General features: G+C 65.9%; 55 protein-coding genes and 1 tRNA gene (2 of these 56 only partly in view). 28 read left to right on the top strand and 28 right to left on the bottom strand.

Features of this window, described 5'->3' with window-relative positions:
* Both PKE80_RS02490 and PKE80_RS02485 read right to left on the bottom strand, forming a co-directional pair.
* Nucleotides 1-557, bottom strand: partial view of a SapC family protein gene (locus PKE80_RS02490; protein ID WP_271181137.1) — the 5' portion only. 256 nt of this gene lie to the left of the window's left edge; 557 of the gene's 813 nt are visible here — the first part of the coding sequence; the start codon lies at nt 555-557; its stop codon lies off the left edge, out of view.
* A 124-nt stretch (nt 558-681) separates the two neighbouring features.
* Nucleotides 682-2,109, bottom strand: a complete 1,428-nt coding sequence (locus tag PKE80_RS02485; RefSeq protein ID WP_271181136.1) for an FAD-binding oxidoreductase — start codon at nt 2,107-2,109, stop codon at nt 682-684.
* Nucleotides 2,110-2,280: 171 nt separating this feature from the next.
* Here PKE80_RS02485 and PKE80_RS02480 point away from each other — a divergent pair, with 171 nt between their 5' ends.
* Nucleotides 2,281-2,865: a hypothetical protein gene (locus tag PKE80_RS02480; RefSeq protein ID WP_271181135.1), complete on the top strand. Its 585-nt coding sequence runs from the start codon at nt 2,281-2,283 to the stop codon at nt 2,863-2,865.
* A gap of 176 nt (nt 2,866-3,041) precedes the next feature.
* Nucleotides 3,042-4,427 (top strand): DEAD/DEAH box helicase, encoded by a 1,386-nt coding sequence (locus tag PKE80_RS02475; protein ID WP_271181134.1) that lies wholly within the window; start codon nt 3,042-3,044, stop codon nt 4,425-4,427.
* A gap of 215 nt (nt 4,428-4,642) precedes the next feature.
* Here the strand turns inward: PKE80_RS02475 and PKE80_RS02470 are convergent, their stop codons facing one another.
* Both PKE80_RS02470 and msrA read right to left on the bottom strand, forming a co-directional pair.
* Nucleotides 4,643-5,725: a choice-of-anchor A family protein gene (locus PKE80_RS02470; RefSeq protein ID WP_271181133.1), complete on the bottom strand. Its 1,083-nt coding sequence runs from the start codon at nt 5,723-5,725 to the stop codon at nt 4,643-4,645.
* A gap of 276 nt (nt 5,726-6,001) precedes the next feature.
* Nucleotides 6,002-6,532, bottom strand: a complete 531-nt coding sequence (msrA, locus tag PKE80_RS02465; protein ID WP_008829756.1) for a peptide-methionine (S)-S-oxide reductase MsrA — start codon at nt 6,530-6,532, stop codon at nt 6,002-6,004.
* A 121-nt stretch (nt 6,533-6,653) separates the two neighbouring features.
* Between msrA and PKE80_RS02460 the strand changes: the two genes are divergently transcribed.
* The 4 genes from PKE80_RS02460 (at nt 6,654) to PKE80_RS02445 (ending at nt 9,079) form a co-directional block, all read left to right on the top strand.
* On the top strand, nt 6,654-7,514 hold the full coding sequence (locus tag PKE80_RS02460; protein WP_271181132.1) for a class I SAM-dependent methyltransferase: 861 nt from the start codon (nt 6,654-6,656) through the stop codon (nt 7,512-7,514).
* Nucleotides 7,515-7,562: 48 nt separating this feature from the next.
* Nucleotides 7,563-8,444: an N-carbamoylputrescine amidase gene (aguB, locus tag PKE80_RS02455; protein WP_271181131.1), complete on the top strand. Its 882-nt coding sequence runs from the start codon at nt 7,563-7,565 to the stop codon at nt 8,442-8,444.
* A 33-nt stretch (nt 8,445-8,477) separates the two neighbouring features.
* Nucleotides 8,478-8,975 (top strand): 2-amino-4-hydroxy-6-hydroxymethyldihydropteridine diphosphokinase, encoded by a 498-nt coding sequence (gene folK / locus PKE80_RS02450; protein ID WP_271181130.1) that lies wholly within the window; start codon nt 8,478-8,480, stop codon nt 8,973-8,975.
* 28 nt (nt 8,976-9,003) lie between these two features.
* Nucleotides 9,004-9,079, top strand: a tRNA-Lys gene (locus tag PKE80_RS02445).
* Between the two features lie 188 nt (nt 9,080-9,267).
* Here the strand turns inward: PKE80_RS02445 and PKE80_RS02440 are convergent.
* Together PKE80_RS02440 and PKE80_RS02435 are read right to left on the bottom strand one after the other, a co-directional pair.
* On the bottom strand, nt 9,268-10,707 hold the full coding sequence (locus PKE80_RS02440; RefSeq protein WP_271181129.1) for an aromatic ring-hydroxylating oxygenase subunit alpha: 1,440 nt from the start codon (nt 10,705-10,707) through the stop codon (nt 9,268-9,270).
* Between the two features lie 270 nt (nt 10,708-10,977).
* Complete coding sequence (locus PKE80_RS02435) at nt 10,978-13,263, bottom strand: ATP-dependent helicase (RefSeq protein WP_271181128.1); 2,286 nt, start codon at nt 13,261-13,263, stop codon at nt 10,978-10,980.
* A 117-nt stretch (nt 13,264-13,380) separates the two neighbouring features.
* On the opposite strand from PKE80_RS02435, the gene PKE80_RS02430 reads away from it, so the two are divergent.
* Nucleotides 13,381-14,019 (top strand): hypothetical protein, encoded by a 639-nt coding sequence (locus PKE80_RS02430; protein ID WP_271181127.1) that lies wholly within the window; start codon nt 13,381-13,383, stop codon nt 14,017-14,019.
* Nucleotides 14,020-14,747: 728 nt separating this feature from the next.
* Here the strand turns inward: PKE80_RS02430 and rsmD are convergent.
* Together rsmD and PKE80_RS02420 are read right to left on the bottom strand one after the other, a co-directional pair.
* Entirely contained in the window at nt 14,748-15,305 is a 558-nt protein-coding gene (gene rsmD / locus PKE80_RS02425; RefSeq protein ID WP_271181126.1) for a 16S rRNA (guanine(966)-N(2))-methyltransferase RsmD, read from the bottom strand.
* Nucleotides 15,302-16,762: a pseudouridine synthase gene (locus PKE80_RS02420; RefSeq protein ID WP_271181125.1), complete on the bottom strand. Its 1,461-nt coding sequence runs from the start codon at nt 16,760-16,762 to the stop codon at nt 15,302-15,304. The genes rsmD and PKE80_RS02420 overlap by 4 nt, the downstream gene beginning before the upstream one ends.
* Before the next feature lie 94 nt (nt 16,763-16,856).
* Between PKE80_RS02420 and PKE80_RS02415 the strand changes: the two genes are divergently transcribed.
* Entirely contained in the window at nt 16,857-18,167 is a 1,311-nt protein-coding gene (locus PKE80_RS02415) for an AmpG family muropeptide MFS transporter (RefSeq protein WP_271181124.1), read from the top strand.
* A gap of 149 nt (nt 18,168-18,316) precedes the next feature.
* Here PKE80_RS02415 and PKE80_RS02410 read toward each other — a convergent pair whose 3' ends face one another.
* The 4 genes from PKE80_RS02410 to trpB form a co-directional block, all read right to left on the bottom strand.
* Nucleotides 18,317-19,633 carry a bifunctional folylpolyglutamate synthase/dihydrofolate synthase gene (locus tag PKE80_RS02410; RefSeq protein ID WP_271181123.1) on the bottom strand — a complete coding sequence of 439 codons (1,317 nt, stop codon included), beginning with the start codon at nt 19,631-19,633 and terminating at the stop codon, nt 18,317-18,319.
* Between the two features lie 138 nt (nt 19,634-19,771).
* Nucleotides 19,772-20,548: a tryptophan synthase subunit alpha gene (gene trpA / locus PKE80_RS02405; protein WP_008833300.1), complete on the bottom strand. Its 777-nt coding sequence runs from the start codon at nt 20,546-20,548 to the stop codon at nt 19,772-19,774.
* On the bottom strand, nt 20,548-20,799 hold the full coding sequence (locus PKE80_RS02400) for a hypothetical protein (protein ID WP_008833299.1): 252 nt from the start codon (nt 20,797-20,799) through the stop codon (nt 20,548-20,550). The genes trpA and PKE80_RS02400 overlap by 1 nt, the downstream gene beginning before the upstream one ends.
* Complete coding sequence (gene trpB / locus PKE80_RS02395) at nt 20,796-22,034, bottom strand: tryptophan synthase subunit beta (protein WP_271181122.1); 1,239 nt, start codon at nt 22,032-22,034, stop codon at nt 20,796-20,798. Before trpB ends, PKE80_RS02400 begins: the two co-directional genes overlap by 4 nt.
* Nucleotides 22,035-22,350: 316 nt before the next feature.
* On the opposite strand from trpB, the gene PKE80_RS02390 reads away from it, so the two are divergent.
* A complete protein-coding gene (locus PKE80_RS02390) occupies nt 22,351-22,818 on the top strand; it encodes an outer membrane protein (RefSeq protein WP_271181121.1) in 468 nt (155 codons plus the stop codon).
* Nucleotides 22,819-22,938: 120 nt separating this feature from the next.
* Here PKE80_RS02390 and PKE80_RS02385 read toward each other — a convergent pair whose 3' ends face one another.
* The gene (locus PKE80_RS02385; protein WP_271181120.1) at nt 22,939-23,580 is read right to left on the bottom strand and encodes a phosphoribosylanthranilate isomerase; all 642 of its coding nucleotides are present in this window, start codon (nt 23,578-23,580) and stop codon (nt 22,939-22,941) included.
* Nucleotides 23,581-23,693: 113 nt separating this feature from the next.
* On the opposite strand from PKE80_RS02385, the gene PKE80_RS02380 reads away from it, so the two are divergent.
* Nucleotides 23,694-24,053 (top strand): DUF4019 domain-containing protein, encoded by a 360-nt coding sequence (locus tag PKE80_RS02380; RefSeq protein WP_271181119.1) that lies wholly within the window; start codon nt 23,694-23,696, stop codon nt 24,051-24,053.
* A gap of 7 nt (nt 24,054-24,060) precedes the next feature.
* Here PKE80_RS02380 and PKE80_RS02375 read toward each other — a convergent pair whose 3' ends face one another.
* The 4 genes from PKE80_RS02375 to purB form a co-directional block, all read right to left on the bottom strand.
* Nucleotides 24,061-24,816 (bottom strand): SIMPL domain-containing protein, encoded by a 756-nt coding sequence (locus PKE80_RS02375; RefSeq protein WP_271181118.1) that lies wholly within the window; start codon nt 24,814-24,816, stop codon nt 24,061-24,063.
* A 295-nt stretch (nt 24,817-25,111) separates the two neighbouring features.
* Nucleotides 25,112-25,789 (bottom strand): orotidine-5'-phosphate decarboxylase, encoded by a 678-nt coding sequence (pyrF, locus tag PKE80_RS02370; RefSeq protein ID WP_008833293.1) that lies wholly within the window; start codon nt 25,787-25,789, stop codon nt 25,112-25,114.
* Complete coding sequence (locus tag PKE80_RS02365) at nt 25,786-26,124, bottom strand: LapA family protein (RefSeq protein WP_271181117.1); 339 nt, start codon at nt 26,122-26,124, stop codon at nt 25,786-25,788. The genes pyrF and PKE80_RS02365 overlap by 4 nt, the downstream gene beginning before the upstream one ends.
* Before the next feature lie 187 nt (nt 26,125-26,311).
* Entirely contained in the window at nt 26,312-27,622 is a 1,311-nt protein-coding gene (gene purB, locus PKE80_RS02360; protein WP_271181116.1) for an adenylosuccinate lyase, read from the bottom strand.
* Between the two features lie 219 nt (nt 27,623-27,841).
* On the opposite strand from purB, the gene PKE80_RS02355 reads away from it, so the two are divergent.
* On the top strand, nt 27,842-29,584 hold the full coding sequence (locus PKE80_RS02355) for a sensor domain-containing diguanylate cyclase (RefSeq protein WP_271181115.1): 1,743 nt from the start codon (nt 27,842-27,844) through the stop codon (nt 29,582-29,584).
* 97 nt (nt 29,585-29,681) lie between these two features.
* Here the strand turns inward: PKE80_RS02355 and PKE80_RS02350 are convergent, their stop codons facing one another.
* A complete protein-coding gene (locus PKE80_RS02350; RefSeq protein WP_271181114.1) occupies nt 29,682-30,431 on the bottom strand; it encodes an NRDE family protein in 750 nt (249 codons plus the stop codon).
* Nucleotides 30,432-30,435: 4 nt separating this feature from the next.
* Nucleotides 30,436-31,173, bottom strand: a complete 738-nt coding sequence (gene radC / locus PKE80_RS02345; RefSeq protein WP_211150236.1) for a RadC family protein — start codon at nt 31,171-31,173, stop codon at nt 30,436-30,438.
* 41 nt (nt 31,174-31,214) lie between these two features.
* Between radC and PKE80_RS02340 the strand changes: the two genes are divergently transcribed.
* From PKE80_RS02340 to PKE80_RS02300, 9 genes are all read left to right on the top strand, one after another.
* Nucleotides 31,215-34,481, top strand: a complete 3,267-nt coding sequence (locus PKE80_RS02340; protein ID WP_271181113.1) for an intermembrane phospholipid transport YdbH family protein — start codon at nt 31,215-31,217, stop codon at nt 34,479-34,481.
* 47 nt (nt 34,482-34,528) lie between these two features.
* Nucleotides 34,529-34,771, top strand: a complete 243-nt coding sequence (locus PKE80_RS02335; RefSeq protein ID WP_051211603.1) for a YnbE family lipoprotein — start codon at nt 34,529-34,531, stop codon at nt 34,769-34,771.
* A complete protein-coding gene (locus tag PKE80_RS02330) occupies nt 34,771-35,148 on the top strand; it encodes a YdbL family probable chaperone protein (protein ID WP_271181112.1) in 378 nt (125 codons plus the stop codon). The genes PKE80_RS02335 and PKE80_RS02330 overlap by 1 nt, the downstream gene beginning before the upstream one ends.
* A gap of 348 nt (nt 35,149-35,496) precedes the next feature.
* On the top strand, nt 35,497-35,817 hold the full coding sequence (locus tag PKE80_RS02325) for an AtpZ/AtpI family protein (protein WP_008833285.1): 321 nt from the start codon (nt 35,497-35,499) through the stop codon (nt 35,815-35,817).
* Nucleotides 35,818-35,872: 55 nt separating this feature from the next.
* Nucleotides 35,873-36,655 carry a F0F1 ATP synthase subunit A gene (locus tag PKE80_RS02320; protein WP_008833284.1) on the top strand — a complete coding sequence of 261 codons (783 nt, stop codon included), beginning with the start codon at nt 35,873-35,875 and terminating at the stop codon, nt 36,653-36,655.
* Between the two features lie 48 nt (nt 36,656-36,703).
* Entirely contained in the window at nt 36,704-36,928 is a 225-nt protein-coding gene (locus PKE80_RS02315) for a F0F1 ATP synthase subunit C (RefSeq protein ID WP_008833283.1), read from the top strand.
* A 104-nt stretch (nt 36,929-37,032) separates the two neighbouring features.
* Nucleotides 37,033-37,527 (top strand): F0F1 ATP synthase subunit B family protein, encoded by a 495-nt coding sequence (locus tag PKE80_RS02310; RefSeq protein WP_271181111.1) that lies wholly within the window; start codon nt 37,033-37,035, stop codon nt 37,525-37,527.
* On the top strand, nt 37,520-38,101 hold the full coding sequence (locus tag PKE80_RS02305) for a F0F1 ATP synthase subunit B family protein (RefSeq protein WP_271181110.1): 582 nt from the start codon (nt 37,520-37,522) through the stop codon (nt 38,099-38,101). Before PKE80_RS02310 ends, PKE80_RS02305 begins: the two co-directional genes overlap by 8 nt.
* A 227-nt stretch (nt 38,102-38,328) precedes the next feature.
* The gene (locus PKE80_RS02300) at nt 38,329-38,664 is read left to right on the top strand and encodes a hypothetical protein (RefSeq protein WP_271181109.1); all 336 of its coding nucleotides are present in this window, start codon (nt 38,329-38,331) and stop codon (nt 38,662-38,664) included.
* Between the two features lie 203 nt (nt 38,665-38,867).
* Here PKE80_RS02300 and PKE80_RS02295 read toward each other — a convergent pair whose 3' ends face one another.
* From PKE80_RS02295 to PKE80_RS02275, 5 genes are all read right to left on the bottom strand, one after another.
* On the bottom strand, nt 38,868-39,074 hold the full coding sequence (locus tag PKE80_RS02295) for a hypothetical protein (protein ID WP_271181108.1): 207 nt from the start codon (nt 39,072-39,074) through the stop codon (nt 38,868-38,870).
* Nucleotides 39,075-39,285: 211 nt separating this feature from the next.
* Nucleotides 39,286-39,531 carry a hypothetical protein gene (locus PKE80_RS02290; protein ID WP_271181107.1) on the bottom strand — a complete coding sequence of 82 codons (246 nt, stop codon included), beginning with the start codon at nt 39,529-39,531 and terminating at the stop codon, nt 39,286-39,288.
* A gap of 269 nt (nt 39,532-39,800) precedes the next feature.
* Nucleotides 39,801-40,481 carry a DUF2490 domain-containing protein gene (locus tag PKE80_RS02285; RefSeq protein ID WP_271181106.1) on the bottom strand — a complete coding sequence of 227 codons (681 nt, stop codon included), beginning with the start codon at nt 40,479-40,481 and terminating at the stop codon, nt 39,801-39,803.
* A gap of 188 nt (nt 40,482-40,669) precedes the next feature.
* Nucleotides 40,670-41,311 (bottom strand): class I SAM-dependent methyltransferase, encoded by a 642-nt coding sequence (locus tag PKE80_RS02280; RefSeq protein WP_271181105.1) that lies wholly within the window; start codon nt 41,309-41,311, stop codon nt 40,670-40,672.
* Between the two features lie 6 nt (nt 41,312-41,317).
* Nucleotides 41,318-42,532: a BtaA family protein gene (locus PKE80_RS02275; protein ID WP_271181104.1), complete on the bottom strand. Its 1,215-nt coding sequence runs from the start codon at nt 42,530-42,532 to the stop codon at nt 41,318-41,320.
* A 232-nt stretch (nt 42,533-42,764) separates the two neighbouring features.
* On the opposite strand from PKE80_RS02275, the gene PKE80_RS02270 reads away from it, so the two are divergent.
* The 6 genes from PKE80_RS02270 to PKE80_RS02245 all read left to right on the top strand — a co-directional run bounded on the left by PKE80_RS02270 (nt 42,765) and on the right by PKE80_RS02245 (nt 49,220).
* Nucleotides 42,765-43,976: a saccharopine dehydrogenase family protein gene (locus tag PKE80_RS02270; protein ID WP_271181103.1), complete on the top strand. Its 1,212-nt coding sequence runs from the start codon at nt 42,765-42,767 to the stop codon at nt 43,974-43,976.
* Nucleotides 43,976-44,419, top strand: coding sequence for a hypothetical protein (locus PKE80_RS02265; protein ID WP_271181102.1), 444 nt, complete (start codon nt 43,976-43,978; stop codon nt 44,417-44,419). Before PKE80_RS02270 ends, PKE80_RS02265 begins: the two co-directional genes overlap by 1 nt.
* 5 nt (nt 44,420-44,424) lie before the next feature.
* Nucleotides 44,425-44,775, top strand: a complete 351-nt coding sequence (locus PKE80_RS02260) for a DMT family protein (RefSeq protein ID WP_008828838.1) — start codon at nt 44,425-44,427, stop codon at nt 44,773-44,775.
* A 16-nt stretch (nt 44,776-44,791) separates the two neighbouring features.
* Nucleotides 44,792-45,970, top strand: a complete 1,179-nt coding sequence (locus tag PKE80_RS02255; protein ID WP_271181101.1) for a carboxynorspermidine decarboxylase — start codon at nt 44,792-44,794, stop codon at nt 45,968-45,970.
* Between the two features lie 416 nt (nt 45,971-46,386).
* The gene (locus PKE80_RS02250; protein ID WP_271181100.1) at nt 46,387-47,595 is read left to right on the top strand and encodes a type III PLP-dependent enzyme; all 1,209 of its coding nucleotides are present in this window, start codon (nt 46,387-46,389) and stop codon (nt 47,593-47,595) included.
* A gap of 101 nt (nt 47,596-47,696) precedes the next feature.
* Entirely contained in the window at nt 47,697-49,220 is a 1,524-nt protein-coding gene (locus PKE80_RS02245) for a hypothetical protein (RefSeq protein WP_271181099.1), read from the top strand.
* Here PKE80_RS02245 and PKE80_RS02240 read toward each other — a convergent pair.
* From PKE80_RS02240 to murI, 4 genes are all read right to left on the bottom strand, one after another.
* On the bottom strand, nt 49,210-50,310 hold the full coding sequence (locus PKE80_RS02240; RefSeq protein WP_271181098.1) for an NADH:flavin oxidoreductase/NADH oxidase: 1,101 nt from the start codon (nt 50,308-50,310) through the stop codon (nt 49,210-49,212). The genes PKE80_RS02245 and PKE80_RS02240 overlap by 11 nt on opposite strands.
* Nucleotides 50,311-50,473: 163 nt before the next feature.
* Complete coding sequence (gene hemA / locus PKE80_RS02235; RefSeq protein ID WP_271181097.1) at nt 50,474-51,688, bottom strand: 5-aminolevulinate synthase; 1,215 nt, start codon at nt 51,686-51,688, stop codon at nt 50,474-50,476.
* A gap of 128 nt (nt 51,689-51,816) precedes the next feature.
* Nucleotides 51,817-52,614 carry a hypothetical protein gene (locus PKE80_RS02230; protein ID WP_271181096.1) on the bottom strand — a complete coding sequence of 266 codons (798 nt, stop codon included), beginning with the start codon at nt 52,612-52,614 and terminating at the stop codon, nt 51,817-51,819.
* Between the two features lie 23 nt (nt 52,615-52,637).
* Entirely contained in the window at nt 52,638-53,486 is an 849-nt protein-coding gene (gene murI / locus PKE80_RS02225) for a glutamate racemase (RefSeq protein WP_271181095.1), read from the bottom strand.
* Between the two features lie 110 nt (nt 53,487-53,596).
* On the opposite strand from murI, the gene plsY reads away from it, so the two are divergent.
* Entirely contained in the window at nt 53,597-54,184 is a 588-nt protein-coding gene (gene plsY / locus PKE80_RS02220) for a glycerol-3-phosphate 1-O-acyltransferase PlsY (RefSeq protein WP_271181094.1), read from the top strand.
* On the top strand, nt 54,181-54,625 hold the start of the coding sequence (gene dprA, locus PKE80_RS02215) for a DNA-processing protein DprA (RefSeq protein ID WP_271181093.1). It continues 665 nt past the right edge of the window; the window shows 445 of its 1,110 coding nt (coding positions 1-445); the start codon lies at nt 54,181-54,183; its stop codon lies off the right edge, out of view. The genes plsY and dprA overlap by 4 nt, the downstream gene beginning before the upstream one ends.

The following is a 54,625-nucleotide window of genomic DNA, read 5'->3' as shown; positions in this document are numbered from 1 at the left end:
ATGTTCAGTTCGCCGTCCATGAGCAGCTTGTGCTTCTCGAGTTCGGCCATGAACTGCGCGGTCTTGTTGCCCGCGATCTCGAAGTTCTCGCAGAACTTGAGCATGTTGGTGGTGGTGTCGGTCGGCTGGCCTTCGTCGTCGAACAGGCGCTCGCCTTCCTCGATCTCGCCGACGAGGTCGCTCGACGGGTCGACGCAGAGCGAAAGCTCGTCCGAATCCGGGCGCAGCTTGGCCAGCATGAAGGGATAGCGGCGCACGTAGGCCGGGATGTAGACGGGGGTGTTCACCGTGCCGTCTTCATCGACGAACACGTTGGTGCCTTCGTTCATGCCCATCAGCACCAGCGGAATCGGGTTCTCGCCTGCGGTGAAGATGATCGGGAAGTTGCGCTGGGCCTGCGGGAATTCCTCGACCGTCAGCGGCACCGAGTTGATGCCGGCCAGCCAGGTGGCCTTGTCGGTCGAACGAGTCTTCCAGTTGGCGTGCTGCTGCGAGTTGAGCGGGATCAGGTCCTTGTAGAACAAGGGCAGTGCAGGATTCTGAGGCACGCTGGCCATGGGTACTCTCCGCGAGGGGTGGTCAGTCTTTGGAAGGGCGTGGCTTTAGAGGCTGCGGGGCGGCCGCGCAAGCGCGAGACCTCCCCATATCCGGCGATTCGGTGCAGGATGTTTCGTTGCCGCGTCAGACGAGCTTGCCGGGGTTGAGCAGCCCCCGGGGGTCGAGCGCCTGCTTGACCGCGCGCAGCATCGACAGCGCCACCGGATCGCCCAGCCGGGCCAGTTCGTCGCGCTTGAGCTGGCCGATCCCGTGCTCGGCCGAGATCGAGCCGCCCCATTGCGTCACGAGATCGTGGACCCTGCGGCTGATCGCCTTGCCCTCGGTCGCATTCCAGGCGCGGGCGTCGGCGGCTCCCGGGGCGATGACGTGGTAGTGCACGTTGCCGTCGCCGAGGTGGCCGAAGGCGATCGCCTCGGTGCCGGGGAACTCGGCTTCCAGCATCGGCGCGGTCGTCTCCACGAAGGCGGGCATCGCCTCCACCGGCACCGAGATGTCGTGCTGGACCGCCGGACCGCGTGCGCGCTCGGCGGGGGGGACGGTCTCGCGGATGAGCCAGAAAGCCTCGGCCTGCGATTCGCTGGTGGATAGGGCGGCGTCTTCGACAAGATCCTTCTCGAAGGCTTCGGCCATCATCGCCTCGCAGCGGTCGCGCAGGGTGTCGGCCTGCGCCCGGTCGGCGACGATTTCGATCAGCACGTGCCACGCATGGCGCCCCTCCAGCGGGGGGCGGGCGGTGGGGAGGTGTTCGACGACGGCGTCGATGCTGGCCTGCGGCATGACCTCGAAGCCTTCGAGCGCCTCGCCCTCCATCGCGTCGCAGTGAAGCAGCAGCATGCGGGCGGCGGGCAGGGAGGGCACGCCCGCCCAGATCACCACCCGCTCGGCAACGGCGGGCAGCAGGCGCAGGGTCGCGGCGGTGACGATGCCGAGCGTGCCTTCCGATCCGATCAGCAACTGCTTGAGGTCGAAGCCCCGGTTGTCTTTCTTGAGCGGGGTGAGCTGGGAGAAGACCTGTCCGTCGGCGAGCACCGCCTCCAGCCCCAGCACCAGGGCGCGCATCGATCCGTGGCGCAGGACCTGCGAGCCGCCCGCGTTGGTGGAGATCAGCCCGCCCACCGTCGCCGAGCCCTTGCCGCCCAGCGTTAGCGGAAAGCGCAGATCCTGCGCCTCGGCGCTTTCGTGGAGCGTCTGGAGAATCACGCCCGCCTCGCATGTCGCGCGGCCCGATTCGGTGTCGATCTCGCGAATCGCGTTCATGCGGCGCAGCGAGAGCAGCAGTGCGGTCCCACTCTCGTCGGGCGTGGCACCGCCGGACATGCCCGAGTTGCCGCCCTGGGGCACGATCGGCACGCCATGCTCGGCGCAGAGGCGTACCAGAGCGGACACTTCCTCCACATTGGCGGGAGAGGCGAGGGCGCAGGCCCGGCCGGTAAAGCGTCCGCGCCAGTCGGTAAGCCAGGGCGCCACGAGTTCAGGATCGGTCGTCAGGCCGCGCGGGCCGAGCAGGGCGGCGGCTTCCTTCAGAAAGCCGGCGGGTGCGGTGTCGTTCATCCTGGCGATATGGCACATGCTGCATGGGGTTTCATCACCGACGCGCGATAATTGCGAAGGCGGTTCGGGCGCTCGGTGGCGGACAAGTTAAGCGTCGGTTCAAGCTCTTGCCGTAAGGCGGACATGTCGGCATCGCTATGCGGCGTCGATTCCGGGGATACGAAAGACGACATGAGTTTTGCCTCCGCACTGCTGTATCCGTTCCTCCTGCTGCTCCCGGCGGCAGGGGGCGGCGACGGCGTGCCGCGCGCGGAGGATGCGGGCGTGGAGCCTGCCGAGGTGTCGCTCTGGCCCCCGATAGAAGTCGGCGTGCTGGCCGCCGATGCGCCGTTCGCGATCAGCCTGCTGCCCGAGGTCGCCCCGCAGGATGCCTGGCAGGTCCGCATCGAGCAGCGCATGACGATCCGAATCTCGCCGCCGCGCGCGTCGGTGCCGATGCCAGACATGTTCTTCGGCATGCCGACCGATGGCGGGGTGGAGTTCGCCGAGCGCAAGATGGGCAATTGCCTGCCCGCTTCCGGCATCGTCAGCGTGCGCCCCGATCGCGGCAACCGGCTGCTGCTGTTCATGCGCGACCGCCGGGTGGTCAGCGCCGAACTCGCCCGGTCCTGCCGTGCGCGCGATTTCTACTCCGGCTTCCTGATCGAGCGTAACGAGGATGGGCGGGTCTGCGTGGATCGCGACACGCTGCTGTCGCGCAGCGGAATGAGCTGCACCTTGACCCGCATAAGGCAGTTGGTGGAGCAGGATCGCTAACGGGCATTCGGTCCGTATCGGAAGAACTGGCGCTCCCTAGCGGATTTCCTTGACTTTCCCGCCTTTTTCCGCAAATGGCCCGCTGTCGCGCGGCATGTGTCGCGGGCGGCGCATTGGCCCGCCCCGGCTTCGTTCCGCAGCTTTACTTGAAATTTTTCCGGAAAAACCAAACGCCTATGAGCTTTGCCGATCTCGGCCTGTCTGACGAATTGCTGCAAGCGGTGGAGGCTGCGGGCTATACCGAGCCGACTCCGATCCAGGCACAGACGATCCCCCCGGTCCTGATGATGAAGGATCTGATCGGCATCGCCCAGACCGGCACCGGCAAGACCGCTGCCTTCGTGCTGCCGATGATCGACATTCTCGGTCATGGTCGCCGCCGCGCGCTGATGCCGCGCTCGCTGATCCTCGAACCCACGCGCGAACTCGCCGCGCAGGTGGCAGAGAACTTCGAGAAGTACGGCAAGAACCACGACCTGAAGATGGCGCTGCTGATCGGCGGCGTGCAGATGGGCGACCAGCTCAAGGCGCTGTCCGCCGGTGTCGATGTGCTCATCGCCACGCCGGGCCGCCTGATGGACTTGTTCGAGCGTGGCAAGATCATGCTCACCGGCTGCGAACTGCTCGTCATCGACGAAGCCGACCGCATGCTCGACATGGGCTTCATCCCGGACATCGAGACCATCTGTTCGAAGCTGCCGGCCAACCGCCAGACGCTGCTGTTCTCGGCGACGATGCCGCCGGTCATCAAGAAGCTGGCCGACCGCTTCCTGACGAACCCCAAGTACGTCGAAGTGGCACGTCCGGCCTCGACCAACCTCAACATCGTCCAGCACAAGGTCATGGTGCCCGCGCGCAAGAAGCGCGAGGCCCTGCGCCAGATCCTGCGGTCGGACAACGTCACGTCCGCGATCGTCTTCGCCAACCGCAAGACCACCGTGCGCGAACTGGCCAAGAGCCTGAAGCAGCACGGCTTCTCCGCCGGCGAGATTCACGGCGATATGGACCAGCCCGCGCGCAACGCGGAGCTGGAGCGTTTCAAGGCGGGTGAGGTCAGCATCCTGTGCGCGTCAGACGTCGCCGCGCGCGGTCTCGACGTGAAGGGCGTGAGCCACGTCTTCAACTTCGACACGCCCTGGCACCCTGACGACTATGTCCACCGCATCGGCCGCACCGGCCGTGGCGGTGCAACAGGCCGGGCCTTCACCTTCGTCGCGCCCGAGGATGCCGAGGCGATCGGCAATGTCGAGAAGCTGACGGGCGGTCCGATCCCGCTCTTCCAGCTGGACGGTGAAGTCGAGAGCGAGGCCGTCGAGGCGAAGCCCGCCCGCGCCGCAAGGCCCGCCCGCGAGGCGAAGCCTGCGCGCGAAGCCAAGCCCGTGCGCGAGGAGAAGCCGAAGCGGGAAGCTCGCCCGGAGCCCCGTGCCGAGCGCGCTCCGCGCCGCGAGGCGAAGGCGGAAGAACCGCGCCGCAGCCGTCGCCGCGACCCCGTCGAGACGCACGACGACGGCAGCTGGAACGGTCCGGTGCCGAACTTCCTGGGTGTTTCCGCGCTGCACTGAGGCGCGGCTTTCGGGCAAAGAAAAAGGCAGGGGAAACCCTGCCTTTTTCTTTTGGATTTTGATCCTGCTTGTTTGATCGCCGTCATTCCCGCGAAGGCGGGAACCCATCTCCTGACGGTGCCTGTTAATTCGGCATCAGATGGGGCCCCGCCTTCGCGGGGATGACGACCATTGTTTGATCCAGACGAGATCAAATGTAGCGCCCCGTCGTGGCCTCAGGCGGCGCTGGCGCGGCGGCGGCGCCAGTACATGAGTCCGCCCACCGCTGCGGCGAGCATGCCCAGCATGCCCGGCTCGGGCACTTCGGTGCCGCCCGAGGACGAGGAAGACGACGATCCCTCGGTCGGCGTGCCGGGGTCGGTCGGGGTCGGCGTGTAGTTGCCGGTGTAAGTGCCCACGTGCATCTCGCCGTTCTGGACGAGGCTGCCGAACACAGCTGAGCCCTGGATGTAGTTTCCGGTCGTCGCGGCCGCCCCGGGTGCCAGCACCGAGCCGCCCCATGCCGTGGTCAGCGACAGGTCCTTGGCTTCGTAGAAGTTCCAGACCACGTGTTCGCCGAGGTTCTGGGTGCCGCCCAGGAAGTTGTCGTTGAGCGTGATCGACCCGCCCGAGACGTTGACGATGGCGGTGTCCGCGCCGTTGAGGTTGAACTGGATCTCGCCGATCTTGTCGAGGTCGGCGGCCGAGATGTTGAACACCGCGACGCCGTTCGCACCGGGCTGCGCATCGAAAGTCCCGCGATTGCCGCTGGTCGACAGCTGGCTGTTCGCCGTTTGCGTGCTCATGTCGTGGCTGAGGCCGGTCATCGAGGTCTCGATGAGGCTCGCCTGCTGCGTCAGGTTCTGGCTGAACGACGGATCACCCGAGGCGAGGCCCGAAGTCACGGTGTTGTTGTTGACGTTGGTGTTGCTGATCGAACCGCCCACCAGCACCGTCTGCGCCGCGCCGTTGAGGTTGAGGCCGCTGTTGACGTTGCCGCCGACGACCGCGCCCGAACCGTTGTTGAGGTTCTTCGCGCCGCCGTTGACGTCGCCCACGACCGTGAGGCCCGGAGTGCCTGTGCTCGACGCCGGAATGGCCTGGATCTGGTAGTTCGACGAATTGCCGTTGAGGTCGCCGCCGACGAACGTGCGCCCCTCGACTTCCGAGGACGAGGTGAGATCGCCCAGCACCACGAGGTTCCAGGTCTTCAGGACGTCTATCCCTGCGATCATGCCGGAATCGGCGAGGAGCGGGGTGGCTGAAAGGGCGGCAGCCATGGCGGCCAGCGAAAGCGAAACGGTACGGATGGAAGCCACGGCGTGTGTCCCGAAATGGCGTGAGTGACGACCGGGACCAGTATATTTACTTGGGGTTTTGGAAAGCGCGGGTTTTGCACTGTCCCTCGGTGGAACAGGGGAGGGCGATTACTCGCGAATTTACCAAATTTGAAGAATTGGCGTCTGGTTGTTTATTTGTGAGGTCCACCCCTAGCCAGAGGCCCACCCCCAACCCCTCCCGTAAGCGGGAGGGGAGCAGGCCGGCGCTTCATTCTCCCCTCCCGCTCGCGGGAAGGGCCGGGGGTGGGCCTGCCGTCAAGCCTTCACCTTGTTCTGGAAGCTCTTGCGCAGCTTCATCAGTTTGGGCGGGATCACTGCGAGGCAGTACGGATTGCGCTGGCCTTCGCCGTCCCAGTACTCCTGGTGGTAATCCTCGGCCGGATACCAGGGGGCAGGGCCTTCGATCGTGGTGACCGCCTTCTCGCCCGAATGCTCCGCGTCCCAGCGGGCGATCGCGGCAGGAGCCTCTGCGGCCTGCGCATCGTCCAGCGGAAAGATCGCCGAGCGGTACTGCGTGCCGATGTCGTTGCCCTGGCGGTTCAGCTGCGTCGGATCGTGCGTGCCGAGGAACACGTCGAGCATTTCGGCATAGGAGATCACCGCAGGATCGTACGTGACCCTGATCGCCTCCGCATGCCCGGTCGTGCCCGAGCAGACCGCCTTGTAGGTGGGGTTCTCAACCTCACCGCCGATATAGCCGCTTTCCACGGTGCTTACGCCCACAACGTCGCGGAATACCGCTTCGGTGCACCAGAAGCACCCGCCAGCTACGATTGCCGTTTCCATCTTCGTCACATGTCCTCAAGTCGAAAGGATTGGCAGGTAGATAGGTATGCGGTGTCCGCTTGTCATTGGCCTGTTGTCGGCTAGTCTCGGCGCCGCTTCAAATCCACGTGGAGAGAACCCGATGCGCCGCGCCCTGCTGACCCTGTCCTCGCTTCTCGGCCTCGTCGCCGCTCCGCTCTCCGTCCAGGCTGCCGAGAAGAAAGCCCCGGTCGAAGCCTGCAAGGGCTGCGAAGCGTTGCTCGAACTCGCCGCTGCCAGCCCGCTGCGCAAGGACGACCGCGCCCGCGACGCCGCGCGCCATCCGGTCGAGACGCTGTCGTTCTTCCGCGTCGGCCCGCAGATGAAGGTCGGCGAATATGCGCCGGGCGGCGAGTGGTACTCGCGCTTCCTCGGCCTTTACCTCGGCCAGCAGGGGCATCTGGTGGGGCTCTATTTCGATCCGACCAGCGGCGCGTTCAAGGCGGACCGGCAGGACGGCATCCGCAAGGCCGCCGCCCAGTATCCTGCCGACGTCGCGAAGTTCACCGGCATGTCGGCGGACAAGTTCGCTGCCTATACTCTCGACGCGGTGCCGGAAGCAGAGAAGGGCACCTTCGACGTCATCGTCATCCCGCGCATGATGCACAACCTGTTCAACTGGAACATCGCCGACAGCGAGATCAAGGCGATGCGCGGGTTGCTCAAGCCCGGCGGTCTCGTCGGCATCGAGCAGCACCGCGCCAAGGCCGACGCGCCTTATTCCTACACGGACGGTTCGAAGGGCTACCTGCGCGAGGCGGACGTGATCCGCTTCATGGAAGTGAATGGCTTCGACCTCGTCGGCAAGTCGGAGATCAGCGCCAACCCCAAGGACACCGCGAACTGGCCCGACGGCGTCTGGACGCTGCCGCCGACTTACGCGCTCAAGGAGCAGGACAAGGCGAAGTACCAGGCCATCGGCGAGAGCGACCGCATGACCCTGCTGTTTCGCAAGCGTGACTGATACGGCCAACTCTGGACTTCATGCGGCCCAGTCCATAACTGGGGCCGCATGACCCGCCAGATCCCCTCCCGTCAGCTGACTGTCGCCGCCCTGCAACTCGCCCTCGGTTCCGCCGACGAGGCCGAGAACATCGCCGCCGTCTCCGCATTGGTGGAGGAAGCGGCCGGGAAGGGCGCGCAGGTCGTGCTGCCGCCTGAACTGTTCTCCGGCCCCTATTTCTGCAAGACCGAGGACGAGGCGCTGTTCGCGCTTGCCCACCCGACGCTGGAGCATCCCTCGGTCATCGCCATGAAGGCGCTGGCGGCGAAGCTGAAGGTCGCGATCCCGACCAGCTTCTTCGAGCGTGACGGGCATCACTATTACAACACCCTCGCCATGATCGACGCCGATGGCGAGATCATGGGCACGTACCGCAAGAGCCACATTCCCGACGGTCCGGGCTACGAGGAAAAGTACTACTTCCGCCCTGGCAACGACGGTTTCAAGGTCTGGGACGTGTTCGGAACCCGCATCGGCGTGGGCGTGTGCTGGGACCAGTGGTATCCCGAATGCGCGCGCGTCATGGCGCTGATGGGGGCGGAACTGCTGTTCTATCCCACCGCGATCGGTTCGGAGCCCTACGACGCCACGCTCGACACCAGCCGCATGTGGCGTCGGGCGATGGTGGGGCATGCGGTCTCCAACTGCATGCCGGTGATCGCCGCCAACCGCATCGGCGCCGAAACCGAGTGCGGCAGCGCGCAGACGTTCTACGGCCATTCGTTCATCACCGACGAATGGGGCGACTTCATCGCCGAATTCGGGCGCGAGGAAACCGGCGTCCTCGTTTCAACGCTGGACCTCGACCGCGCGGCGACGCATCGTGCGGGGATGGGCTTCTTCCGCGATCGGCGGCCGCAGCTTTATACGCGCGTTGCCCAGGATATCTGAGCGCCGCACATCTGATCGAAGAGGGGGGCGTCAATGGGCAAGCATCGCTATCTTGTGGCGCTGGGGTCCAACATGCGCCACCACCGCCACGGGTGCCCGCGCAAGGTGCTGGGCGCCGCGCTGAAGGCGCTCGACCACGGCAAGCTGGAACTGCTCGCGGCCTCTCCGGTGATCGAGAGTGCGCCGCTCGGCCCCTCGCGCCGCCGCTATGCCAATGCCGTGGCGCTGGTGCGCTCTAAGCGCGAGCCGGACGAACTTCTCCACAAGCTGCAGAAGATCGAGCACAAGTTCGGCCGCCGCCGCATGGGCAAGCCCTGGAGCGCGCGGGTGCTCGACCTCGACATCGTGCTGTGGAACGGCGGTGCGTACGGCGCCGACGACCTCGTGATTCCCCATCCGGCCTTTCGCGAGCGGCGCTTCGTGCTCGACCCGGCGGCGAAGATCGCAGGCCGCTGGCGCGATCCCTTGACAGGCTTAAGCATCGGACAGTTGCGTGCCCGCTTGACCAAGCCGCGCATGGCCCCTAGGTGACCCCGACCGTCACGGTACGCTTCAGTGGGGGCCCGTAGCTCAGTAGGTAGAGCAGCTGACTTTTAATCAGCGGGTCACAGGTTCGAATCCTGTCGGGCTCACCATCTTTCGCGCATCGTGACATGAAAAAGGCCCCGCAGGTTCCGCCTGCGGGGCCTTTTTGTGTTCCCACCATTTCGTCATTGCGAGCGCAGCGAAGCAATCCAGGACAGTTTGACACCGCTCTGGATTGCTTCGCTGCGCTCGCAATGACGAGGAGAAGGGGCTGATCGCTTACTTTTCAGCTCTGGTATCAGAACCCCAGGTCCTCGATCTTCCCGTCGAAGTTGCCGCCCAGCTTGTTGTTCGCCGCCGCCAGCTTCTCGCCCGGCACGCCCGCGAGGTAGCCGTCGATGATGCGCTGGTAGTTGCTGATCAGCCCCTCGACTTTGCTGGAAAGGCGCATGAACTCGAAGCCGGAAGCGTGCAGGCCCTTCTGCTGGAGCGGGATGTTGGAGTAGTCCTGCCGGGGGATCGGCGGGAAGTCCTGGCTGTCGAATGGAAGCACGATGGGTTCCATGACCGGCTCGGGCTCCTGTCCTTCGGGGAAGAAGGTCAGCGACCACAGTTCGAAGAAACAGCTTTCCGGCCCCAGCGGACGAATGCGGTAGGCCGACATCGAACTGAAGTAAGGCAGCAGGAAATAGTTCGGGAACAGGAACTCGACGGCGTTGATCGGGTCCGACTGCGACACCGCGATGAGGTCGGGAATCGGTTCGCCGCGTTCCTTCAACTGGGCCGAGACCTGGTGCATGACCATGCCCAGCCACATCATCATGGCCTGGCTCTTGTCCTCGGGCAGCCCCTGCGTCGCGTGCTGGAGCGATCTGGCGATCTCCACTTCCTTCTCGTGGAGCATGCCGGCCATCCCTTCGCTGAGCAGTTCCATGTTCTTGATCTGCGCGGCGATGTTCTCTTCGATGGTCAGCGCGGGGTCGGCCAGCATCGGCGCGCGGCTGGGATTGTCGGCCATCGCGTACATCGAATCGTACATGGTCGGCACCGCGTGTTGCAACTGCGGGTGCGTCTGCATGACGTGGTAGCCTTCCATGAAGGCCTCCATCGCGATCTTCCAGTTCGCCGGGAGCACGGTGCCGTAGCACCACTCCGCGCGCAGCTTGTGGAGGTTGTGCGCCTCCAGCCGCTCCGCCACCGGGCCGAGGCTCTCGCGCACGGAGGGCGCGTCGTCATCGTGGTTGATCCATACGCAGCCGCCGAAGACTTCGGCGCGGCAGGGGATGAGGTTGATGTCGTCCTCGTTCAGCTGGCGCTCGGAGAACAGGTGCTTGCCGTAGACCATGGTGTTCTCGCCATCCATGTTCCAGCGCCAGCCGTGGAAGGGACAGACGAAGCCCGATTTCGCGCAGTTGCCATGCGCCGTCGCGTGCGAGGAGCCCAGTGGTGATCCGCCCGCGAAGGGTACGCCGCGGTGGCGGCAGGCGTTGTTGAAGGCCTTCACGCCGCCGGCCGTACGCACGACGATGACCGATCTGCCGACGTTCTCGTACTCGATCCAGTCGCCGACCTCGGGGATCTGCTCCTCGCGGCAGGCCATCTGCCAGACGTTGGGCCACAGATGGTCCAGCTCGGCCTGGTAGAATTCGGGGTCGTAGTAGCGCTTGACCGGGATGCGTTCGGGATCGTCGATCGGGAACGGCACCGGCCGCAGGCCGCCGTCTGCTGATTTGAGCACTTCCCAATACCTCTCGCTGTTACTCTCGTTCGTATTGAACCAGTGTATAGCGTGAGGAGCGGGAGGCAATCACCACCCGCGCGACGGTAATCGCGGGCGCGGTAATTGGAGGCGATCGAGAGGGCGAGGGGGCTTCGACAAGCCCAGCCTGAGCGGTATCGAGATCAGGTCTTTAAATTCCGCTCAGGCTGAGCTTGTCGAAGCCCCCTCCGATAGCTCGCACCTAAAGACAGCCAGCGGTCCCGGATCAAGTCCGGGACGACGAATCCGTCACGCCGGCTTCACGAAGCTGTCGAGCACGCGCTTGTTGCCCGCCTGCTCGAACTCGATCTCCAGCTTGTTGCCTTCCTGCGCAACCACTGCGCCATAGCCGAACTTCTCGTGGAAGACGCGCGCGCCCACGGCGATGTCGGAGCGCGGCTTGGCGGCGAAGCTGGCGGCGGAGCGGGTGCTTTCGACCACGCGCTTGGGGCTGGCGTCGTACTCCTTCGCCGCTGCCCGCTGCCAGCCGGGGCCGCGCGTGACGATCCGCGAGGGTTGCATCCGCGCCACGTCGGCGAAGGGATCGGCGTGCTCCGACCACTGCGCCCGCCACAGCGAGGCACCGCCCGAAAGCGTCGTTTCGGAGTCGACATGCTCCTCGGGCAGTTCGGCGATGAAGCGCGAGGGGATCGAGCTGGTCCACTGGCCATAGATGCGCCGGTTGGCCGCATGCAGGATCGTGCACTTCTTCTTCGCCCGCGTGATCGCGACGTAGGCGAGGCGGCGCTCCTCCTCCAGACTGGCGAGGCCGCCTTCGTCGAGCGAGCGCTGCGAGGGGAACACGCCTTCCTCCCAGCCGGGCAGGAACACGTTGTCGAATTCCAGCCCCTTGGCGCCGTGCATGGTCATGATCGTGACCTTCTCTTCCTCGGCCGCGTTCTCGTTGTCCATGACGAGGCTGACGTGTTCGAGGAAGTCGCCGAGGCTGTCGTATTCCTCCATGGCGCGCGCGAGTTCGACGAGGTTTTCCAGCCGCCCGTTGGCCTCGGCGGTCTTCTCCGCCTGCAGCGCATCGGTGTAGCCGCATTCGTCGAGCACGGTGCGCAGCAGGTCGGCGGGGCCTTCGGTGGCTGAGAGATCGCGCCAGCGCGCGAAGTCGCGCATCAGCGCGAGGAAGGTGTTGCGCGCGCGCGCGGGCAGCTCGTCGGTGTCGGCGATCTCGATCGCGGCGTTCGACAGCGGAATGCCGCGATTTCGTGCCAGCCGGTGCAGCGCCTCCAGCGCCTTGGCGCCGAGGCCGCGCTTGGGGGCGTTGTAGATGCGCTCGAACGCGAGGTCGTCGGCGGGCTGCGCGATGACGCGCAAGTATGCCAGCGCATCGCGGATCTCGGCGCGTTCGTAGAAGCGGAAGCCGCCGACGATGCGATACTTCATGCCGATGGAGATGAAGCGGTCCTCGAATTCGCGCGTCTGGTACTGCGCGCGCACGAGGATGGCGATCTGGTCGAGCGGGGCGCCCTGACGCTCCAGCCGCTCGATCTCGTCACCGACGCGGCGGGCTTCCTCCGGCCCGTCCCAGACGCCGACGACCTGCACCTTGTCGCCCGCGTGGCGCTCGGTCCACAGGGTCTTGCCGAGGCGCTGGGTGTTCTCGTCGATCAGGCCGGAGGCGGCGGCAAGGATCTGCGGCGTGGAGCGGTAGTTCTGCTCCAGCTTGATGACCTTGGCGCCGGGGAAGTCCTTCTCGAAGCGCAGGATGTTGGCCACTTCGGCGCCGCGCCAGGAGTAGATCGACTGGTCGTCGTCGCCCACCACGCAGATGTTCTGGCGGCCCTGCGCGATCAGGCGCAGCCACAAGTACTGGACCTGGTTGGTGTCCTGATATTCGTCCACCATGACGTACTTGAAGCGGTTCTGGTACTGCTCCAGCACGTCGCGGTGGGTGCGCAGGATGTTGAGCATGTGCAGAAGCAGGTCGCCGAAATCGCAGGCGTTCACTGCCTTCAGCCGATCCTGATAGAGCTTGTAGAACTTCTGGCCCTTGCCGTTGGCGTAGCTTTCGTTCTCTCCGGCGTCGAGGTCCTGCGGGTTCAGGCCGCGGTTCTTCCAGCGATCGATGCAGCCCGCCAGCTGGCGCGCGGGCCAGCGCTTTTCGTCCAGCCCTTCGGCTTGGATCAGCTGCTTGAGCAGGCGCAGCTGGTCGTCGGTGTCGATGATCGTGAAGTTGCTCTGCAGGCCCACCAGCTCGGCGTGGCGGCGCAGCATCTTGGCGGCGACGGCGTGGAAGGTGCCGAGCCAGGGCATGCCCTCCACCGCCGGGCCGATCAGGTGGCCGACCCGCTCGCGCATCTCCCGCGCCGCCTTATTGGTGAAGGTGACGCACAGGATCTCGCTCGGCCATGCAAGGCGGCTGTGTACGAGATGGGCGAGGCGGCGGGTGAGCGCCGCCGTCTTGCCGGTGCCCGCGCCCGCGAGCATCAGCACGGGGCCTTCGGTGGTCAGCACGGCCTCGCGCTGGGGATCGTTGAGGCCGTCGATCAGCGGATCAGAGGAGGGAGCTTGCAGGTTGTTCACCGTGAACAACTAGGGAACGGCATGGCCCGGTGCAAGCCCGGTTCGTCGCAGCGGAGGAACAATTGCCGGTGCGCTTCGTCGTTCGATCACAACGAAGACATAAACGGAGAGTGAGAAATGCGTAAAGTTCTGCTCGCCGGCTCTGCTGCCCTCAGCCTGTTGGTGGTCCCCGCCGCCATCCATGCCCAGAGCGACCCTGCCGCCCCCGCCACTTCCGAAATGCCCGCCGCGCCGCCATCTGCTCCGGCTCCGGCCATGCAGCCTCCGGCCGCCTCCAGCGCCGCGCCGACGCTCACGCCCGAGCAGCAGGCCACGTACGACAGCTGGAACCCGGCGCAGAAGTCCGACTACGAAAGCTGGCCGAACGACTACAAGGTCTATTACTGGACGCTGAGCATGGATCAGCAGAAGGGCTATTGGGCGCTGACGGCCGACCAGCGCGGCCAGATCTACAAGATGACACCCGAACAGCGGCAGATGGCCTGGAATTCGGTGCTGCAGCAGCTCAAGGGCGAGACGCCTGCGACGCCTCCGGGGCAGGCCAACCCTCCGGGACCGGGCGTGCCGACCGAAGGCGTCCCCGATCCTCAAGCCGCGAACCAGGCCGCGCGCCCGGCGATGCCTGCGGATGAGACCTATCAGGGCGGCCCGTACAAGGGCGCACTGACCCCGCCGCCTGCGACCGCGATGGACAAGGACTATCCGGTCTGCAGCAAGACGGTGACCGATGCCTGCCGCAATCGCGGCGGGAAGTAGGACGTGTAAATTCCTTCCTGGGACAAGCTCGGGGAGGGACACACTCACATCTCGTCATTGCTTCGCTGCGCTCGCAATGACGAGATGTGAGGATAGTATCTTTACCACTACCTTTGCTTTGCCATCCCTCATGTCGTCATCCCCGCGAAGGCGGGGACCCAGCTGATGCCGGTGCAACACGAGCCGTTAGGAGATGGGTTCCCGCCTTCGCGGGAATGACGGGTTTTGCATGCACATACCAGGGTTGTGCTTTGATCTAACGGAGTATGCTGCGGACACGCGGAAACGCCCGCTGGCGAGTGCAGGCCATTACGCCGGGGAAATCAACGCGAAGACCGGTAACATCGGGTCGGCGTCGGGAGCGTCCTCACCGGGACGCGGGGTTTTGTTTTCCGTGAAGCTCTGGCGAGCGGCCGGGTAACTCACGGTGCAGCCCGGCTCGACCTGTATTCCATCGGAAAGTCCCATGTGGCCGTCGTTAGGGTTCGCATCGTTATCGGCCGAAGGCTATCCGGGATGGCCGTCCCATGTCCTGCCGTGTGTCGCAGGAACGTATGGACGGCGTTTCCGGTAGCGCAGAGACAGTCCGGGTCTTCGAACGGACTCGTGGTTTGCGTAGCTACGGCTGAAACCGCATCCCGGCCCACGACGCCGACCCGATACACCGAAAGTGGCTTGTACATCACCGCTGCGGATGCTGGGACATATAGCCTATTTGGTTATAAATGTCAAGATGTACGGCGCAGGAGGTGCAGCCTGGCCTTGCCGACATCACGCGTGACGTCGGCTTCGAAGCCCTTGATGGCCACGCTTTCACCCTTGCCGGTTTCGAGGCTCACCCAGGTGCCTTCGCCGATCCAGCCGAGGCGAGCCAGCTTGTCCACCGCCACCTGACCCGCGCCGGTATCGTAAGGCGGGTCGAGCAGCACGAGGTCGAGCGGCTCCTTTGCGGTCCCCAGCGACATCACCGAGGAGGCGCGCACGTCGCTGCGCGGCTGCGCCTGCAGGTTGGCGATGTTCTTGCGAATCGCCCGGATCGCGCCTGCATCCTGATCGACGAACAGGCAGTGCGCCGCCCCGCGCGACAGGGCTTCCAGCCCCAGCGCGCCCGAGCCCGCGAACAGGTCCGCCACCTTCAGCCCCTCGAAATCGCCGAGGCGGCTGACCAGCATCGAGAACAGCGTCTCGCGCGTGCGGTCGGCGGTGGGGCGGGTAGTGTCACCCTCGGGCGCAGCCAGCTTGCGGCCGCGCCATTCGCCCGCGATAATCCGCAGGTTTCCGCTCATGCCTGCGTTCTCGTGGGATTCTGGCTCGGCAGGCTCTTGCGGAAGTTCTCGAGGTCGCGCTGCGAGACTTCACCGGCCATGCCCTTGGGCATGTCGCCGAGGCGGAACGGGCCGTAGGCGGTGCGCAGCAGGCGGCTGACCTGCAGGCCGAGCGCTTCGAGCACGCGGCGCACTTCGCGGTTCTTGCCTTCGGTCAGGGTCATCTCGATCCACTGGTTGCGCCCGGTGCGGCGCTCCATGTTGGCGTCGATCTTGCCGTAGATCACGCCATCGACCTCGATGCCTTCCATCAGCTGTTCGAGCTGTTCCTGCGTGATGTCACCAAAAGTACGCGCGCGGTAGGTGCGCGGCACGCCGGTGGCGGGCAGTTCGAGCTGGCGCTTGAACTCGCCGTCGTTGGTCAGCAGCAGCAGGCCCTCGGTGTTGAGATCGAGGCGGCCGATCGGCATCACGCGGCCGGTGCCTTCGGGCAGGGCGTTGCGCAGCGCGGTGTAGATCGTCGGGCGGCCCGCCGGATCGCGCTCGGCGGTGATGAGGCCCGAGGGCTTGTGGAACAGGAACAGGCGGGTGCCTTCGGCTTCCGCGATCGGATTGCCGTCCACCGCGACGCCGCGCAGGGAGGTGAGCACCGTAGAGGGCGTCTCGATCACTACGTCGTCCAGCGTGACGCGGCCTTCGATGATCAGGCGCTCGACCTCGCGGCGGCTGGCGACGCCGGCGCGGGCGAGCAGTTTGGCCACGCGCTCGCCTTCGCGGGCGGGCAGCGAGGGGTCCTTGGGCGTCGGCGCGGCAGCGCGCGGGGCGGCGCCGGGCTTGAGGTTGGGGCGGGGGCCGGTCGGGCGGGCAGGGCGTGGGCCGCGATCCGAGCCGAATGCGCGATCGTCGCGGCGCGGACGATAGCCGCGTTCGCCGTCGCGGGAATCGGAGCGGGCGCCATCACGTGCAGGTCCGCTGCGATAGGTCGCATCGCGCGATCCGCCGCCTTGCGCACGCTCTGAACGCGGCGCGCCGTCGCGCCCCGGACCACTGCGGTAGGAACCGCCACGCGGGGTATCCTCACGCGGACGATCGCTACGCGGGGCGCCGGTACGGGCGCCATCGCGGGCAGCGGCATCGCGCGGACCAGCATCGCGGGAGGCGCCGTCACGCCCACCGTCTCTGGAGCCACGGCGCGGGAATTCATTGCGGAAGTCCTCGCGGCTGCCGATACGGGGGGCTTCGCGGCGTCCGCGTCCGCCGCGCGGAGCATCGCCACGGGGCGCGTCAGGACCGTCATCGCGGCCGGTGCGGCCACGTGCACTGCCACTTCCGGCGTTGTAGCGGGGGCCGCCATCACGCGATGCACCGCCCCGCGAAGAGCCGCCACGCGGAGCTCCACCGAACGAGGAACCGGAATCGCGACCACGGCCGGAGCCGCCTGATCTGCCGCCTGAAGACTTGCTGGGAGGTTTGGACATTCGTGGCCCATACCTGTTGATCGCCGCTTCATCCAGCCTTCCCTTACGGATCGCCGCCGCTAAGTTGGCGGCAACCGCAAATGAGGAGACCGGCGTGGACGCCGATACCATCGCAGAGCGTCGCAGCGTCGGGGATTCGATCAAGCCCTATTTCGAGCGGGAGTCGCTCGCCTCGTTCATGCTCGGCCTGTCCTCGGGCTTTCCTTATGCGATGATCGGCGCGACGCTGACCACGCGTCTGGCGCAGGACGGGATCGACAAGAAGACCGTCACCGCCTTCACGCTGGCGTTCCTGGTCTACAATCTCAAGGTGTTCTGGGCCTGGATCGTCGACGGCGTGCACCTGCCGGTGCTGCACCGCATGGGGCAGCGCGTATCGTGGATGCTGGTCTGCGGGCTTGCCGTGATTGCGGCGGTTCTGAATCTCGCGCTGGTCGATCCGGCGGCGGACATCGGCGCGACCGTGCTCGCCGCCGTGCTGGTGGGCGTGGCGGGCGCCAGCTTCGACATCGTCATCGACGCCTACCGCATCGAGACGCTCAAGCCCTACCAGCTCGGCACCGGGTCGGGCATGAGCCAGTACGGCTGGCGCATCGGCTCGGCGGGGGCGGGCGCGCTCGCGCTGGTGCTTTCGGCGCGCTACGGCTGGGGCGTGGGCTATGCGGCATGCGCCGTCTTCGCGCTGCCCGCGATGCTCACCGCGCTGGTGCTGGGCGAGCCGGAGCGCCGCAAGGTGGTGGTCGAGAAGAAGGGGCTGGCCGAAGTCTGGTCCTCCATCGCCGGGCCGTTCGGGGAGTTCTTCCGCCGCAACGGCGCGTTCCTAGTGCTGCTGTTCATCCTCGTCCACAAGATCGGCGACACGCTGGCGAACCTGACCTTCCGCCTGCTGTTCGACGACCTCGGCTTCAGCAACGACGAGATCGCGATCTACGACATCGGCCTGGGCTTCTGGGCCTACATGATCGGCGTGTTCATCGGCGGCGTCGCTTATGCGCGCATGGGCCTCAAGCGCTCGGTGATGCTCTCGCTGGTGCTGATGGGTGTGTCGAACCTCAGCTTCGCGGCGCTGGCTGCGGCCGGGCACAGCAACTGGGGCATGGCTGGCGCCATCGGCTTCGAGAACATCGCGTCGGGCTACGGCGGCGTGGTGGTGATCGCCTATTTCTCGGCGCTGTGCGACTTGCGCTACACGGCGGCGCAGTATGCGCTGATCTCGGCCGGAGCGAGCGTCGTCGGGCGGCTCGCCACCGGCACGACGGCGGGCGCGCTGATCGAGGCCATGGGCTACGTGAACTTCTACTTGCTCACCACGGTGGCGTCGCTGCCCGGCATCGCGCTGTTTTGGTGGCTGAGCCGGACAGGGCTCGTCGATCAGGCGCTGGGGTCTGCGGGTGAGGTGGAGTAGAGGGAAAGCAGCATAACGTCGTCCCGGACTTGATCCGGGACCGCTGGCCGTGAACGACCCACCTCGCTTCGGGCGCCTTGCCGACGACCTATTCCTAAAGACAGCCAGCGGTCCCGGATCAAGCCCGGGACGACGAACTGATCAACTCTTCAGTCCGGCACTTCGCCGTTGTCCCGCAGCACCGCGCCCGCAAGGTAGAGCGAACCCGCGATCAGCACGGCGCGTGGGGCCAGCTTTTCGAGATCGCGCAGCGCCGTCGCCACATCCGGCGCGGAGGACGTCGGCAGCGACCAGCCTGCGAACGCCTCGGGCGGGTGGCAGTCATGCCCCGGCACCGGCACCAGCGTCACGCTTTCGACGAGGCGGTGGAGCGGATCGAGCAGCGCGGCGGGGTCCTTGCCCGCGATCATGCCGAGGATCAGATGCGGCGCCTGCCCCCGCTCGCGCAGGAATGCTTCCAGTGCCAGCCCGGCGTCGCGGTTGTGCCCGCCGTCGAGCCAGACCGGCGTGCCGGGGACGAGCGCCGTCAGCGGCCCGTCGCCCAGCAGTTGCATCCGCGCGGGCCAGCGCGCGGCGCGGATGCCCTCGGCGAAGGCGTGAGGATCGATCTTCAGCACGTCCTGCGCGCGCAGCATGGCGACGGCGAGGGCGGCGTTGTCCGCCTGGTGCGCGCCGGGCATCTCGGGCAGGGGGAGCGTCAAGGCGCCGTGGCGGTCCTCGAACCAGATGGCGTCGCGGGTGACCTGCGCCTTCCACTCGGCGTCGCGCGACTGCAGCGGTACGTCCTCGGAAGCGGCGAGGGATTGCAGGAACGCGGCGACTTCGTGCGGGTAGTTCTGCGTCACCAGCGGCACGTGCGGACGGCGGATGCCCGCCTTCTCGAAGGCGATGCGGGTGAGCGGCTCGGCGGGCGTGCCGTCCTCGGGGGCGAGGAGGAAGCGTTCGTGGTCGATCCCCAGCGTCGCCATGCCGCAGACCAGCGGCGCGGGCAGTACGTTGGTGGCGTCGAACCGGCCGCCGAGACCGACCTCGATCACGCAGACATCCGCCGGATGGCGCGCGAAAGCGAGGAAGCTGGCGGCGATCGTCGTTTCGAAGAAGCTGACTTCGAGATCGTGCGCCGCGTCCAGGACTTCGGCCAGCAGGGCGGCGAGTTCGTCGTCGCCGACCAGTTCGCCCGCGATGCGGATGCGTTCGTTGTAGCGCACCAGATGCGGGCTGGTGATCGCGTGGACCTTGTACCCCTGCGCCTCCAGGATCGCGCGCAGGAAGGCGCAGGTCGATCCCTTGCCGTTGGTGCCCGCGACGTGGAACGCGGGCGCGATGCGCAAGTGCGGATCGCCGAGGTGCGCCAGCAGCGTGCGGATCGCCTCAAGCCCGATGCGGCCTTGCGGCAGCGACAGCGCGGCAAGGCGATCGAGCTGGGCCTGAACGGCGGGGGAGTCCGACACGGCGAAGTCTTTCATGGTGTCCTCGACGGCGCCGTGCGCGTGGGGGCTTCGAGAGGCTGTGTCCGACCCTTCGGCAAGCTCAGGTTGAGCGGAAGTGGCGTAAGCCTCCAACACCGCTCAGTCTGAGCTTGTCGAAGCCCCATCGGCTTGGCTCTATCGAGCGGAATGCACCGCCTCGGCGAGCGATGCGGTATAATCCTGCAGCGGCCCGGGCGCGGCATCGCCATGCTGCTTGACGATGTCGATGAAGGCCGAGCCGACGACCACGCCGTCCGCCACCTTGGCGATGGCGGCGGCCTGTTCGGGCGTGCGCACGCCGAAGCCGACCGCGACGGGAATGTCGGTGGCGGCCTTGAGCTTCGCCACCGCGTCCTCGATCGATCCCTGCGCCGCCTGCTGCATGCCGGTGATGCCGGCGACCGAGACGTAGTAGAGGAAGCCCGAGGAGCCCTCCAGCACCTTGGGAAGACGCGCGGCGTCCGTGGTCGGGGTGGCGAGGCGGATGAGCGAAACGCCCTTTTCGCGCAGCGCCGGGCCGAGGGCGGCGTCTTCCTCGCTGGGGATGTCGACGCAGATCACGCCGTCGACGCCGGCCTTGGCGCATTCCTCTGCAAACCACTCGGGGCCGCGGATGGTCATCGGGTTGGCGTAGCCCATCAGCACCAGCGGCACATTGGGGTGACGCTGCCGGAACTCGGCGGCGATGCGGAAGATGTCCGCCGTGCGCGTGCCCTTGGCGAGGCTGCGCAAGTTGGCTTCCTGGATCGCCGGGCCGTCGGCCATGGGATCGGTGAAAGGCATGCCCAGTTCGATCACGTCGGCGCCGCCCGCGACGAGCGCGTCGAGGTTCGATGCGGTGTCGCCGTCGCCCCCGGTGATGAAGCAGACGAGCGCGGGGCCTTTGGCGAAAGCGGTTTCGAAGCGGGTCATCAGGAGAACAGCGTCTTTCCGGAATAGCGGAGAATGGCGGCGGTCAGGCCGACGAAAACGGCGAGGTAGGCGAGGCTGACGGCGATGTCGCTCCAGCTTCCCCGAAAGGCGAAGGCCCAGTAGTAGCCCGCGCCCGAAAGGTCGAAGGAGCGCACCCGGACGAGGTCGGCAAGAACCTTGATCGCCGGGAACACCGCCATCCAGAGCACGGCGGCGTCGATCAGCGACCGTTGCCACCCGCCCTTTTTCAAAGCTCGACCCCCAGCGCCTCGGCGACGGTGAAGATATCCTTGTCGCCGCGCCCGGAGACGTTGACGACGAGCAGCTTGTCCGCGTCCAGCTGAGCCGTCAGCTGCGGCAGCGCGGCGAGGGCGTGGGCGCTTTCGAGCGCCGGAATGATGCCCTCCAGCGCGCAGCACAGCTGGAACGCTTCAAGCGCCTCGGTGTCGGTGATCGGCACGTACTTCACGCGGCCCGCCTCGTGCAGCCACGAATGTTCGGGGCCAAGGCCGGGATAGTCCAGACCGGCGCTGATCGAATGGGCCTCGGTGATCTGGCCGTCCTCGTCCTGCAGCAGGTAGGTCTTGTTGCCGTGGAGGATGCCCGGACGCCCGCCCATCAGCGATGCGGCATGCTGGCCGCTCTCGATGCCGTGGCCGGCGGCCTCGATGCCGACCATCGCCACGTCCGCGTCGTCGAGGAAGGGGTGGAACATGCCGATCGCGTTCGATCCGCCGCCCACCGCCGCCACCAGCATGTCGGGCAGGCGGCCTTCGGCTTCGAGAATCTGCTCGCGCGTTTCGGTGCCGATCACGCTCTGGAAGTCGCGGACGAGTTCCGGGTACGGGTGCGGACCTGCGGCGGTGCCGATGATGTAGAAGGTGTCGTGGACGTTGGCGACCCAGTGGCGCAGCGCCTCGTTCATCGCGTCCTTGAGCGTTTCCGCGCCGCTGGTCACCGGCACCACTTCCGCGCCGAGCAGCTTCATGCGGAACACGTTGGGCGCCTGGCGCTCGACGTCCTTGGCGCCCATGAAGATCGTGCAGGACAGGCCGAAGCGCGCCGCGACGGTGGCGGTGGCGACGCCGTGCTGGCCCGCGCCGGTCTCGGCGATGATCTTGGTCTTGCCCATGCGCATGGCGAGCAGAACCTGCCCGATGCAGTTGTTGATCTTGTGCGCGCCGGTGTGGTTCAGATCCTCGCGCTTGAAGTAGATCTTCGGGCCTTTGCCCTCGGGCGCGAGCTTTCGGAAATGCTCGGTGATGCGCGGCGCCGGATAGAGCGGGCTGGGGCGGCCGACGAAAGTCTTGAGCAGATCGTCGAACTCGGCCTGGAACGCCGGGTCCAGCTTCGCGGCGCGGTATTCCTTTTCCAGGTCGAGGATCAGCGGCATCAGCGTCTCGGCGACGTAGCGTCCGCCGAACTGGCCGAAGTGACCCGACTCATCGGGATACGAACGAAGCGAATTGGGGCTCTGAACGGTCATGATCCGGCGCTTGGCAGACCCCCCCGCGCTTGTCCAGACGCCTTGAGGAGAGGGGCCATGTTTGCCCCGGGAACGCCGGAAAACCATGGGCGCCTACAGGGGCTTGGTGATCGCCTGGCGGACATTCAATTGCAAACAATGCAACTGAAAATCGGCAAAAGCACCTAACCGGCATAAACTGCAGTTTTGTGACGTTTTGAACGATTCCAAGAATTTACCGTTCATCTGACTGAAAGGTGACGGGGTCCAGCGGCGGGGCTCCCGACGATAACCCCGATGAGGGTCGGGATCGCAGGAATACTTGGAGTTATATAATATGCGTATTGCACTTGTTTCGCTCGCCGCGGTTGCTGCCGTGGCCGCTGCCACTCCCGCCCTGGCCAACGAGGCTCGCGTCGAAGCGCGCGGCGGTGTGATCTGGGACGGTAGCGACAGCGAAGCAACGGCTGGTGTGGCCGCTGGTTACGACTACGACCTCACCGACAAGCTCTTCGTGGGTGTGCAGGGTTCGGCGGACAAGATCCTGACCGACAACACCCGCGTTTCGTGGGGCGCCGGCGGCCGCATCGGCGTGCAGCCGATCCCGGGCACCAAGGTCTACGCGCTGGCCGACTGGCAGTCGAAGAACACCCGCTACGGCAACAGCGCCGTGGGCGTCGGTGGCGGCGTGCAGCAGGATGTCGGTTCGCGCTACTACGTGAAGGCCGAATACCAGCACCTGCTGGTCGGCGACAACACCCCCGACGCCGACCGCGGCCTCGTGGGCGTAGGCGTCAAGTTCTGATCCCACGGATCTGATCGCTGCGAAAGCAGTGTAAGCCAGGAAAGGGGCGGTCCGACGGGCCGCCCCTTTCTTCGTTCTCCTTGTCGTCATTGCTTCGCTGCGCTCGCAATGACGAGGGGGTCAGACCGCCCGAACCGCCGCGCAGAAGGCGGCGATGCGCGCTTCGTCCTTCACGCCCGGCGCGCTCTCCACGCCCGAGGAGGTATCGACCAGCGGCGCACCGGTCAGACGGATGGCCTCGGCGACGTTCGCCGGTTCCAGCCCCCCTGCAAGGCCCCATGCCAACGGCCCCTTCCAGTTCGCGACAAGGCCCCAGTCGAAGCTGAGGCCCATGCCGCCGGGCAGAGCGCCCTTGGGCGTCTTGGCGTCGAAGAGGACAACATCGGCGGCGCCCGCGTAGGCGTTCGCGCGGGTGACGTCGTCGGCGGTGGCGACGGACAAAGCCTTCCATACGGGGATGCCGAAGCGGGCACGCAGCTGCGCGGCGCGTTCGGGCGTCTCGGACCCGTGGAGTTGCAGCGCGTCGAGCTTCGCCGCGCCCACGGCCTCGCCGAGCAGCGCGTCGTCGGCGTCCACGAACAGACCGACGCGGCCGATCCGGTCCGCCGCGCGCTCCGAAAGCTGCGCCGCCTGCACCGGGCTCACCGCGCGCGGGCTCTTGGCGAAGAACACCAGGCCGATGTGCGCGGCGCGGGCGCGGATGGCCGCTTCCAGCGAAGCGGCGGTGCTGATACCGCAAATCTTGATTGCCGCTGTTGGCATATGCGCGCCTTGCCCTAAGCTGCGGTCCTGCATGAAATGAAGGACGTGAAGTGAATCGGTTGGGCCGCTATCTAATGGCAATCGCAGCCGCGGCAATGCTCGGCGGTTGCAGCGTGAAGGAGTCGATCCAGCAAGCCGACGCCGAAGTGGTCCGTTTCCATCAGGCGCTGGACGCAGGCCGCTCGCAGGCGATCTGGGATGCCACCGGGCCGGACATGCGCAAGGCCACCACGCAGAAGCAGTTCGTGGCTCTGCTCGACGCGGTCCATCGCAAGCTGGGCAACGTGAAGTCGAGCAAGCAGGTCGGCTGGAACCGCAACGCCAGCACCAACGGCAGCTTCACCACGACAACCAACGAAACCGTGTTCGAACGCGGTAGTGGAACCGAGCAATTCGTGTTCCGAAAAAGTGAAGCCGACAAGCTCGCGCTCGTCGGCTATCACATTCAATCGAACGAGATGATGGTCAATTGATGGTCGATCACGGCGCCAGTTCGAACTGCACCGTCACATTGACGTTCATCTCCAACTCGCCCGCAGCGACCGGCGGCGGCGCGGCGGCGGCGACCATGTCACGGGCCTCCTTACGCACGAACATCACCGGCTGCGGCGAATAACCGCCGCTCTCGCTGATCGAGACGATGCGCGCGACCCGCAGGCCCGATGCCTTGGCATAGAGGTCGGCGCGGGCACGAGCGGACTTCATCGCCTCGACACGCGCCTCGTCCATCGCCGCTTCGGGCTGCGAGAGCATGAAGTTCGGCCCATTCACCTGGTTCGCACCCGCAGTCACGAGCGCGTCGATCACCTTGCCCATGTCCTGCAACTTGCGCTGGCGGACCGAGACCGAATTGCTCGCACGGTAACCGACGATGCGCTGCTGGCCGTCGTCCTCGTAAGAGCCATCGGGCAGGCGCTTGGGCTGGGCATAGACCGGATTGACGTTGAGGTTGCTGGTCTGGACATCCTTGTCGGCGATCCCGGCCCGCTTGAGCGCGGCGATCACCTTGGTCATCTGCGCCGAGTTGGCCGAAAGCGCCTCGCTGGCAGTCGTGCCCTGCGTGGTCACACCGGCGCTGTAGTTCGCCATGTCGGGCTCGCGCGTGGACGAACCTTCGGCGGTGACGGTGAGCATCGTGTGCCCGGCCTCGATGGCGGGAGCAGGGGCCTGCTGGGCGAAGGCGGTAGGGGCGGATGCTGCCATAGCCGTGGCGGCGAGCAGGCTCAGGGTCTTCATAATGGGGTTGCACTCCCGGGGGTTGTTCGGTGGACAACGATCTGGACGGAGCGAGGTTGCGAAGGGCTGAACGGTGAAGTGTGCGAATGTTAAGGTGAGAAGAGGATGAAGCAGGGGTTTACCACCCCTGCACCCCGTGAAGCGTCGAGGTCGGGCGTGCAGCATCGTCATGCAATGAGGCTGCGTCGGGAGACCAAATAGCCTGCGGCGCAATGTGGACGCGACGCTGCTGCGCGCACAACGATGACAGTAAAGGGGTCTGGGGCGATGGCCCCAGAATCCTCTTTTTCCGTTCTTAAAGAGTAGCCTCGATAGCCTTCGCCGCTGCGAGGGGATCCTCCGCGCGGCTGATCGGCCGTCCGATCACGAGCACGCTGGCGCCTGCATCGCGGGCTTCGCGCGGGGTGACGGTGCGCTTCTGGTCGCCGACTTTGCCGTCTGCCGGGCGCAGGCCGGGGACGACGAAGTAGCCGTCCTTCCACTGCTTGTGCACCGCGCCGACTTCGTGGCCCGAGCAGACGATGCCGTCGAGGCCAGCGGAATGCGCGAGGTCGGCGAGGCGCAGGGCTTGGTCGTAGGGGTTGGCGTTCACGCCGATGGCGGAGAGGTCGTCTCCGTCGAGGCTGGTGAGCACGGTGACGGCCACGACCTTGCAGTTTTCACCGGCGGCGGCCTTGGCGTCTTCCATCATGGCGCGGCCACCGGCGGCGTGAATGGTGACGATCGAGGGTTGCAGCACGTGGATCGCCTGCATCGCGCCAGCGACGGTGTTGGGAATGTCGTGCAGCTTCAGGTCGAGGAAGATGGGGAGGCCCACCTTGTGCAGTTCATGGACGCCGTGGTGGCCGTGGGCGCAGAAGAATTCGAGGCCCAGCTTGATCCCGCCGATATGGCCCGAGACCTTGCGCGCCAGCGCTTCTGCGGCGTCGAGGCGAGGGAGGTCGAGGGCGAGGTAGACGGGATTGCGGTTCATGACTTCTCGATTTCCGACGGGGTTTCGATTGGGGTGACGGGCGCGGTTTCGTGCGCTTCTGCGAGCGAGGGCATCGAGGTGGCGCGCAGCGAGTTCTCGAGGCTGGCGATGCGGCGGTTCAGGCGCCAGCGCACGGCGCGCAGGTAAGCCCACACCGGCAGCATGCCCAGCCCGAAGAAGAGCAGCGCGACGACGCCGACCGGCCATTCGAAGTGGAAGTAGTTGCCGTCTGCCAGAGGCCAGAAGTTTACCGGCACTTTGGTCCAGTTCATCGCGATGAATGCGACGAGCACGGCGGTGAGCACGACCCATGCGATGGTGCGGATGACCTGCATTGTTCCTCCTGCTTTCCCGGCGATGCTAGGCGTGAATTTTCCGCAAGGGAAGGGATTCCGCCGTCGTCCCGGACTTGATCCGGGACCGCTGGCCGAGAACAACCTTGCTCTCGGCCAGGCGCCTTATCGACAGCGCGCATCTAAAGACAGCCAGCGGTCCCGGATCAAGTCCGGGACGACGATCGGCTCAGCCGAAGACGCGGGCGAAGATCGTGTCGACGTGCTTGAAGTGGTAGTCGAGGTTGAACTTGTCCTCGATCACTTCGGCCGGAAGGGCGGCGGCGACTTCGGGGTCGGCCTTGAGCAGTTCGAGCAGCGAGAGCTGGCCGTCCGATTCCCACACCTTCATCGCGTTGCGCTGGACGAGGCGGTAGCTCTCGTCGCGGGTCAGGCCCGCCTGCGTCAGCGCCAGCAGCACGCGCTGCGAGTGGACCAGGCCGCCCATGCGGTCGAGGTTCTTCTGCATGCGCGCGGGGTAGATCAGCAGCTTGTCGATCACACCGGTCAGGCGCGCCAGCGCGAAGTCGAGGGTGATCGTCGCGTCGGGGCCGATGAAGCGCTCGACCGAGGAGTGCGAGATGTCGCGCTCGTGCCACAGCGCTACGTTCTCCATGGCGGGGACGACGGCCGAACGCACCACGCGCGCGAGGCCGGTGAGGTTCTCGGTGAGGACCGGGTTGCGCTTGTGTGGCATCGCCGACGAACCCTTCTGGCCGGGCGAGAAGTATTCCTCGGCCTCCAGGACTTCGGTGCGCTGCAGGTGGCGGACCTCGACGGCAAGGCGCTCGATCGAGCTGGCGATGACGCCCAGCACGGCGAAGAACATCGCGTGACGGTCGCGCGGGATGACCTGCGTGGAGACCGGCTCGATCCCGAGGCCCAGCTGGTCGGCGACGTACTGTTCCACTGCCGGGTCGGTATTGGCGAAAGTGCCGACCGCGCCCGAGATCGCGCAGGTCGCGATTTCCTCGCGCGCGAAGACGAGGCGCGTGCGGCAGCGGCTGAACTCGGCATAGGCTTCGGCGAGCTTGAGGCCGAAGGTGACGGGCTCGGCGTGGATGCCGTGGCTGCGGCCGATCGTGGGGGTGTACTTGTGCTCTTCGGCGCGGCGCTTGATCGCGGCGAGCAGGGCGTCGAGGTCATCCAGAAGGATGTCGGCGGCCTTGACCAGTTGCACGTTCAGCGTGGTGTCGAGCACGTCGGAGCTGGTCATGCCCTGGTGCATGAAGCGCGCCTCGGGGCCGACCTGCTGCGCGACCCAGTCGAGGAAGGCGATGACGTCGTGCTTGGTGACGGCTTCGATCGCGTCGATCGCGGCGACGTCGATCTTCGGGCTGGTCGCCCACCAGTCCCACAGCGCCTTGCCGGCGGAGGCGGGGACGGTGCCCATCTCGCCCATCTTGACGGCGGCATGGGCTTCGATCTCGAACCAGATGCGGTAGCGGGCTTCGGGTTCCCAGATCGCGGTCATCGCGGGGCGGGCGTAGCGGGGGACCATGTTCGACTCCTTGCAGCTGACGCGGGTAGCGGCCAATTCGTGCCGGTGCCGCTAGGCGGGGCGGGCGCGAAAGGCAAGGCGCTTGGGGAAGGAACGGCGCAAGGAAACTGCGCGTAGACCCATAATCCGAGGAGGAATCTTAACCACTCCGGACGCAAACGTTTGCACGAGAAGTTCGCACAGCGCCGTGCGTTCGAAGCGCCCAGAGACCCGCAAGAGATGCCCAAGGCCCGCCTCATCGTCGCACCCCTGTTGACAGGACTGGTGTGCTTCGCGCTTTCGGCGGCGGTCATCAAGTACCTCAGTTTTCAGGGCAACCTTGCCTCGGTGTGGCCGGCCAACGCCGTGGTCCTGGCGCAGCTGCTGGGGCGCCGCCCACGGGAGTGGCCCGTGTTCCTGGCGAGCGGTCTGATCGCCGTCGCCGCCGCCGGGTTCGCGATTCGCGGGGTGGTGTCCGGTCCGCTGGCTTTCGGTGTCTCCAATACGCTGGAGATCGCGCTGGCGGCCTGGCTGCTGCGCGCCACGGTCGATGCGGATGGCCGCCTGCTGCACCAGCATGCCTCGGTGGGCCGCTTCGTCGTCTGCGCGGGGATGATCGCCCCGGCCTTCGGCGCCCTGCTTGGTGCGGGCATCGCGAACATCGCGTTCGACCTGCCGATCGGGACCTCGCTCGCCACCAAGTTCTGCGCCGATGCGCTGGGCCTTCTGATCTTCACGCCGTTCTTCTTCGGCCTTTTCCACGGCGACACGATTCCCGCGCTGCGCGGCGCATCATGGGGCGAGCGGGGACAGCACCTGCTGCTCCACGCCACGGTCCTTGCCGTCAGCGTCGGGGTGTTCAGCCAGGACCGCTTTCCGCTGCTGTTCCTGCCGATGGTGCCGCTGATGCTGGTATCGTTCCGGCTCGGCTGGCAGGGGACGAGCGTGGCCGTGATGCTGGTGGCGGTGACCGGCGGCGTCGCCACGTTCTACGGCCATGGCCCCGTCAACCTGTCGGGCCGGGACATGGGCGTGCAGATGACCTTCCTGCAGTTCTACCTCGCCACCGTGCTGGTGCTGATGATGCCCGTCGCCGCCGCGCTGGCCGCACGCCGCGACCTGATCGACAGGCTCAGCGAGAGCGAGCGCGCGCTCAAGGTCCTTGCCGACCGCTCTTCCATCGTGCTGCTGCGCTTCAGTGCGGACGGAGCCTGCACCCGCGCGGTGGGCGATGCCGTTCCGCTGGTCGGCGAGGGTGCGGAGCGGCTGCTGTGCTCGCACATCGGCGAACTCGATCCGCCGCTGGGCGAGGCGCTCTTCGCAGCCCATCTCAGGGCGCTCGACGCGGATACGACCGTGACCATGGAGGTCGAGCGCCCCGGCGGCCTGTGGATCGAAGCCAAGTTCCGCGCCGAGCGCGACGATCAGGGGCAGGTCTCGGGCACGGTCGCGACGCTGGTGGACGTGACCGCCCGCAAGACCCGCGAAGGCGAACTGGCGCGCAGGGCGGAGACGGACGAGCTGACCGGCCTCGCCAACCGTGCAGGCTTCCTGCGCCGCTTCGAGACGGCGCTTGCGGGCAACGAGGCGCTGAGCATCGCCCTCGTGGACGTCGATCGCTTCAAGTCGCTCAATGACGAGCATGGCCATGTCGCGGGTGACGCGGTGCTTGCCGAGATCGCCCGCCGCCTGCTGCAATCGGTGCGTGCCGGCGACCTCGTCGCGCGGCTGGGCGGGGATGAGTTCGTGGTGCTGCTCGGCGCTGCGGATCCCGGCATGACGCAGGACATCTGCCGCCGCATCGTGGACACGGTGTCGGCGGCCCCGGTCGAACTGCCGATGGGCGGGCATACCGAGGCGAGGATCAGCTGCGGCCTCGTTCATCGTGCGCCGGGGCAGGGCGGCATCGACCTGCTCAACCGCGCGGACATGGCGCTCTACGAAGCGAAGCGTGGTGGCCGCAACCAGATGATCGCGGCTTAGTCATTTTTCCGTTCGTCATTGCGAGCGCAGCGAAGCAATCCAGAGCAGTCCTATGCCGCCCTGGATTGCTTCGCTGCGCTCGCAATGACGACGTGATTTACATAGCCCAGACGAAATCGATCCGGACGTCGCCGGTCCGGGCACCGTCGGCATCGAAGCTGCGTTCGACGATCGAGCCTCGGCCCTCGCGGTCGACCGTGATCACCGTGCTGCACCGCGTACCGTAGATCGCATCGCGGATGAACACGGGCGCGAAGCGCGGCTCAGGGCCAAGTTCGGGGCCAAGTTCGGGGCGATGGGGCGAGGGTGCCGGCGTCTCGTCCCGCAGGGCGCCGAGCAGCGGTTCCACCTCGGCCGCGCCTCTATCCAGCCATTCCGTGATGGCTTCCCCCACCTGCAGAGTCTTGGGCCAGGGCACGTCGAAACCGCCGTTCGACAATCCGTGGATGCCCGGAGACAGCGGCCGCAGCTCGACCTGCGGGTGATTGGTGAGGAACGAGGCGTCGCCCGTATCGGCCAGGATCAGGTTGAACGGATTCATCTGCGCCATCGCGTCGGTCAGCGTGTCCGGGAGCGCGCCCTCCAGCAGATCCGTCACCAGCTTCCCGCGCGAGGGACGGCCGGGCTGCGAGCCTTCCGGCACGCGGTAGTTCGTGACGAGGGCGAAGCGGCCTCCTTCGGTAACGCCAAGCCAGGTGCCGCCGCCGGTGAGGTCGGTCCCGGCGATGATGCCGTCCGGCCTGTGCGCGAGCGGCGCGGCGGGACGGGCATGGAACTCGTCGCGGTTGCCCGCCACGACGAGGAGCCAGTCGGGATGGGCGTCCCAGGCGACGGCGGCGACGCACATGGTCTCAGATCAGTCCCTTGGCACGCAGCGAGACGTGGCCCTCGCGTCCGATCACCACGTGGTCGTGGACGGAGACGCCGAGCAGCCGTCCGGCCTCGGCGATGCGATTGGTGATGTCGATGTCGGCGCGGCTCGGCTGCGGCGAGCCCGAAGGGTGATTGTGGACGAGAATCAGCGCCGTGGCGCCGAGGTCGAGCGCGCGGCGGATCACCTCGCGCGGGTGGATCGCCGCCTCGTCGATCGAGCCTTCGCCGACGAGGTCGTCGAGGATCAGCATGTTGCGGGCATTGAGGTAGAGGACGCGGACGCGCTCCACCGTCAGGTGCGCCATGTCGATCGTCAGGTAGTCGATGAGCGCGTGCCACGAGGACAGCACTGGTGCCTCGCGCACCTTCTGGCGGGCCATGCGGGTGGCGGCGACGGTGACCACGCGCAGCGCAGCAGCGGTGGCCTCGCCCATGCCGGGGTGGGCGGCGAGGGCGCGCGGTTCGGCCTGCAGCACGCCCGCGAGCGAACCGAAGCGATGGATCAGGCTGCGCGCGAGCGGCTTCATGTCGCGGCGCGGAACGGCCTGCATCAGCAGGAGTTCAATGACCTCATGATCCGCCAGAGCCTCCGCCCCGCCATCGAGCAACCGCTTGCGCAACCGTGCGCGGTGGCCGCTCGAATCATTGGCAAAATCGCCGCGCGCTTCCCTGAGGGGGAGGGGGCGTTCATCGAAGAGGGGAGGTTGTCCGTCCATGCTGCGTACAAACAATTGCCTTTCCCGTCCGCCCGGCGCAAGTGAACGATCGGATGTCGCAAGAGATCGACCAGACCCCGGACACCGACGAGGCCGCTACCGGGGGCCTTTCTTCGCGTGGGCGCTTTCGGAGCGGCCGTCGCTGGGGCGCTCCCGTGCTTGTGGTGGGCGGCCTGCTGGCGGCGGCGCTGGGTGCTGCCTGGCTATCGCGCGAGGAGATCGCGGCGAACCTCATCGAGCGCGAACTCGATTCGCTGGGCCTCGATGCCCGCTACGAGATCGTGCGGATCGGACCCTCGGAGCAGGTGATTCGGAACCTCGTCATCGGCGATCCGGCGCGGCCGGACCTGACGGTGCAGGAACTGCGGGTGGCGACGCGCCTTTCCTGGGGACTTCCCGGTATCGGCCGGATCACCGTGGTGAAGCCGCGCCTCTACGGTTCGTGGCGCGGCGGCAAGGCCAGCTTCGGCAGTCTCGACAAGGCGCTGTTCAGCGGCAAGGGCGGGCCGTTCGAGATGCCCGACCTCGACCTTGCGGTTGTCGACGGGCGCGCCCTGATCGACAGCGACCACGGCCGCATCGGCGTCAAGCTGGCGGGTGAAGGCGAGCTGCGCGGCGGGTTCTCCGGCGAACTGGCGGCCTTGTCGCCCGCGCTCACCGGCGGCGGCTGCTCGACCGGGCGCGCGACGATTTACGGAAAGCTGACGACGTCTGCCGCCAAGCCGCGCTTTGAAGGGCCGGTGCGGCTGGACAGCCTGTCGTGCCAGTCGCAGGATCTGCGACTGGCCAAGGCCGGTGTGCAACTGGACGTGACGCTCGACGAGGCGCTGGACGGGGCTTCGGGCAAGCTCGGCCTTTCCGCCGGAGCCGCGCGCTTCGGGGTTCAAAAGCTGGCTGGAGCGAGCGGCTCGGGGCGGTTCACCTATCGCGGCAACGCCTTGAGCGCGACGTACCGGGTTACCGGGCGCGGACTCGACACGCCGCAGGCGCGGATGCGCGAAGTCACCCTCGAAGGGCGCGCGCGCTCCACCGGCGGCATCGCGCGATTCGATGTGGACGCCGACCTCACCGGCAGGGAACTGGCGCTGGGCAGCACCGTCGATCGCGCGCTGCTGTCGGCGCAGCAGGCGGCCGCCGGAACCCTCGGCGCGCCGATCACGGCGCAAGTGCGCCAGGCGCTCGGCCGCGAGATGCGTGGCAGTACGATCAACGCGGGGCTCCTCGTGCGCAATTCGCGCGAGGGCCTCAGCGTCGTCGTCACGCGCGGGTCGCTGAAGGGCGGCAGCGGCGAGTCGGTGCTGTCGCTTTCGCGCGTGCAGGCGATGTTCGGCCGCAAGGGCGGCGTGCCGCGGGTGAACGGCAACTTCACGACCGGCGGGCGCGGACTTCCGCAGGCGTGGGGGCGGATGGAGACCGGTGACGACGGCCACCTCGCCATGCGCGCGACGATGACCGACTACCGCGCCGGATCGGCGATGGTCGGCGTGCCGAGGCTGGCGCTCGAGCAGGCGCCCGACGGCGCGCTCTCGTTCAACGGGCAGGTCACTCTCAGCGGCGATCTTCCGGGCGGCAACACGCGCAACCTGCAGCTTCCGGTCGATGGCCGATGGGGCGCGGACGGCAGGCTCGCCGTGTGGCGCCGCTGCACCGACGTCGCCTTCGATGCCCTGAGCTTCTCCAACCTGACCATCGACAAGCGCAAGCTCACCCTGTGCCCGGCGCGCGGCGGCGCGATCGTGGAAGGGCGCCCCGAAAATCTGCTGCTCGCGGCAGGCATGACCGCGCTCGACCTCTCCGGGCACCTTGGCGAGACGCCGATCCGCATCGCCAGCGGGCCGCTCGGCTTCGCGATGGGCGGGGGCAGGCCCGGTGTCATCAAGGCCAGCGCCATCAACGTGGCGCTTGGCCCGGCGGACACCGCATCGCACTTCCTCGTCAGCCATATCGACGGGCAGATCGGCAAGGACATCGCGGGCACCTTCGATCAGGCCGACATCAGCCTTGCCGCCGTGCCGCTGGACATGCGGCAGGCTGCGGGTCGCTGGCGCTATGCCGGCGGTGTGGCCTCGATCGAGGGCGCGCAGTTCACGCTGGTGGACCGCCAACAGGTGGCACGCTTCCAGCCGATGGTGGCGCGCGACGCGACGCTGCAACTGGCCGACAACCGCATCACCGCGCAGGCCCTGCTCCGCGAGCCGGGCAGCGACCGGGCGGTCGTCCGCGCCGACATCGTCCACGATCTGTCGAGGGCGGACGGTCACGCGAATCTTGCTGTCGCGGGGATTGTCTTCGACGACAAGTTGCAGCCCGACGCGCTCTCGCGGCTGGTGCTGGGCGTGGTGTCCGACCTCAAGGGCGTCGTGCGCGGCACCGGGCGGATCGACTGGAACCCGAAGAGCGTGACCAGCCGCGGCCGCTTCTCCACCGACGGCGTCGACTTCGCAGCCGCTTTCGGTCCCCTACGCGGGCTGTCGGGCGAGGTGGTGTTTACCGATCTCCTCGGCATGGTTACCGCGCCCAACCAGAACGTGCGCATTGCCTCCATGAACCCGGGCATCGAGGTGACCGACGGCACGCTCTCCTACGAGATACGCCCCGGCTACAACCTCATCGTGCACGGCGGAAAGTGGCCCTTCATGGAGGGCACGTTGACCCTCGACCCGGCGAAGATGCAGATCGGCGCGGCGGAGACGCGCTACTACACGCTGCGCGTCACGGGCCTCGATGCGGCGGACTTCGTGCAGCATCTTGAACTCACGAACATCAACGCCAGCGGCATATTCGACGGCGAGCTGCCGCTGATCTTTGACGAGCATGGCGGCCGGATCGAGAACGGCTTCCTGCGCTCGCGCGATCCCGGCGGCAATGTCTCGTATGTCGGCGCGCTGACGTACAAGGACTTGTCGGCGATGGGCAATTACGCCTTCGACGCGCTGAAGTCGGTGAATTACAGGAAGATGGAGATCGGGCTGGGCGGTTCGCTCTCGGGCGATATCGTCACGAAGATCAGCTTCGACGGGCTCAGCCAGGGGCAGGGGGCAAGCAAGAACTTCATCACCAAGCAGATCGCGAAGCTCCCGCTCCGCTTCATCGTCAACATCAAGGCGCCGTTCTTCAGCCTGTTCGGCTCGATGCGTTCGCTCTACGATCCGACGTACGTGACGGACCCGAGGGTGCTCGGCCTGCTCAATACGGACGGGACGCGCTCGACCACCGCGCCCGATGCGACGCTCAATCTGGCGCCCCCCAAACCGACTTCGGCTCCATCCGGCGCTATTCAGCCTCCAGTCAGCGAGAAAAAGCCATGATGCCCTCGGAATTGACCGGAAGCCCTCCGGCTGCGACAAGCCCGGCGATGATCGACGGGTATTCGACAGAGCAGCAGGTGGGCACACGGTCCGGCAGGCGCGCCGTTCGCGCCGCAATGATGGCCGCGACGGTGATGGCGGTCGCTTTCGGTCTCGGAGGCTGCATTCAGGTTGCAGCGCCCGACAAGCCGATCGTGATCGAACTCAACATCAACATCCGGCAGGAAGTCGTCTATCGCCTGGCCGCCGACGCGGCCAAGACGGTGGACGAGAACAAGGGCATTTTCTGATGACGAGCATTCGTTTCATTGCCGCCGCAGCCACCACGGTTCTCGCCGTCGCCGGTGCGTCCACGGCTTATGCGCAGCGCTCGCCGGAATACGTCGCGGCTCGCGCGGCCGGGCAGGTCGGCGAGCAGCGCGACGGCTACCTCGGCGTGATCAGCGGCGGCGGGGACATCTCCGCCATGGTCCGCGACATCAACAACAAGCGCCGCTCGGTCTACACCACCGCCGCCCAGGGCAAGAGCACGATCGAGGAATACGCCTTCACCACCGGCTGCAAGCTGATCCGCGACACCAAGCCCGGCGAGAAGTACCAAGGCCTCGACGGTTCGTGGAAGACGCGCAGCGCCGGTGCGCCGGAACTCGATCCGCGCTGTCCGTGACATTGATCTCCATAAGGCGGTGAAAACGGCGCGCGGCCAAAAGTACTAGGTCGCTCCGTTAAACACTTTCGCCGCGTCACTGACGAATCAAGAAAAGGCCGGAAGCGGGCACGCTTTTCCGGCCTTTTTCGTGTCCATTCCGGCTGCATCGCCATTGCGGTATTCGGATGATCGCCGCAGTTCTACTTCACCTGCGCCGCATCCTGGCCCCGTGTCCTGTCAACAACAGGCACCGTGGAGCCGCCGCCCCGGTTGACTCGGGATAAGCCCCACCCTAAGGGGCCGGTGCTCTTGGCGGGCAGCCGTCGTTTGTGTCTAACGTTCCTGTCATCGTGAGGAGGACGTGACATGACCGACGAGCAACCTGCACGAGACCCTGTTGGCGAGGATGCGCGCATCGATTCGCTCGACGAAAGGCTGAAGGCCCTTCGCGAGCGGGAAGAGGAACGCAACCGACCGAAAGCCGGCGCGGAAACCGATGCGAGCTATCGCATGGGCAACCGGGTGCTTTCGGAATTGCTGGGAGGTGTCGCGGGCGGTCTGTTCCTGGGATGGCTCATCGGCCATTTCAGCGGATATATGGCCTTGAGTCTGATGGTGATGCTGTTCGTGGGAATTGGTATTGCCTTCAGGAACATATTACGGATTACGAACCAGCGTCCTGACTGACCCGAAAATGGGTAAGGGGGCGCTGTGGTTCAATAGGCGACAGGGGTAATCGCGCGTGGCAGCCGAAGCGAAGCTCGATCCGATGCACCAGTTCCAGCTTGAAAAGCTGGCGGGCGCGGACTGGAACATTGCCGGTTACAATATCGCCTTCACCAACAGTGCGCTGTGGATGGCCATCGCCACCCTCGCGCTGATCGTGTTCGTTGCGGGCGGCATGAAGCGCCAGCTGGTGCCCGGTCGCTGGCAGATGGCGGTGGAGACCTTCACCGGTTTCATCGACGGCATGCTGGCCGCCAACGTCGGCAAAAACGGCAAGAAGTACGTTCCGTACATCTTTTCGCTGTTCATGTTCATCCTCTTCGCGAACTTCCTCGGCCTGATGCCGCTGGGCGTGCTGGGCGTTCACGCCTTCACCTTCACCAGCCACTTCTCGGCCACGGGGGTTCTCGCGGTGCTGTCGTTCTCGATCGTGCTGATCGTCGGCTTCGCCAAGCACAAGCTACACTTCTTCTCGCTCTTCGTGCCGCACGGTACGCCGGCGCTGATGATCCCGATCATCTTCGTGGTCGAGCTGATCTCGTTCCTGGTGCGCCCGTTCAGCCTCGGCCTGCGACTCTTCGTCGCGATGATGGCCGGCCACGTGCTGCTCGAAGTGCTTTCCAGCTTCGTGATCTCGGGCGGCAACAATGGTCCGATCATGTTCGCGATCGCCGGCATTCCCAGCTTCGTGCTGATGGTCGGCATCTGCGCGCTGGAACTGCTGGTCGCCGGCATCCAGGCTTACGTCTTCGCTCTTCTCACCTGCGTCTATCTCAACGACGCCGAGAACCTTCACTGATCATCTTTTTTCGCCTCACTTGCGGGCACACCAAAGGGAGTTTTTGATATGGACGCAGAAGCTGCAAAGCTGCTCGGAGCCGGTTTCGCTGCAATCGGTGCCGGCCTCGCCTCGATCGGCGTGGGCAACGTTTTCGCCAAGTTCCTCGAAGGCGCGCTGCGCAACCCGGGCGCCGCTGACGCCCAGCAGGGTCGCCTGTTCATCGGCTTCGCCGGTGCAGAGCTTCTCGGCCTGCTTTCGTTCGTCATTGCCGCGCTGCTGATCTTCGCCTGATCGCTCGCGTTTGACCGGATTTCCGGCCGCCCTGACCCTTTGGTGAGGCGGCCGGGATTTCCGGCAAGATTTTTTCCGGCTTCCTTCGAGACAGGGCTGAACCCATGCCTCAGATCGCTCAGCTAGGCGAGTTCTACTCCAGCCAGATCTTCTGGCTGTTGATCTTCTTCGGTATCACCTTCTTCGTCGTTGGACGGGGCATGGTGCCGAAGGTGATGGACACCGTCGCCAGCCGTGACAACCAGATCGCCGCCGACCTCAAGGCAGCCGAAGCCGCTCGTGCCCAGGCCGATGCCGAAGAGGCCTCCTGGCGCACCCGCGAGAACGCCAACCGCGCTTCGGCGCAGGGCACCATCGCCGACGCCCGTGCCAAGGCCGCAGCCGCTGCCGAGCAGCGCCTCGCCGTCGCCCAGGCATCGATCGACGCCACTCTGGCCGGTGCGGAAACCCGCATCGCCGAGGCGCGCCGTGCCGCTGCCGACGACATCGAGACCGTGGCCGCTGAGGCGACCCGCGACATCGTCAGCCGCATCGCCGGCCTGTCGCTGGGCGACGACGCCGTGCGCGGCGCCGTGAAGGAGAACCTGGTCCATGGCTGACGCCAACGCCGCCGTCGAGCACGGCCTCGACCATGAAGCTGCCGAAGTGAGCGGCGCGGAAACGCACGCTTCGACGGAGCATCACGCCGAACCGCTGTTCCTCGGCTTCGCGCCGCCGGTCGCGGTTGTCAGCAGCTCGATGATCGTGCTGCTCGCGATCCTGGCCTGGAAGGGCGTGCCGAAGATGATCGGCAAGGGTCTCGACGGCAAGATCGCCGAGATCAAGGCCCAGCTCGCCGAAGCCAAGTCGCTGCGCGCCGAGGCGGAAGCCCTTCGCAAGGAGTACGCGGACAAGATCGCGAACGCCGAGAAGGACGCCGCCGCGATGCTCGACCATGCCCGTCACGAAGCCGAGGCGATCGTCGCCAAGGCCGAGGCGGACACCACCGAGACCATCGCCCGCCGCGAGAAGATGGCGCAGGACAAGATCACCGCAGCCGAGTTCGCTGCCGTGACCCAGCTGCGCAACCAGGCTGCCGCTGCCGCCGCTGCTGCCGCTAAGGGCCTGATCGCCGCGAACCACTCCGCCGCCGCCGACAGGGTGCTGGTGGACCAGGCGATCGCCGGGATCTGATTTCCTGACCCCTTGCGGGTGGGATCAAGAAGCCTCCGTCCTTGGACGGGGGCTTTTTTGTGTGTGGCCTCAAGGGATCTAGCGAGATCACCTTGCGGTGTAACGTTGTGGCGGGCGATGAGCTTCGGAGAGCGCCGTATGGAAGGTGAGGAGACCTTCGGTAAGCGCCCCTTTGTCGCCATCCGGGCGTCTGGACGTGATGACTGATAGCCGTCATCATGCGGCTGATGATTAAGGTCGAAGCCCCGTTGGAGATCACGCCTAATCCGCAGGGCGGTTGGACACTCGTTTTTTGGGTGCTCGATAATTTCAACTATAAGGCGCCGTTCCGCGCCATGCTTGTTGAGATCGCAGAGGCGCTAGGACAAAACCCGGCCCGTTCTCTCTCGCTTCCCGACTATATCGAAGACGAGGACTTCGTCGAGGGGACCTTGCTATTTGAAGGAGCATCGCTGCGGGTTTATTACGAGCATGGTCTTAGCTATATGACCTTGGCGAATACCGATTACGATTTGCTGATGATGGTGGCTCAGCGTGTGCAGCCACGGATCGCCATCGCATAACCAGCGGCAGCTTTTGACTTCTTGTAGCCGTAAACTGAACGTCGGCTAACCACCCGTTTTCGCCATTCCGGGCGGCGAGCGCTGCGCTCTATAGCCGTCCGTCCGGTGCTCGCCGCTCGGGAAGAAATGCAGCCTGACCGGACACGCCACTTTGCGGACATTGCTGCGGGGCACTAAGAAGTGGCTATGCCTTCTCCGCTAAATCACCAATGCCACCACAGATACCATGTGAACTTGCCCGAGAGCAGGCTTCCTTCATTCGCGAGGCCGCACGAAGCATTTTCGGAGAAGGCGCTGTCGTGCGAAATTACGGCACCGATCCTGATGCTCTTGCAATTCACGTCGAAACCAGTGGAGTCCAGGGAGATGTTTCCGACTTCATCGGCATTCTCATTACGCGCCTCGACCATATACCGGCTGTGTCGATCACGAAACGCGGGACCAAGGTGCAAGGCAACGCAAAGGTTGCCTACCGACAGGGCAAAGTCCTGTAGGACTATGTCGGCTTCCCACCCGTTTTCGCCATTCCGGGCGGCGAGCGCTGCGCTCTATAGCCGTCCGTCCGGTACTCGCCGCTCGGGAAGAAATGCAGCCTGACCGGACACGCCCCAAGTCGGTCGTTCAGTCTAGCGCCGCTCTGGTGGTGGGATCGCTGGCTACAAGCTGGATGAAGTAGCCGCAGGCCTCGGTTTCAGTTGCAAAAACGCGGAGCCCCGTTTGCAAACCGCGCTCGCTGTAGAATACGGCCCAATCACTTGATTGCTCGCGAAAGACGTAGCTCTCAGAACGCCCTGCGCCGCTCAGGTCATAAGCTGACGGTGCGATGCCTTCTAGGGCGAGGCGTTCTGCGAGATCGTCTTTCGTCATGCCTTCAACCTGCCTTATACAACGACCGCTCCCCAGCCAAAGCTGACCTTCCCATCCCGCTCAGGCTGAGTTTGTCGAAGCCCCCGAGGCCGGGCGCCGTGGCTCTCCATTCTTCGACAAGCCCAGCATGAGCAGGGTGCGAGCGATGGCGCCTGTCCACTTACATCGGATGCTTTCCCGCATCTCGTCATTGCTTCGCTGCGCTCGCAATGACGAATTTAGCGGTTCACAATTCTACCCAAACCAGACTTCCTGTCCCGCCCACGGTTTCAGAAATTGAACCCCAGCGAAACCGAGGCGACGTTGTCGTTGCTGTCGTCGGCGTCGGGGCGGAAACCGTGCTGGTGAAGATAGCCGACCTCGAGGTTCACGGTCTTCGCCAGCGGAGTGGTCACGGCGATCATGTTGCGCATGCGCTCCTCGCCCTGCACGCGCTGGAAGTTGGTCTCGTTGAGGTCGATGAAGCTTTCGTGGCTGAGTACCAGCGCGGTCTTGCCGCCTTTCTGGAAGGGCAAGACATACTTGACGTAAGGGCGCAGGCGGTACGCCGTGCCGCCGACGCCTTCACGCCAGCGTTCCTCGACGCGCAGGCGGGCGCTCAGCTGTCCGGGGCCGATCTTCACGATGTTGTCGAAGGTGACCTGTTGCCGCCCGCGATGTTCCATCACCGCGAAATGACCGGCGTTGTAGTTCGGATCGTGGGTATAGCCGACCCACACGGTCACCTTGTCGGCGACCTTGTAGCCGATCATGGAGTTGGACTCGACTTCGTAGAGCCCGTCGCGATCGTTGCTGAAGCGGCCGATCACTTCCTGTGAAAAGCGCCACTTGTCGCTCAGCTTGACGGTGGCGGAGCTGCCGACCCAGAGCTGCTCATCCTCCGATGCGCAGGCGGGCGTGGCGATGAAGACCACGCCGAGCGTGCATAGGCCATGGATGATCGAGCGCATTCGGCATTTCCCTCCCAAGGTGAAGTGCGCCCATTATGTCTAAATTGTGACAGTTTAATGTCTGTGGCGCTTCTGCGGTATGACTCTTTGCTTACACTCGGCGAAGCGAGCGCAGAGGATGCTGCGCGCACAACGTCGCCAGTTCCGGGAGCGCGAGGGCAATGGCCCTCGCATTCCCCTTATTGTCTTCAAGGTCGGGAAAGCCGCACCATCTGGTAATATCCGAAAGGCCCGCGCCGCACCTCCAGTGTCAGCCCCTGCTCGCGAGCGACGCGGCCCGCCACATCGGCAAGGTCCAGCCGGGGCGAAACGTGGAACCGCGCCAGCCAGCCGAGAAGCAGCTTGCGCAAGGGGCTGGGCAGGCCGGAGAAGTCCCCGAAGTCCACCACGTGAAGGCGCCCGCGCGGGGCCAGCGTCGCGGCGGCCTGAGAAAGCGCAGCCTGCCAGTCGGGGATCATCGAGACAGCGTAGGAGAGCATCACGCGCTCGAAGCCTTCGCGGCCCAGCAGCGCGGGGGCGTCGAAGCGGGAGGCGTCGCCCAGGGCCAGCGTGCCGCTGGTGCCCAGAGTCTTTCGCGCGGCGCGCAGCATCTCGCTGGAGATGTCGAGGCCGAACAGCTGCACCCCGCGCCACGTCCTGCCGACATGCGCGAGATTGCGACCGGTGCCGCAGCCGATTTCCAGCACCGCCATGCCGGGCTTGGCGTCGAGTTCGTCGATCAGGCGGTCGCGGCCGAACAGGTAGTACTTGCGCGTCAGGTCGTAGATCGGGTGCTGCCAGCGGTAGATGCGGTCCATCAACGCGGCGTGGTCTGGGGCGAGAGTTGCCATGCGGGCTCAGCCCTTGAACACGTAGAGGTGGACGCCGCCGTAGATCGACGAGCGGTCGGCCAGCGTCGCCGCCTGAGACTGCTCGACGCGGTAATTCCAGCGGTCGAGGATGGCATCGGGCACGCGGCCGGGCAGCAGCGAGGGTTCGGCGGCGGTGCGGAACAGCACGCGGGCGCCGGGCTTCGCGGTGCGGGTGATCTCGGTCCACAGTTCGGTAAGCTGCGCGTCGGTCATCCAGTCCTGCGCGTCGAGCAGGACGTAGCGGTCGTAGCTGGCGTCGTCTGCCGCGGCGAGGACATGGGTGAAGTTGGCGTGGCGCAAGTCCAGCCGGTCGAGGCGGTCGCGGACCAGCGGCAGGTTGGCTTCCTGCAGGTACGGGGGCAGGGGGGCTTCGGTGCCCTTGCCGTAGCCGCGCGAGAACGCCTGCCATGCGAAGTAGTTGTCGTTGACCGGGAAGTGGCAGGCCAGCTTCTCCAGCCGGCCGCGCAGCACGTCGGCCATCGACTGGCCGCCCGCCAGCGCGTCGTACTGCGCAGGGGGGATGCCGAGGCCGAACAGCGAGGCGGGGTGCTTGGTCAGCCAGCGCACGAAGCGGCGCTCGAAGACGGGGGCGATGCGCTCGTCGAAGATGCGGCGCTGTTCTTCCATGGAGCCGGCGTCGAGAATCTCGGCGGGGTTCACCTTGTGCAGCTTGGCGATGACATGCGCTGCGCCGATGAAGCCGCCGAGCAGCCCGTGGCGATAGACGCCGCGCGTGAAGGCGCCGATGCGGCGGCGGCCGACGAGGTCGCGGCCTTCCCAGTAGCGGCGGGTGGCTTCGTCGAGATGCGGGGCGAGCTTCTCGCGGTAGAGCGCGACGTTCTCGGCGCGGTCGGCCTCGGCGATGAAGCGGCGCACTTCGGCATGGCTGAGGTGGCGCACGGCCGCGTGCTTCAGGTTGTTGAGCGCGATGTGCGCGGTGTTGAGGTCCACCACGGTGATGCCCGCCGGGTTCGCGGTCAAGTAGGACAGCGCGTTGCAGCCGCCGCTGGCGATGGTGATGATGCGGCTGTCGGGCGTGATCTCCATCGCCGCCATGTCGGCGACCGGGTCCTCCCAGATCTGTGCGTAGACGAGGCCCTTGAAGGCCATGGCGAACGCCTTGTCGAGCAGCTTGCTCTTGCGCGATGCTTCGTCGCGGACGACCGCGTTCTCGATGAGATTGGAACGGAGGTTGGTCATGGCGTCGGCTCCTTCGTAGGGATGCGGCGCGGATGACACCGTGCGGTGACCGGGTGATGACGGGTCGAAGGCGGTTTATGACACCTGTGGGCGTGCTATAGGCCACTTGGGTGCCGTTGAGCGCCGTTATGCGCACCTTGTGTGCCGGACAGTTGAGTTGTCACAGAACGGCCCTATATGGCGCGCTTTCGATTGGCCTTCAGGGCCTTGATGCCGCAATGGAGACAGGTTGATGAGCAAGGTTCTGGTGATCGGCGCGGGCGGCGTCGGATCGGTCGCGGTCCACAAGATGGCGATGAATCCCGATATCTTCTCGGACATTCATCTCGCCAGCCGCACGGTGTCGAAGTGCGAAGCGATCGCGGAATCGGTCAAGGCGCGCACCGGCGTGACGATCGGCACTTACGCCATCGACGCCGACGACGTGGCGGCGACCTCGGCCCTGATCCGCGAGATCGGTCCGAAGCTGGTGGTTAATCTTGCCCTGCCTTATCAAGACCTTGCGATCATGGATGCCTGCCTTGCGACCGGCACGCACTACATGGACACTGCGAACTACGAGCCCAAGGACGTGGCCAAGTTCGAGTACCACTGGCAGTGGGCCTACCAGGAGCGCTTCAAGGAAGCGGGCCTGATGGCGCTGCTCGGTTCGGGCTTCGATCCGGGCGTCACCAGCGTCTTCGCGATGTGGCTCAAGAAGCACAAGCTGAAGACCATCCGCACGCTCGACATTCTCGACTGCAACGGCGGCGACCACGGCCAGGCCTTCGCGACGAACTTCAATCCGGAAATCAACATCCGCGAAGTGACCGCGCCCGCCCGCCACTGGGAGAACGGCGACTTCGTCGAGACCCCGGCGATGGCCAAGAAGGTGAGCTTCGACTTCGAGGGGGTCGGCCCCAAGAACATGTACATGATGTACCACGAAGAGCTTGAAAGTCTTGCGAAATTCCTGCCGGAAATGGAGCGCGGCCGGTTCTGGATGACCTTCGGCGATGCGTACATCCAGCACCTCACCGTGCTGCAGAACGTGGGTATGACCCGCATCGACCCGGTGATCTACAATGGTGTGGAAATCGTGCCGCTGCAGTTCCTGAAGGCGGTCCTTCCCGAGCCTGCATCGCTTGGACCCACGACCAAGGGCAAGACCAACATCGGCGACATCGCGACCGGCGAAGCGCTCGACGGGTCGGGTGAAAAGACGTTCTACATCAAGAACATCTGCGATCACGAAGACGCCTATGCCGAGACCGGCAACCAAGCCGTCAGCTACACCACCGGCGTGCCCGCGATGATCGGCGCGGCCATGGTCGTGACGGGTGCTTGGGTTGGTGAGGGCGTGTTCAACATGGAGCAGTTCGACCCCGATCCCTTCATGGACATGCTCAACAAGCACGGCCTGCCGTGGACCGTCGAGGAACTGTCCGAGCCGCTTCCGTTCTGATGGGCGGCCGCTCGCGCCTCCTGTTCCTGACCGCGCTGGGTGCGCTGGCGCTGGGTGGCTGCACTCCCGCCGAAGCGCCCAAACCCGGCCCTGTTGCGCCCGGGCCGGTCACGCCCACGGCGCCGACCGGTCCCGCCGAGCCTGCAGGCAACCAGTCCTATGCGCGCGAGATGAGCGCGGCGGACAAGGCGGCCTGCACCTCCGGGGGCGGCACGGTGCAGCGGCGCGGGATGCTCGGCATGGAGATGTGCGTGCACGCCTATGCCGATGCGGGCAGGCAGTGCACCGATTCCGCGCAGTGCGAGGGCAAGTGCGTGGGCAGTGCGGGTTCGGTAGCGCCGGACAAGGCGGCGACCGGGCAATGCCAGGCCGATGATCGCCTGTTCGGCTGCTATGCGGAGATCAAGGGCGGCAAGTCCGCCTATGCGATCTGCGTCGACTGAGCGGCATGAACTGGTCCTTCGTCGCGCCCGTGGCTTTGCTGGCGGGCTCCAACCTGTTCATGAACACGGCGTGGTATCTCCACCTCAAGGTGCCCGGAAAGGCGCTGTGGGTGGCGATCGCGATGAGCTGGGGCATCGCCTTCTTCGAATACTGTCTGGCTGTTCCGGCCAACCGGATCGGCAGTTCCGCCTATTCGCTCGGCCAGCTCAAGGTCATGCAGGAGGCGTTCTCGCTGCTGGGCTTCGTGCTCGTGGCCTGGGCGCTGTTCGGGCAGAAGCCGGGCTGGAACGAGATCGTCGGCTTCTGCCTTGTCGGGGCAGGGGCGTGGTTCATCTTCAAAGGCCCGCTGGGCTGACTTGGGACTAAGCATCATGGAAACCAGAGCCGGCGATCCGGGCGCTTTCGCGAACTTCGACCTGTCGCGCGTCGATAGCCCCGCCTTTGTGGTCGATGCCGCCAAGCTGCGATCGAACCTGCGCATCCTGAGCGACATCGGCGAACAGTCTGGCGCGAAGGTGCTGTCGGCGCTGAAGGCCTTCTCGATGTGGTCCACCGCGCCGATCGTGGGCGAGTATCTCGACGGCGTCTGCACCTCGGGCCTGTGGGAAGCGCGCCTCGCCTCGGAATTCTACGACGGTGAGATCGCCACGTACTGCGCGGCCTACAAGGCGGAGGACATGGACGAGATCCTGCGCCTCTCCGACCACGTGATCTTCAACTCGCCCGCCCAGATCGAGCGCTTCTGGCCCTTCATCGAAGGCGCCCGCGCGCGCGGAGAGAGCTTCGACATCGGTCTGCGCGTCAACCCGCTGCACCCCGAGGGCGAAGTCCCCAAGTACGACCCGAGCGCCCCGCACTCGCGCCTTGGCTTCCCGATCGACCAGCTTACCGAGGAGCACGTCGGCCTGATCGACGGTATCCACTTCCACAACTTGTGCGAGCAGGACTTCGAGCCGCTCAAGCGGACGTGGGACAAGGTTTTCGACTTCCTCGAGCCGTTCTTCGGCCAGCTCAAGTGGATCAACATCGGCGGCGGCCACCACGTCACCCGCGCGGATTACCAGCGCGAGGAATTGATCGAATTCCTCGCCGACATGGCCGAGGATGCCGGTGCCGAAATCTACATCGAACCGGGCGAGGCGGTGGCCCTGGACGCCGGAATTCTCGTGGGCACCGTGCTCGACGTGGGCTGGAACGGCATGCCGGTGGCGATCGTCGACATTTCCGCCACGTGCCACATGCCCGACGTGATCGAGGCGCCGTATCGCCCCGCCATGCTGGGCGAGCGCGGTGAGGATGCAGCCGAGGCCATACGTCTCGGCGGCCCGTCGTGTCTCGCGGGCGACGTGATCGGCGACTATGTGCTGCCGGCCGATCCCGAAGCCGGACAGCGCTTCGCGTTCCTCGACCAAGCGCATTACTCTATGGTCAAGACGACGACGTTCAATGGCGTGCCGCTGCCGTCGATCTGGCTGTGGGATTCGGAAACCGACGCGCTCGAATGCGTGCGCCGGTTCGATTACGACGATTTCCGCGGCCGTCTGAGCTGAACCCCGGAGGTATTCGGATACGATCATTAAGCATGAAAAGGGGCGGGTGTGTGCGAAGCTGCATCCGCCCGCCGCGCTCATGATGCAGCCAATCCCGTTAAGGCGAATCGTCCGGAACCGATCCTGCGCCTTGCCGCGTTGCAAACGATGACACGGACGGCCTGACTGTCACTGGGGTGTCATCACGCTGCAATGGAGTGGATCAATGCAAGCCGCTGCAGAAAAACGGAATTTCATGAGATCGTACGCCCGGTTCGGCGCCCGCTTCCGGCTAGATGACGTTTTTGTGAAAGTCCCCGTTTTTCACTTGCGATTCATGTCCTGAGCCTTATATCCCGCCCCTCGCTGCCCCATGGGGACTTCCAAACCGCAAGGCAGCTCTTGTCTGTTAACACACCGTTTGGGGGTCCCTTGAGTTGCACGCATTCCTCGACGCACCGGCCGTAGCGCGCACCCTCGCGCCTGACGAACCAGTCATTCTGAACCGCCCGCATGCTGCGGCGCGCGCTGCCCGATTCTTCGCCACGAAGTTTCCGGGCAAGTCGCTCTATGCGGTGAAGGCGAACCCGTCGCCCGACCTCGTCCAGATCCTCTGGGACAACGGCATCACGCACTACGACGTCGCCTCGATCACCGAGGTGCGCATGGTGCGCGGCGTCCTGCCGGACGCGACCCTGTGCTTCATGCACCCGGTCAAGACCGCCAGCGCGATCCGCGAAGCCTACTTCCAGCACGGCGTGCGTACCTTCAGCCTCGACACCCTCGAGGAAGTCGAGAAGATCGTCGAAGCCACCACCGATGCCGAGGGCAACACCGCCACCGACCTGCGCCTCTGCGTGCGTCTGCGGGTGTCGTCCGAGTATTCGGAGCTGAGCCTCGCGTCGAAGTTCGGCATCGACGTCGCCGATGCGGGCGAACTGCTGCAGGCCACTCGTCAGGTCGCCGACTGGCTGGGCGTGTGCTTCCACGTCGGTTCGCAGGCGATGACGCCGTTCGCCTACGTGCAGGCGCTTGAGCGTGCCCGTGCGGCCATTGCGGCCGCCGGCGTGGTCATCGACATGGTCGATGTCGGCGGGGGCTTCCCTTCGTCTTACCCGGGTATGGAGCCGCCGCCGCTCGAAGACTACTTCGCGATCATCCACCGCCACTTCGAGGCGCTGCCGATCGCCTACAACGCAGAGCTGTGGTGCGAGCCTGGCCGCGCGCTGTCGGCCGAGTACAACTCGCTGATCGTCAAGGTCGAGAAGCGTCGCGGTGACGAACTGTACATCAACGACGGTGCCTACGGCGCGCTCTACGATGCGGCGCACGTCGCATGGCGCTTCCCGGTCAAGGCCATCGCCAAGGACAGCGAGCGTTCGTCGGAGCTGAAGGAGTTCTCCTTCTACGGCCCGACCTGCGACGATGCCGACTTCATGGAAGGCCCGTTCCTGCTCCCCGCCGACATCAAGGCGGGCGACTGGATCGAGGTCGGCATGCTGGGTGCCTATGGTGCCGCCATGCGCACGGCGTTCAACGGCTTCGGCGGCGGTGAGGTCGTCCTTGCCCAGGACGAGCCGATGGCCAGCCTCTACACCGGCCGCAAGGATCCGCGCGTTTCGGACAACGTCGTCTCGCTGCGCTGATTTCGCTCACGATCGAATAACGAGAGGCCCCCGGGACCGATGGTTCCGGGGGTTTTCGTTTGCGTGGGCGATTGGGGCGATCTTAACACTCCGCGGGCTACATGGCGCTGATGCCGAAACTCGACGACCGCACCCCGATCCCGCGCTGGCGGATGCTCATGCCGGCGATGGTGGCGCTGGCTTTCCTGCCGGTGCTGCTGGCGCCGGTGCCGGGTTTCGTCGACATGCCGTCGCACATGGCACGGCATCACGTTCTGGCCAACATCATGGCCGATCCTGCGCTGAGCAGGATATTTGCGGTACATTGGCAGTGGATCGCCAACCTCGGTGCCGATCTGCCTTCGGTGCTGCTGGCGCCCCTGCTGGGCAGCGAGCGTGCGACGCTGGTGGTTGGAGCCTTGCTGGCGCCGCTGACGGTCATGGGCCTGTTCCAGCTTTCCCGCGCCGCGCATGGGCGAGTGAGCGCAAGCGCTTTCGTTGCACTGCCTTTCGCCATGCATCAGGCATGGATGTGGGGGTTTCTCAATTACTGCATGGGCATCGGTCTGGCCTTGCTGGTAGCGGCATGGCTGTACACCCGGCCGCGCGAAAGCGGACGCGAGCAGGTGATTCTGGCAGTTGCGGCGCTGGTCGTGTGGACGGCGCATATGGCGAGTTGGGTGGTCCTGCTTATCCTCGCGGCGGGCAACGAGTTGGGGAAGCTCGGAAGCTGGCGCGAGGTGTGGCCGGCGATGCGGCCCAATCTCGTTCTGCTGGTGCCGGTCGTGCCGCTGCTGCTCTGGCGTTCCGAGGCGGCGGGGCACGGGAGCGGCCCGGCCTACGTCGACTTCGTGAACACCAAGATCGTGGTCTTCGCCAGCGTGCTGCGAGGCACGGACAAGCTGGTGGATATTGGTTTGCTGGCGGCGCTGGCCTGCGTCAGTGGGGTTGCCTTGCTATGGGCGTCGGGGCGCAGGCTGGAGCGGAGGTTGCTCGTCAGCGGGGTGCTGCTCGCCTTCGCGGCGGTCGCGGCCCCCACGACGATCCTCAATGCCTGGGGCACGGACTTGCGTACCGCGCCTATCGCGCTACTGGTCCTTGTGCTGGCGATCACGCCGAGCGCCCGTCCCGAACGGGAGCGCCTGATCGTGATGGCGGGAATCGCCTTGTTTTGCGTGCGCGTCGGGACAGTGACCCGGGATTGGGTGCGCCATGGCCACGTCCTCGAACAACGCCTGACGCTGCTCGGTGCAGTGCCGCGCGGAGGGCGCGTCGGCTATCTCTGGGCGGCGCCGGATTGCGGTTTTCCCTGGCGTCTGGTGCCGGACGAGAAGCTGGGCAGCTATGCGCTCACGCGCAGGGATGCCTACGTCAACACGCTGTTCATGGTCGACAATGCCAAGCTGATGACCGTCCGCGATCCGCTCCTCGCGCAGCGCTGGTCCGGCGGGACGCAGGACGTGGCGCCGCTTTGCCCTCAAAACCGGCCGGACCTCGCCGCGATGAACGTAAAGATTGCGGGCATGCGTGCGGATGGTTTCGACGCGGTCTGGGTTTCGGGCGGGATTCCTGCCGACCTGCCGCCGCCGCCGGGCTTCGTCGTGGCGAAGCGGGCGGGCGGCGACACGCTATTTGTCAGGCGCTGACGAACAGGTCCTTGTAGGCGCGCGGCTGGCTGCGCAGGAACTGCGGCGCGACGGCGATCTTTGCGCCCAGCGCCGCTGCCGCATGCCACGGCCAGCGCGGGTCGTAGAGCACGGTACGCGCAAGCCCGATCATGTCGGCATCGCCGGTGGCGATGATCGCTTCGGCCTGCTCCGGTTCGGTGATGAGGCCCACGGCGATCACCGGGATCGAAACGGCCTGCTTTACGGCTCTTGCCAGCGGCACCTGATAGTTGGGACCGACGGGAATCTGCTGCTCGGTGTGCAGCCCACCGCTGGAGACGTGGATCGCAGCCGCACCGCGCGCTTCCAGAGCCTTGGAGAAGGCGACGGTCTGCTCGATGTCCCAGCCACCCTCTACCCAGTCGGTGCCGGAGAGGCGCACTGTCACCGGCTTCTCGGCAGGAAAGGCTGCGCGCACCGCATCGTAGACTTCCAGCGGGAAGCGCATGCGGTTCTCGAGGCTGCCGCCATACTCGTCCGTGCGCATGTTGGAGAGCGGCGACAGGAACTGGTGCAACAGGTAGCCGTGCGCGGCATGGATCTGGATGGCGTCGATCCCGAGCCGTGCGGCGCGATGCGCGGCCTCGGCAAAGGCGGTGCGGACGCGGGCTAGCCCGGCGCTGTCTAACGCCACCGGCGCATTCTCATGCTTCTGGAAGGGCAGGTCGGAGGCAGAGACCGTCTGCCAGCCGTTGGCTGCGTCCGGTGCGATCTGAGCGCCGCCGTCCCATGGTTTGGCGGTGCTGGACTTGCGACCGGCATGGGCAAGCTGGATGGCGATGGGCATGTCCGACCAGCGGCGGACGCTTTCCAGGACTTTGCCCATGGCTGCCTCGGTGGCGTCGTCCCACAGGCCCACGTCGGCGTAGGAGATGCGCCCCTCGGGCAGGACGGCGGTTGCCTCGATCGTCAGGATGGCGGCGCCCGATTGGGCCAACTGGCCGAGGTGCTGGGTGTGCCAGTCGGTCATGCGGCCGTCCTCGGCGGAATACTGGCACATCGGCGCGATGACGATGCGGTTGGCGAGCGTGACGTCGCCGAGAGCGAGGGGCTCGAAGAGCTTTGCCATGGATGGTCCTCTGGTCATGTCGTTGCGAGGGGGAGGGAGCGTTGGAAGCGCCGCAACGCACGTGCACTTGGGAACGGAGCGGGCCAGAAAAAAGGCCCCCCGCGCACTGCGGAGGGCCTTTCGGACAAGAATATCTTGCAACTGCGAAAGCGTGTTACGCGTCTCAGGCAGCCAGGCGCATCTCCAGCCGGTCCCAGATCTCGACCAGAGCGTCAGTCAGTTCGCGCATCATCTCTTCGGTATGTGCGGGGCCGGGGGTGAAGCGCAGGCGCTCGGTGCCGCGCGGGACGGTCGGGAAATTGATCGGCTGCACGTAGGCACCGTACTCAGCGAGCAGGATGTCGCTGATCTGCTTGGCGCGCACCGGATCGCCCACCATGAGCGGGACGATGTGCGTGACGGAGTCCATAACCGGCAGGCCCGCATCGCGGAACATCTGCTTCATCATCGCGGCGGAACGCTGCTGGCCCTCACGCTCGACGCTCGAGCTCTTGAGGTGACGCACCGAAGCGAGCACGCCCGCGACCAGCACCGGCGAGAGCGAGGTCGTGAAGATGAAGCCCGGCGCGTAGGAGCGGATGCAGTCGATGATCTTGTTGTTGGTGGCGATATAGCCGCCCATGACACCGAACGCCTTGCCCAGCGTGCCCTCGATGATGTCGATGCGGTGTGCAGCCTCGTCACGGTCGGTGATGCCGCCGCCGCGTGGGCCGTACATACCGACCGCGTGGACTTCGTCGATGTAGGTGAGGGCGTTGTACTTTTCGGCGAGGTCGCAGATCGCGTGGATCGGGGCGACGTCGCCGTCCATCGAATAGACCGATTCGAAGGCGATCAGCTTGGGCAGGGCAGGATCGGTCTCGGCCAGCAGTTCCTCGAGGTGTTCGAGGTCGTTGTGGCGCCAGACCTTCTTTTCGCAGCCCGAATTGCGGATGCCCGCGATCATGCTGGCGTGGTTCAGTTCGTCCGAGAAGATCACGCAGCCGGGCAGCAGCTTGGCCAGCGTCGAGAGCGTGGCGTCGTTCGAGACGTAGCCCGAAGTGAACAGCAGCGCGCCCTGCTTGCCGTGCAGGTCGGCCAGTTCGGCCTCGAGATCGACATGGTAATGCGTGTTGCCGCCGATGTTGCGGGTGCCGCCGGAGCCGGCGCCGACGTCGTGTAGCGCCTCTTCCATGGCCTCGATCACCTTGGGGTGCTGGCCCATGGCGAGATAGTCGTTGGAGCACCACACGGTGATCGGCTTCGGCCCGTTGTGGCCGGCGAAGCACCGGGCGTTCGGATAGGCGCCCTTGTTGCGCAGGATGTCGATGAAGACGCGGTAGCGCCCTTCGGAGTGAAGGCGCTCGATCGCCTGGTCGAAAATGTGCTCGTAGTTCACGGTGTCGACTTTGTCCTGCCTTGCCTGTTCCGGCGCCTGCCCAAAGCGTTGCGTCCGTTGCCCGGACTGCATTTGCTGCGGCCAATAGCTTATCGCGTCTCTCATTGCCAGTCGCTTGTACCTAAGGGCTAATCGGAAAACGTGCCTGCGGAAAACGGGATTTTGGAAGGCTCGTGCCCCGCAACGATCGTCATCTGCGGCGCGGCGCGGTGCAATGCATTGATCGTCATCAACCAGGACATCGTTTCGCTGCGGAATGAGGCGATTTCTCCCCGTGTCGCGATCCGGGCAGGAAGGCGCTGTTCCTTCCAGTTGATCGCGAGCTTGGCGATGTCACCCGTGAAAAGGTATTCGCGGTCGTCGGCCAGCCGGACATAGACCATTTTCGCTTCGGGAGCGACGCTGCTGGCCGGAATCACAACGACTCCGGGAGAGAGGGTGTAGGGCGCATCGCCGGATGCCTGGAGTTCATTCTCGGCGCGCCGGGTTCCGGTTGGGTGACCACCGTTATGTGTCGGCTTGTCGGCCAGCAGGACGACATGTGCGGCCTTGGAAAGCGCGTGCTGGATGCGAGCTTGGGCCGCGCCGTCATAAATTTCCAGTTCGTGCTCTTTCGCGGCTGATCGGGTGATCCCGGCATCGATTACGATCGGCTCGCCGCCCGGCACGATAAGCTCATAGGCGCGGATTAGGTTGGCGATCTGGCGCAGTCCGCCGCCCGCCATGAGCATATTGCGCGAGGTCATCCGCATGCCGACCGTTTCGACGCGGAGTTCGATCGGCCGCTGGCCGTCGCCCTCTTCCGCCAGTGCCCGCAAGGAACCGATCGTCAGTGGCTTCGCTTTCGGTTCACCTTTCCCGGGTCCGACCCCGGCGTCGGCCAGGAACCAGTAGTAGGGAATGGCAATGATGAGCAGTACCGACAACAACCATAAATTGAGCCGTCGCGTCAAAACCTCTCGATCCTCATGAGCCCGTAGTGCGCCAGCTTCTCGGCATAGGCACCGGGCAATTCTCCCTGCCCGGTGAATAGCGCGAGGTCCGGGCCTTGGCGAGAATATTCCTGTCCCGCGGTGAGACGCGCGACTTGCCGCGCGATGCCCTGCGCGCCATGGACGAAGCGTACGTCGGGGCCGAACGCTTCGGCGAGTTCGGCTTCGACCAACGGGAAATGGGTGCAAGCGAGGACGACGGTGTCGATGCGTTCGCCTTCGGACTGCGCGCGCAGCGCCTCGGCGGCGTGGCGAATGAGTGCGGGATCGACCGGCTCGCCGCGCAACTTGGCTTCCGCCGCCTCGACGAGGCCCGGCGCACCATAGCGGAGCAGGCGCTTGTCGGCGGCGAATTCGTGCTCGAGCCGATCGACGTAGGCCTGCCGGATCGTCGCTTCGGTGCCAAGCAGGCCGATTACGCCGGTCTTCGTCATCGCGGCGGCAGGCTTGATGGCGGGCACGGTGCCGACGATCGGCACTTCGAGCACTTCGCGCACCATGCCCAGCGCGATGGTCGAGGCGGTGTTGCAGGCGATGCAGACGAGGCGCGGGCGCAGCCGCTCGGTCATGCGGCCGAGCAGGCCCGCGACCCGCGCGGCGATCTGCGCCTCGGTCTTGGTGCCGTAGGGCAGCCCGGCGGTGTCGGCCGCATAGATGATCGGTGCATCGGGCAGGGCCTTGCGCACTTCCTCCAGCACGGTCAGCCCGCCCACGCCCGAATCGAAGAGCAGGATCGGGGCCGTGGCATCGATACCTGCAAGCCTGGTGGCGGCCCCTTGCGGCACGCTCTGTGTATCGGAAGCCATTATCAATCCCTGGACCTTGCCACCTGTTAACCGCGCGGAGCCTGTTCGGGCAACGCCGAATGCTGCAACCTGTCTTCTGCAAAGCGCGATAGGGCGCTAAGGCGCGTCGCATGGTTTGGATTCTCCCCCTCGTACTCGGCTATCTGCTCGGCTCCGTGCCGTTCGGCCTCATTTTGACCCGGGCTACCGGCGCAGGCGATCTGCGCTCGATCGGATCGGGCAACATCGGCGCGACCAATGTGCTGCGGACCGGGCGCAAGGGCCTGGCTGCCGCGACGCTGCTGCTGGACCTGCTCAAGGGGCTGGCGGCGGTGCTGATCGCCGCGCATGTCTGGCCGGAGTGGGCGCCGCTGGCGGCTCTCGGCGCATTTCTTGGTCATTGCTTCCCGGTCTGGCTGCGGTTCAAGGGCGGCAAGGGCGTCGCAACCACGGCGGGCGTCGCCTTCGGGCTCGCCTGGCCGGTCGGGCTGGCTTACGCGGTGACCTGGATCGGGCTGCTGGCGACGGTGCGCATCTCCTCGGTTTCCGGGATGACGGCCGCTATCGTCGCTCCGCTCGCGGCTTTTGTATTGGGGTATCCGCAGGCGGGGCTGGTGCTGACGGTGATCGCGGCGCTCGTGCTGTTCCAGCACCGTGAAAACATCGCCCGCCTGCGCGCCGGGACCGAACCGCGCATCGGGGGCGGCAAGAAGAAGTGAGCGCACCGGGCGGTCTTTCGCAGGACGAAGCCTTCGCCCGCATCCGCCTGTTGCGTTCGCCGAATGTCGGCCCGGTCACCTACCTCCACCTGCTCGCCCGTTTCGGCGACGCAGTGAGCGCGATCGCGGCTTTGCCCGAAGTCGCGGGTCGTTCGGGTCGCCCTTACAAACCTGCTTCCGAGCATCGCATCCACGACGAGATCGCTGCGACCCGTAAGGCAGGCGCGCGGTATCTTTTTCACGACTCGCCGGATTATCCGCGCCTGCTGGCCGAGTCGGAAGGCGCGCCGCCGATCCTGACATGGCGCGGCGACCTCTCGTTGCTGGCGCGACCTTGCGTCGCTATGGTCGGTGCCCGCAATGCATCGGCGGCGGCGATCCGGCTGGCACGGGAGTTCGCCCACGAACTGGCGGCCCAAGGCTGGACGGTGGTTTCGGGCC

The organism is Novosphingobium resinovorum, assembly GCF_027922145.1.
GTDB classification, from domain to species: Bacteria; Pseudomonadota; Alphaproteobacteria; order Sphingomonadales; family Sphingomonadaceae; genus Novosphingobium; species Novosphingobium resinovorum.
The sequence above is the reverse complement of the archived record's forward strand: the minus strand, read 5'-3'. Positions and strand labels throughout refer to the sequence as shown.

What these genes read in the sequence shown, in the direction of transcription:
- PKE80_RS02485 (WP_271181136.1), bottom strand. Translation starts at nt 2,109, where the DNA reads ATGAACGACACCGCACCCGCCGGCTTTCTGAAGGAAGCCGCCGCCCTG.
- PKE80_RS02480 (WP_271181135.1), top strand. Translation starts at nt 2,281, where the DNA reads ATGAGTTTTGCCTCCGCACTGCTGTATCCGTTCCTCCTGCTGCTCCCG.
- PKE80_RS02475 (WP_271181134.1), top strand. Translation starts at nt 3,042, where the DNA reads ATGAGCTTTGCCGATCTCGGCCTGTCTGACGAATTGCTGCAAGCGGTG.
- msrA (WP_008829756.1), bottom strand. Translation starts at nt 6,532, where the DNA reads ATGGAAACGGCAATCGTAGCTGGCGGGTGCTTCTGGTGCACCGAAGCG.
- PKE80_RS02460 (WP_271181132.1), top strand. Translation starts at nt 6,654, where the DNA reads ATGCGCCGCGCCCTGCTGACCCTGTCCTCGCTTCTCGGCCTCGTCGCC.
- aguB (WP_271181131.1), top strand. Translation starts at nt 7,563, where the DNA reads ATGACCCGCCAGATCCCCTCCCGTCAGCTGACTGTCGCCGCCCTGCAA.
- folK (WP_271181130.1), top strand. Translation starts at nt 8,478, where the DNA reads ATGGGCAAGCATCGCTATCTTGTGGCGCTGGGGTCCAACATGCGCCAC.
- PKE80_RS02430 (WP_271181127.1), top strand. Translation starts at nt 13,381, where the DNA reads ATGCGTAAAGTTCTGCTCGCCGGCTCTGCTGCCCTCAGCCTGTTGGTG.
- rsmD (WP_271181126.1), bottom strand. Translation starts at nt 15,305, where the DNA reads ATGAGCGGAAACCTGCGGATTATCGCGGGCGAATGGCGCGGCCGCAAG.
- PKE80_RS02420 (WP_271181125.1), bottom strand. Translation starts at nt 16,762, where the DNA reads ATGTCCAAACCTCCCAGCAAGTCTTCAGGCGGCAGATCAGGCGGCTCC.
- PKE80_RS02410 (WP_271181123.1), bottom strand. Translation starts at nt 19,633, where the DNA reads ATGAAAGACTTCGCCGTGTCGGACTCCCCCGCCGTTCAGGCCCAGCTC.
- trpA (WP_008833300.1), bottom strand. Translation starts at nt 20,548, where the DNA reads ATGACCCGCTTCGAAACCGCTTTCGCCAAAGGCCCCGCGCTCGTCTGC.
- trpB (WP_271181122.1), bottom strand. Translation starts at nt 22,034, where the DNA reads ATGACCGTTCAGAGCCCCAATTCGCTTCGTTCGTATCCCGATGAGTCG.
- PKE80_RS02390 (WP_271181121.1), top strand. Translation starts at nt 22,351, where the DNA reads ATGCGTATTGCACTTGTTTCGCTCGCCGCGGTTGCTGCCGTGGCCGCT.
- PKE80_RS02385 (WP_271181120.1), bottom strand. Translation starts at nt 23,580, where the DNA reads ATGCCAACAGCGGCAATCAAGATTTGCGGTATCAGCACCGCCGCTTCG.
- PKE80_RS02375 (WP_271181118.1), bottom strand. Translation starts at nt 24,816, where the DNA reads ATGAAGACCCTGAGCCTGCTCGCCGCCACGGCTATGGCAGCATCCGCC.
- pyrF (WP_008833293.1), bottom strand. Translation starts at nt 25,789, where the DNA reads ATGAACCGCAATCCCGTCTACCTCGCCCTCGACCTCCCTCGCCTCGAC.
- PKE80_RS02365 (WP_271181117.1), bottom strand. Translation starts at nt 26,124, where the DNA reads ATGCAGGTCATCCGCACCATCGCATGGGTCGTGCTCACCGCCGTGCTC.
- purB (WP_271181116.1), bottom strand. Translation starts at nt 27,622, where the DNA reads ATGGTCCCCCGCTACGCCCGCCCCGCGATGACCGCGATCTGGGAACCC.
- PKE80_RS02355 (WP_271181115.1), top strand. Translation starts at nt 27,842, where the DNA reads ATGCCCAAGGCCCGCCTCATCGTCGCACCCCTGTTGACAGGACTGGTG.
- PKE80_RS02350 (WP_271181114.1), bottom strand. Translation starts at nt 30,431, where the DNA reads ATGTGCGTCGCCGCCGTCGCCTGGGACGCCCATCCCGACTGGCTCCTC.
- radC (WP_211150236.1), bottom strand. Translation starts at nt 31,173, where the DNA reads ATGGACGGACAACCTCCCCTCTTCGATGAACGCCCCCTCCCCCTCAGG.
- PKE80_RS02335 (WP_051211603.1), top strand. Translation starts at nt 34,529, where the DNA reads ATGATCGACGGGTATTCGACAGAGCAGCAGGTGGGCACACGGTCCGGC.
- PKE80_RS02330 (WP_271181112.1), top strand. Translation starts at nt 34,771, where the DNA reads ATGACGAGCATTCGTTTCATTGCCGCCGCAGCCACCACGGTTCTCGCC.
- PKE80_RS02325 (WP_008833285.1), top strand. Translation starts at nt 35,497, where the DNA reads ATGACCGACGAGCAACCTGCACGAGACCCTGTTGGCGAGGATGCGCGC.
- PKE80_RS02315 (WP_008833283.1), top strand. Translation starts at nt 36,704, where the DNA reads ATGGACGCAGAAGCTGCAAAGCTGCTCGGAGCCGGTTTCGCTGCAATC.
- PKE80_RS02310 (WP_271181111.1), top strand. Translation starts at nt 37,033, where the DNA reads ATGCCTCAGATCGCTCAGCTAGGCGAGTTCTACTCCAGCCAGATCTTC.
- PKE80_RS02305 (WP_271181110.1), top strand. Translation starts at nt 37,520, where the DNA reads ATGGCTGACGCCAACGCCGCCGTCGAGCACGGCCTCGACCATGAAGCT.
- PKE80_RS02300 (WP_271181109.1), top strand. Translation starts at nt 38,329, where the DNA reads ATGATTAAGGTCGAAGCCCCGTTGGAGATCACGCCTAATCCGCAGGGC.
- PKE80_RS02295 (WP_271181108.1), bottom strand. Translation starts at nt 39,074, where the DNA reads ATGGTCGAGGCGCGTAATGAGAATGCCGATGAAGTCGGAAACATCTCC.
- PKE80_RS02290 (WP_271181107.1), bottom strand. Translation starts at nt 39,531, where the DNA reads ATGACGAAAGACGATCTCGCAGAACGCCTCGCCCTAGAAGGCATCGCA.
- PKE80_RS02285 (WP_271181106.1), bottom strand. Translation starts at nt 40,481, where the DNA reads ATGCGCTCGATCATCCATGGCCTATGCACGCTCGGCGTGGTCTTCATC.
- PKE80_RS02280 (WP_271181105.1), bottom strand. Translation starts at nt 41,311, where the DNA reads ATGGCAACTCTCGCCCCAGACCACGCCGCGTTGATGGACCGCATCTAC.
- PKE80_RS02275 (WP_271181104.1), bottom strand. Translation starts at nt 42,532, where the DNA reads ATGACCAACCTCCGTTCCAATCTCATCGAGAACGCGGTCGTCCGCGAC.
- PKE80_RS02270 (WP_271181103.1), top strand. Translation starts at nt 42,765, where the DNA reads ATGAGCAAGGTTCTGGTGATCGGCGCGGGCGGCGTCGGATCGGTCGCG.
- PKE80_RS02265 (WP_271181102.1), top strand. Translation starts at nt 43,976, where the DNA reads ATGGGCGGCCGCTCGCGCCTCCTGTTCCTGACCGCGCTGGGTGCGCTG.
- PKE80_RS02260 (WP_008828838.1), top strand. Translation starts at nt 44,425, where the DNA reads ATGAACTGGTCCTTCGTCGCGCCCGTGGCTTTGCTGGCGGGCTCCAAC.
- PKE80_RS02255 (WP_271181101.1), top strand. Translation starts at nt 44,792, where the DNA reads ATGGAAACCAGAGCCGGCGATCCGGGCGCTTTCGCGAACTTCGACCTG.
- PKE80_RS02245 (WP_271181099.1), top strand. Translation starts at nt 47,697, where the DNA reads ATGGCGCTGATGCCGAAACTCGACGACCGCACCCCGATCCCGCGCTGG.
- PKE80_RS02240 (WP_271181098.1), bottom strand. Translation starts at nt 50,310, where the DNA reads ATGGCAAAGCTCTTCGAGCCCCTCGCTCTCGGCGACGTCACGCTCGCC.
- murI (WP_271181095.1), bottom strand. Translation starts at nt 53,486, where the DNA reads ATGGCTTCCGATACACAGAGCGTGCCGCAAGGGGCCGCCACCAGGCTT.
- plsY (WP_271181094.1), top strand. Translation starts at nt 53,597, where the DNA reads ATGGTTTGGATTCTCCCCCTCGTACTCGGCTATCTGCTCGGCTCCGTG.